This window comes from Amycolatopsis ultiminotia (assembly GCF_039536925.1).
GTDB classification, from domain to species: domain Bacteria; phylum Actinomycetota; class Actinomycetes; order Mycobacteriales; family Pseudonocardiaceae; genus Amycolatopsis; species Amycolatopsis ultiminotia.
Window position 1 is genome coordinate 260395 of record NZ_BAAAZN010000010.1, and the last position, 55869, is coordinate 316263.

A 55869-nucleotide genomic window follows, 5' to 3' on the forward strand; every position below is an offset into this window, starting at 1 on the left:
TCGTGCTAAACCTGCCGATTTGACTACGTTCTGTGCAGATTTGCCAACGTTTTGCGGTCATTTCAGTCCTTACGTAGTGCGATCGTAACCTCACGTGCTTAAGTGCGAGCCGACTTCCCGCTAATGTCGGCGAGCACACCGACTCCTCCGGTCTGTCCGATCGGCACGGGCGGTGACTTCGACACCGAACATCTCCCAAGGGGTGCCAGATGCAGCAATTGCGGCTGACCCGAACACGCCGTGCGGCCCTGATCGGGCTAGCCGGGGTGCTCGCGGTCTCGCTGTCCGCGTGCGCGGAGTCCAAGCGTGACGACGCCGGAGGTGGTGGCTCCGGCGGCACCATGGTCTTCGGCAACACGGGCAACCCGAAGATGTTCGACCCGGTCTTCACCGACGAGGGCGAGACCTACCGCATCACCCGGCAGATGCTGGACACGCTGGTGCAGAACAAGCCCGGCACCGCCGACCTGGAGCCCTCGCTGGCCACCAAGTGGGAGCCGAGCAACGACGGCAAGACCTGGACCTTCAGCCTCAAGCAGGGCGTGAAGTTCAGCGACGGAACCCCCTTCAACGCCGAAGCGGTCTGCTACAACTTCGACCGCTGGTACAACATGAAGGGCGCGGCCGCGCAGAGCCAGATGATCTACTACGCCGACGTCTTCGGCGGCTTCGCGCACAACGAGAGTTCCGCGCTCAGCGACCCGCTGTACAAGAACTGTGAAGCGAAGGACCCGAACACCGCGGTGCTCAACCTGAACAAGCCCAAGGGTGCGTTCCCGGCCGCGTTCACGTTGCCGTCGCTGTCCATCCAGAGCCCGACCGCGCTGAAGCAGTACGACGCGGACAAGGTCAGCCAGTCCGGCGATTCGTTCACCTACAGCGACTACGCCTACAAGCACGTGACCGGCACCGGCCCGTTCAAGTTCGACAGCTGGGACCAGGGCAAGGGTGAGATCACCCTGGTGCGCAACGACACCAGCACGATGCCCGCGCCGGCGAAGCTGGACAAGCTGATCTTCAAGGTGATCCCGGACGAGAACGCCCGCAAGCAGGCGCTCAAGGCCGGTGACATCGATGGCTACGACTTCCCCGCGCCCGCCGACTACGGCCTGCTGCGCAAGGACGGCGACCAGGTGCTGGTGCGTCCGTCGTTCAACGTGCTGTACCTGGGCATCAACCAGTCCGGCAACCCGAAGCTCAAGGATCCCCGGGTGCGCCAGGCGCTGGCCTACGGCATCAACCGCCAGCAGTTCGTGCAGTCCAAACTGGCCGAGGGTTCCGAGGTGGCCACCGAGTTCGTGCCGAAGGCCATCTCCGGCTACACCGACGACGTGACCAAGTACCCGTACGACCCGGCGAAGGCCAAGGACCTGCTCAAGCAGGCGGGGGCGAGCAACCTGTCGCTGAAGTTCTACTACCCGACCGAGGTGACCCGGCCCTACATGCCGAACCCGGCGGACACCTTCACCGCGATCTCCCAGGACCTGAAGAACATCGGGATCACCATCCAGCCGGTGGCCGAGTCGTGGAACGGCGGTTACAAGGACGACGTGCAGCAGTTCGGCAAGCAGGACATCCACCTGCTCGGCTGGACCGGTGACTACAACGACGCGGGCAACTTCGTCGGCACCTTCTTCGGCCGGCAGAAGAAGGAGTTCGGCTTCGACAACCCGGATCTGTTCAAGGCGCTCGGCGACGCCGACGCCTCGCCGCCCGGTGACCAGCACGCCAAGGCCTACCAGGAAGCCAACAAGCAGATCATGGACTACCTGCCTGCCGTCCCGATCGCCTACCCCTCGCCTGCCATCGTGGTCAACGAGAAGATCAAGGGCGTCGTGGCCAGCCCGCTGACCGATGAACGCTTCAACAACGTCACTACCGGCTGAGGTGCACCACCACTGAGCAGCCGGGCCGAGGGCAGGTGCGAATCGCACCTGCCCTTGGCCACGTTCCCGGGCTGTACACAAAGGACTACTTGTGCTTCGTTTCATAGTGCGCCGGGTGCTCCAAGCGATCCCGACGCTGCTGATCCTGTCCATCCTGGTCTTCGCCTGGTTGCGATCGCTGCCCGGCGGTCCCGCGGCCGCACTGCTCGGCGACAAGGCGACCCCGGAGAAGATCGCGAACCTGAACCACGTGCTCGGCCTCGACCAGTCGATCATCCTGCAGTACTTCAAATTCCTCGGCCGGGCGGTCACCGGCGACTTCGGCAACTCACTGGTCTCCGCGCAGCCGGTGATGTCGGAGATCGGCACCTTCCTGCCCGCCACCCTCGAGCTCGGCATCTCCGCGATGATCATCGCGGTGGTGCTCGGCATCCCGTTCGGCTACCTGGCCGCGCGTTTCCGCGGCGGTATCCCGGACAACGTGATCATCGTGCTGACTCTGGTCGGCGTGGCGGTTCCGGTGTTCTTCCTCGGCTACACCATGCAGGACCTGCTGTCCGCCCCGCTCGGGCTGCCGTCGCAGGGCAGGCAGGCGCCGGGGATCGACGCCACCGCGATCACCAACTTCGCCATCCTCGACGGCATCATGACCAGCGAATGGGACGCGGTCTGGGACGCCATCAAGCACCTGATCCTGCCCGCGTTCGCGCTGGCCACCATTCCGCTGGCGGTGATCACCCGGATCAGCAGAGCGTCCGTGCTGGACGTGCTGAACGAGGACTTCATCCGCACGGCCAATTCCAAGGGGCTGACCCAGCCGGTGGTGCGGCAGCGGCACGTGCTGCGCAACGCACTGCTGCCGGTGGTCACCACCATCGGCCTGCAGACCGGCGCGCTGCTCGGCGGTGCCGTGCTGACCGAGCGGGTGTTCAACTTCCGTGGCCTCGGCTTCCTGCTGGCCGAAGGGATCGAAAAGCGTGACTATCCGCGATTGCAGGCGCTGCTGCTGTTCGGCGCACTGGTCTACGTCGTGGTGAACATGCTGGTCGACATCTCCTACGGACTCATCGACCCGAGGGTGCGTGTGCGATGAACACACTGCTGAACAAGAAGAAGGAACCGATCGACAAGCTCGCCGCGTCGTCGGTGAGCGGGCGGAGCCTCAGCGGCGAGGCGTTCCGGCGGATGCTGCGCAGTCCGGTGGCGATCACCGGTGGCGTGATCACCGGTCTGTTCGTGCTGTTGGCGATCTTCGCGCCGCTGCTCACCCCCAAGGACCCGCAGACGCGTTATCTGCAGGACAAGGTGGAGCTCGGCCGCGGCATCATCCCCGGCGCCCAGCCCGGTTTTCCGCTCGGCGTGGACGATTTCGGCCGTGACTTCCTGTCGAGACTGATCGTCGGGGCGCAGCAGACCCTGCTGGTCGGTGTGCTGGCCACGGTGATCGGCGTGCTGCTCGGGGTGATCATCGGCGGGCTCGCGGGTGCCTTCGGCGGCTGGGTCGACACCGTCCTCATGCGACTGGTCGACGTGCTGCTCGCGTTTCCCTCGCTGCTGCTGGCGATTTCGATCGCCGCACTGTTCGCCAAGCCGAGCCAGTGGACGGTGATCCTCGCGGTGTCGATCATCGGCGTGCCGATCTTCGCCCGGCTGCTGCGCGGGTCGATGCTCGCGCAGCGCGAGGCGGACCATGTGCTTGCCGCGAGGTCGCTCGGCGTCAAGCGCGGGACGATCGTGTTCCGGCATATGCTGCCCAACTCGCTCGGGCCGGTGATCGTGCAGGCCACGCTGACGCTGGCCACCGCGATCCTGGAAGCCGCCGCGCTGTCGTTCCTCGGCCTCGGTGATCCGGACCCGACCAGGGCGGAATGGGGACTGATGCTGGGCAACGCCTCGCGCCAGTTCCTCGACATCCGCCCGGAACTGGCCTACTACCCCGCCATCGCGATCATCGTGGTGGCGCTCGGGTTCACGCTGCTCGGCGAGTCCCTGCGTGAAGCCCTCGACCCGAAGAACCGGCGGTGAACCCCGATGGCACTCCTTGAAGTCCGCGATCTGACGGTCGTGTTCCAGCGCAGGGGCGAACAACCGTTCACCGCGGTGGACCGGGTGAGCTTCGACGTCGAGCCGGGGCAGACGGTCGGACTGGTCGGCGAGTCCGGCTGTGGCAAGTCGGTCACGTCGCTGGCGATCATGCGGTTGCTCGCCAAGCGGGGCAACAAGGTCAGCGGTTCGGTCCGGTTCGAGGGCACCGAACTGCTGACGCTGCCCGACCGGGACATGCGTGATCGCCGCGGCCGCGACCTCGGCATGGTGTTCCAGGACCCGTTGTCCTCGCTGAACCCGGTCATCCCGATCGGGCTGCAGATCACCGAGGTGCTGGAGCGGCACCGGGGCATGCCCCGGCGCAAGGCCCGGATCGAGGCGGCCGAACTGCTGGACAAGGTGGGCATCCCGGATCCGTCGCGACGGCTTTCGGAGTACCCGCACCAGCTTTCCGGCGGGATGCGGCAGCGGGCGTTGATCGCGATCGCGCTCGCCTGCCGTCCGCGGCTGCTGATCGCCGACGAGCCGACCACCGCACTCGACGTGACCATCCAGGCGCAGATCCTCGCGCTGCTGCGGGAACTGGTGACCGACACCGGGACCGCGCTGATCATGATCACGCACGACCTCGGTGTGGTGGCCGGTCTGTGCGACGAGGTGAACGTGCTCTACGGCGGCCGGATCGTGGAGCGCGCACAGCGGCACGCGTTGTTCGCCGAACCACGCCACCCCTACACGCACGGACTGCTGGCCTCGATCCCGCGCCTCGACGAGGGCAGGGGCGAGAAGCTGGTGCCGATCCGCGGTTCGGTGGCCGACAACATCCCGTGGGACGGCGGGTGCGCCTTCGCGCCCCGGTGCCCGAACGCATTGCAGGTCTGCCAGCAGCGTTCACCGGAGCTCGTTCCGGATCGCGGCGGCCTGCTGCGCTGCCACAACCCGGTGCTGCCCGTGGTGGCCGCCGGAGGAGGGACCCGATGACGGTGTCGAACACCGAGCCGGTGAACACCGAACCGCCGAGCACCGACGTGTTGCTCGAGGTCACCGACCTCAAGGTGCACTTCCCGATCAAACGCGGGATCGTCGTGGACCGCACGGTGGGGCACGTGTACGCGGTGGACGGCGTGGACCTGACCATCCTCCGGGGCGAGACCTACGGGCTGGTCGGCGAGTCCGGCTGTGGCAAGTCCACGCTCGGGCGCGCGATCCTGCGGCTGAACGAACCCACCGCGGGCAAGGTGGTGTTCGACGGCACGGACGTCGCCAGGCTCAAGGGTGAGCAGTTGCGCAAGGCAAGGCGCCGGATGCAGATGATCTTCCAGGATCCGATGTCCAGCCTCGACCCGCGGCAGTCGGTCGAGTCGATCCTGGTCGAGGGCATGCACGCGCACGGTCTCGACCGAGACAAGGAAGCCACCGCCCGCCGGCTGCGGGAACTGCTCTCCGCGGTCGGCCTGCCGGAGTCCTCGTTGCGCAAGTACCCGCACGAGTTCTCCGGCGGTCAGCGCCAGCGCATCGGCATCGCGCGGGCGCTCGCGGTGGAGCCGGACCTGATCGTGGCCGACGAGCCGGTGTCCGCGCTCGACGTGTCGGTGCAGGCGCAGGTGGTGAACCTGCTGGAGGAACTGCAGGACGAGCTGGGTCTGACCTATCTGGTGATCGCACACGACCTGGCCGTGGTGCGACACATCTCCGACCGGATCGGCGTGATGTACCTCGGTGCACTGGTCGAGGAGACGACGTCGGAGGAGCTGTACGAGAACCCGCTGCACCCGTACACGCGGGCGCTGCTGTCGGCGATTCCGGTGCCGGATCCGGTGGTCGAGGACACCCGCGAGCAGATCCTGCTGGCAGGCGACCTGCCCTCGCCGGCCAACCCGCCGACCGGCTGCCGCTTCCACACCCGCTGTCCGTGGCGGCAGGCCAGCCTGTGTGACACCGACCGCCCGCAGCTGCGCGAGATCGGTGCCGGCCACCGGGTGGCCTGCCACTACGCCGAGGACATCCGCGACGGCCGGATCCAGCCGCACCGGGTGGAGGCGGAACTGGTGGAGGCCGCCGCGGTGAACCCGGACTCGGGTCCGCCGGACGTCGGCTCGGTGACGGAAATCCTCTGACCCGCACGGCAGGCAGGCGAGTGCGTGGGCCGCTCGCCGAGCCTGCCGGCGCGGGTGTTCGAATTGAGCGCTTTGTGTGCCATGTCCGGATACCCCGGACTCAAGACGGGTCCCACCCCCGACTGAAGGGTGACGCCCGGGGAGACCGCCGCCGGTACGCTGCGGGGAACAGGCACGAAACCGGCAAGCAGCAGGGGGTTTGGCGCACGTGAGTATCGAGCACTGGCTGGAGGCGATTCCGCCGATCTCGGTCTACCTCCTGGTCGGGCTGGTGGTGATGGTCGAGAGCCTCGGCATCCCGCTGCCCGGCGAGATCGTGCTGGTGAGCGCGGCGCTGCTGGCTTCGTCGCACAGCGGGCTGAACCCGCTGTGGATCGGCGGGCTGGCCAGTGCCGGCGCGATCATCGGGGACAGCATCGGCTACCTGATCGGCCGCAAGGGCGGTAAACGGCTCTTCGACTGGGCGGGCCGGAAGTTCCCCAAGCACTTCGGCCCCGAACACGTGGCCAACGCCGAGCGGATGTTCCACAAGCGCGGTATGTGGGCGGTGTTCTTCGGCCGCTTCGTCGCGGTACTGCGGATTCTGGCCGGCCCGCTCGCCGGCTCGCTCAACATGCACTACCCGCGCTTCCTCATCGCGAACGCGCTGGGCGGCATCATCTGGGCCGGCGGCACCACCGCGCTCATCTACTACCTCGGCGTGGTCGCCGACAAGTGGCTGAAGGGCTTCCAATGGGCCGCCCTCGGCGTCGCGCTGGTGCTGGGCGTGGTCATTGCGATGGTACTGAAGAAGCGCATGGGCCGCGCGCATCCGGACAGCTCGGGCAGCGAAACCGACCCGGCGACGAAGGACGACGCGGTCGCCTGAGCACTCAAGCCGGCAGCAGCTCCTCCGCCGGCACGGCCGCCGGTTTGCGGCGCAGGCTGCCCAGCAGCACGCCGCCGATCACCACCACCGCGGCGATGATCTCCACGAGCGTGGGTGTCTCGGCGAGGACGAAGAACGACGCGGTCAGCCCGACCACCGGTACGAGCAGGGAGAACGGGGCCACCACGCTGGCCGGGTTCCGGCGCATCAGCGTGGTCCACACACCGGAGCCGACCACGGTGCCGAAGACGACCACATAGGCCAGCCCGGCGAGGCCGATCAGTCCGGTGTGCGTGCCCAGGGTGGTCAGTGACCGGAAGCCCGCGGTGCCTTCGAAGCCGAGTGAAAGCGCGAGCATCGGCAGCGGCGGCACCACCGACATCCACAGCGTGAGGTGCAGCGGGTTTTCCGGTTCCGCCTTGCGCATGCTGAGGTTGCCGAACGCCCAGCTCAGCGCGGCGAGCAGGGTGAGCAGCATGGGCACCAGTGCGGCCTGCCCCGCCTGCTGCCAGGCGATTGCCGTCATGCCCGCGACGGCCAGCAGGATCCCGGCCAGCTGGCGGCCGGAGATGCGTTCGGCCAGCAGCGCCGCACCGAGCAGCACGGTGAACGGTGCCGAGGACTGCAGCACCAGCGAGGCGAGGCCGGTCGGCATGCCCAGATCCATCGCCACGAACAGGAACGCGAACTGTCCGGTGCCGAACCCGAGTCCGTAGCCGAGCAGGTAACGCAGTTTGACCCGCGGTCGCGGGATGAACAGCAGTGTGGGCACCGCGATCAGGGCGAAGCGCAGTGCACCGGCGAACATCGGCGGGAACTGGCCGAGGGCGGCGTGGATGGCGATGAAGTTGAGTCCCCACAGGACGGCGACGAACACGGCGAGAAGGCGGTCACGAACGGCCATACCCGCACTCTGCCGGGTAAAACTATGAAGGACCAGCGAGAATAATTGCACTGACCGTTCAGTTGTGCTTCACATACACTCACCGGGTGGATGTGGGGAGGTTGCGGACCCTGCGGGAGTTCGCCGATCGGGGCAGCGTCACGGCCGCCGCCCAGGCACTGCACTGCACGCCGTCGGCGGTTTCGCAGCAGCTGCGCGCGCTGCAGGCCGAGGTCGGCGTGGCGATCACCGAACCGGCTGGGCGCGGTTTGCGGCTCACCGACGCGGGGCACGCACTGGTCGCTCGCGGGGACGAGGTGCTGGCCGCACTCGATCGCGCCGAATCCGAGCTCGACACCTACCGCAGTGCGCCCCGCGGCCGGGTGCGGATGGCGATCTTCCAGTCGGCCGGTCTGATGCTGCTGCCCGGGTTGCTGAGCCGGATCGCCCGGCACGCCGGGCTGGACGTCGACGTGCGTGATGTCGACATGATCCCGCCGCAGGTACCCGGTCTGCTCGCGGACTACGACGTGGTGGTGGCGCACCGCGACGAGCACGCCGCGGAGTTCGGTTCGGAACGGCTGGACGTCGTCCCGCTGCTGCGCGAACCACTCGACGTGGCGCTGCCGTCCGAGCACCGGCTGGCTCGCCGGCGCCGGGTCGGGCTGGCCGATCTCGCGGACGAACGCTGGATTTCGGTGGACCACGGCTTCCCGGTCGACGACGTGCTGCGCTCGCTGACCGTGCGTACCGGTGTGCGCCCGCAGATCGTCCAGCGGATCAACGATTTCCGGATCACCGAACGGCTCGTCGCGGCCGGGCACGGCATTGCGCTGATGCCCCGCTACACCATGGACACCCGGCGCGGCAGCGGGCTCGTCGCCCGTCCGCTCGCCGGTATCCGCGCCGCCCGGCTGGTGGAAGCGGTGTGCCGCACCGGCGCGCTGAGCCGGCCCGCAGTGGCGACGGTGATCGACGAGATGCGGGGCGAGGTCACCGCGCTGACCGCCCCGCGTTAGCCCCGTTCGTCGGCGTCGACGGCGTGGCTGCGCAAATGCGTGATCGCGATTCGCAACACGTCTTCGATCGGAGTGATGTCGTTGCGGATGTGGCCGAGCAGCAGGCCGCCCTGCAGACAGGCCATGGCGGACTGGGCCAGCCGGGCGGGGTCCGCGGTACTGCGCAGCAAACCCTTGTCGCGCAAGGTGTGCAGACCGCGTTCGAGATGGGATTCCCAGTCCCGGTAGGCGCGGTCCAGCAGGAGCCGCACCCGGGGCTGGTCGCCGAGTTCGCCGGCCAGGTTGCCGAGCGGGCAGGCGATCGGGCCGTCCGGTCCGCGGTGCAGGGCCAGCAGCTCCTCGGCCCAGCGGTCGAAATCGGCCCACGAGGTGAGTGCCCTGATCGTGGGCTGGTTGCCGAGGATCCGCTCCAGGTACCGGTCGATCACCGCCTCGACCAGCTGGTCCTTGTTCTTGAAGTAGTGATACATCTGCGATTTCCCGGCCCCGCTCGCGGCGAGCACCTTGTCGACGCTGGTGCCGGCCACCCCGTGGGTGTACATCAGCGCCGCGGCCGCGTCCACGATGGACTCGCGGGACCGCCTGCCCCGGTCGGTGACCGCTGTCGGTGCCTGCGTCTCCATGTACCACATAGTACATTCTCGCTGGTCAGTGCGGTTCGCCGAACCAGCGGCGCAGTGCGGCGGCCAGGTCCGCGGGCTCTCCTGCCCAGCACACGTAGCCGTCCGGACGGACGAGCATCGGTTCCGTGCCGGGGCATTGGCCGATCCGGTCCACCCGGTCCGACCAGCGTTCGGCGAGTTCGCCGAACTCGCCGGCCGGATCGAGCAGCACCCCGCGTGCGGACCGGAGCAGTTCGTGCAGCCGGGTCGAGCCGAGCTTCGGATCCGGTGCCGGAAGGCCGATCAGCGGGTGTGTCCCGGCACCGGGGATCGGGTAGCGCACGGCCATCCCGGACAGCAGATCGCCGACGTACCGCTGCACATCCTGCTGCTGCAACAATGCGGTGAAGAGCTCCCGGGTGGCCAGCACGTCCGGGTCGCGGGTGCCCTCCCGATCGAGCAGCAGGCTTTGCGCCTGGACGTTGCGCAGGACGATCTCGCCGACCGGATGCCGTTCCGCGTGGTAGCTGTCGAGCAGGCTTTCCGGTGTCTGGCCGCGCACCACGGCGGCGAGCTTCCAGCCGAGGTTGATCGCATCCTGCATTCCGGTGTTCATGCCCTGCGCGCCGAGCGGCAGGTGCACATGGGCGGCGTCGCCGGCCAGGAACACCCGGCCGTGTCGGTACTGCGCCGCCTGGCGGGCGGCGTTGGTGATGCGGCGGGCGTACCGCAGTTCGAGCAGTTCCAGCCGGGTGCCGAACACGGCGCGCAGGCCGTCGCGGATCTCGTCCTCGGTGACCGGCACGTCCCGCGGCAGCGAACCGGGCCCGCCCAGCACCAGCCTGCGCAACGGTCGTCCCTCCGGATCGGTGCCCAGCAGGAAGATCTGTGCCCAGTGCCCGTCCTTGCTCGAGGTGTGCATCACCGGTGCGTCCGCGCCGCGCAGCCGCACGTCCGCGGCGACCATGGTGACCGTGCCCGCGCGGCCGGGGAAGGCGGCCCCGAGCAGTGTGCGGACCGTGCTGTGGCCGCCATCGGCGGCGACGAGGTAGCGGGAACGGAGCACGGTGCCGTCCGCGAAGGTCGCGGTGACCCCGTCGTCGTCCTGGCTGAGGCCGGTCAGATCCAGGCCACGCCGGACGTGCACGCCGTGCGCGGCCAGATGCTGTTCGAGGAATCGCTCCATCGCGACCTGGGGTACCGACCGCCACGGCAGGCGGTGCCGGGCGTGCTCCAGCGACAGCGGGATACCGGCGAAGTGGCCGGCGCTGATCGGGTAGTCGCCGGTGGCCAGCAACGGTTCCAGCAGGCCGCGCTGGTCGAGTGCCTCCAGTGTGCGGGACTGCACGCCGCCCGCCTTCGACAGTTCACTGCGCTTGGGCAGTTTGTCGACCACCACGGCCGGTACGCCTGCCAGCTGCAGTTCGTTGGCCAGTGTCATGCCGGTCGGGCCCGCGCCGACGATCAGGACTTCGGTGTTCATCGTGTCTCTCCTGGCTGGGATGATCAGGACGAGACCGACTCTCCGTCGCGCAGTCCGGCGGAGTCCCAAACTGGCGTGATTGTGCCGGTATCCGACGCCGACTAGCGTCGAAAAGGTGAAATCTGACTACGACGAGCTGGATCGACGGCTCGTGCACGCCCTGCAGATCAACGGACGGGCCCCGTTCAGCGCGATTGCCGAGGTGCTCGGCGTGTCGGATCGCACCATCGCCCGCCGGTATACCGCTTTACGGTCGAGCGGCGCGGTGCGGGTGGTCGGTGGTGTCGATCCGGCCGCATTGGGTGCGGTGCTGTGGTTCCTGCGCGTGCGCTGCGCGCCCGGCGCGGCGGTCCCGGTCGCGGAGGCGCTGGCGAGACGGCCCGATACGTCCTGGGTCAGCCTCAGTTCCGGCGGTACCGAGATCACCTGCGTGGTCCGCACCGAGAGCGAGCTGGACAGCGAGTCGCTGTTGCTGGCCAAGCTTCCCCGTACCCCTCGGGTGGAGGGGGTGACCGCACATTCCGTGCTGCACGCCTTCTACGGCGGCCCGGACAGTCTCGTTGCCAAGCTCGGTTCATTGGACGAGCAGGCGATCGAGCGGTTGCGCCCGGCACCGGTGACGCCCCGGCCGGGGCCGGTCCGGCTCGACGACGGCGACCGCGCACTGCTCGCGACGCTCGCCACCGACGGCCGTACCGGGATCGAGCGGCTGGCCGTGATCACCGGCTGGTCGCCGACCACGGTCCGGCGCCGGATGCACGAGCTGCGCGAAAGCGGGGTGCTGTACCTGGACATCGACGCGGACGTGCGGCTGTTCGGTGTCCGCACCCGCACGCTGCTCTGGCTCTCGGTCGCGCCCGCGCACCTGGAGGAGGCCGGCCGGGCGCTGGCCGGGCATCCGGAGATCGCCTACGCCGCCGCCACGACCGGGCCGACCAACCTCTACGCGACCGCAGTGTGCGCGAACCAGCAGGCGCTGTACCAGTACCTGACCAATCGGGTGGCCGCGCTGCCCGCCGTCCGGCACCTCGAGACCGCGCCGGTGATCAGGACCGTCAAACAGGCGGCGAACGAACGGTAGGACCCACTCGACAGCTCGATGTACCAACTAGTACAGTCGCACTGACTGTACTAGTTGGTACAAGGGAGACCCGGTGCGTATCGAACTGCAGGACGAGCTGAAGGACCTGAAGGTCAAGAGCAAGGACGCGCTGCCACCCGCAGCCGTGAAGGTCTTCGCGGCGGACGCGGAGCGCGCAGAGGAGAACGCTGAACGTGACAAGTTCGCCCAGGTCGGCTCCACAATCGAGGAGTTCACGCTGGCCGACGCGAATGGTGGCGAGACCACGCTGTCCTCGCTGGTCGCCGACGGACCGGCAGTACTCGTCTTCTACCGCGGCGGCTGGTGCCCGTACTGCAACGTCGCGTTGCGCGCCTACCAGCGCGACCTGCTGCCCGAGCTGAACCGCCGCGGCGTGCGGCTGGCCGCGATCAGCCCGCAGGTGCCGGACGGATCGCTGTCGACGAAGGAGACCAACGAGCTGGAGTACGCCGTGCTTTCGGATGTCGGCAACGTCGTCGCGCGCGGGCTCGGCATCACGTTCCAGCCCTCCGCACAGGTGCGTGCGGCGCAGTCCGGCCTTGGGCTCGACCTCGGCGAGCGCAACGGCACCGGCGAGTGGGAGCTGCCGCATCCGGCGGTGGTCGTGGTGGATACCGACCGGACGATCCGATTCCTCGACGTGCACCCGGACTACACCACGCGCACGGCCCCGGAACAGGTGCTCGCCGCCCTGCGGTAAACGGCGCTGAATCGACCCGAAACCCGGACGCGGTCTGTCCGGGTTTCGGGTCGGCCTTGGTGCTCCACCGACAAAAAGGAGAGCGCCGGGATGAGCGGGGAACTGTCCGGCAGGGTCGCACTAGTAGCCGGGGTACGCGCGGCGCGGATCGACGCGCACCTGATCACCAGCCACCACCTGCTCCCGCTGCTGATCCGCAGTCCCGGCGGATTGGTGGTCGAGCTGACCGATGGCACCGCGGAGTACAACGCCGAATACCGCCAGGTAGTACGGCGCTGCCGTACTACCTGGCGAAGGCGTCCGCGCACCCGTTGGCGATCGGGGAGGCGGCAGAACTTGTGAAGTACGGCTGCCACGCGATCGCCTTCACGCCGGGCTGGCTGCGTTCGGAGGCGATGCCGGACAGCTACGGCGTTACCGAGGAAAACTGGCGCGAGGCAACGGTTCGTGAACCGCGCTTCGTGATCTCGGAGACGCCGACGTGCGCCCGCCGCACTGGCCGCAGATCCTGATCGAGCCCGGTGGAACGGCCGGACCGTCTCAAGTGGACAGCTCGCCCAGGTGTCCGGAATCGACGACGTGGACGGCAGCAGGCCGGACGCGTGGCGTTACGCGGTGGAGGTCCAGGGGCCAGGAAAGCCTGCTGACGCAACCGGATACCGCAGATCGCGCACGCTTCCCGGTTGCGGTCGGCCAGCGTCGCGGCGGCCACCGCCTGCGCAGCGGCGGCCACTGCGGCGCGGATCTCCGACGGCGTGCCCACCTCGACACCCGGGCCGAGCGACGTCAGCTGGCCGACGGCGATTTCCTTGTTCTCCAAGGTGAGTTCGGCGTCGGCCCAGCCGTCGGGCGGTCTTGTCCCTTCGCCGGTATCGCACGTCGAGCCGGCGCTGCGCCCAGACCGCCCTGGCCACCGCAGGCAACGCGGCCGCGTCGTCCGCGGAACGGAACCAGGCCGGGGCGTCCAGGTGGAAACGCCCGGCCACGGTTCGCGCCTGCTGCTGAAGCTGCGCCGGCATGCTCGCGGAGACCTTCGCGTGCGCGGCGGCGACCGCGGTGCCGAGGCCGAGTCCGGCCAGTGCATCCGGCACGTCGAGCGCGAGCAGTGCGACGGCCTCCCGCGAGGTGAGGCCGTCGAGCCGCCCTGCATCAGGCCGAGGTCAGCGGCTGGCCCGGTTGACCGCGCTCACCACGGCGCGCAGCGAGGCGGCGACGATCGACGGGTCGACGCCGACGCCCCAGAACACGCGGTCGGCGATCGCGCATTCGATGTACGACGCGGCCCGCGAATCGTCGCCGGGGCTCAGTGTGTGCTCGCTGTAGTCCAGGAGCCGCAGGTCGAAGCCCACGGTGGACAGCGCGTCGAAGAACGCGGCGATCGGACCGTTGCCGCGGCCGGTGATCTCGTGCTCGTCGCCCTCGACCCGCACGGTGGCTTCGAGGTCGTACTCGCCGCCGCCGCTGTCGGTCACCCGCTGCTTCACCAGCTCCAGCGGGGTCTTCGAGTCCAGGTACTCCGACGAGAACGCGTGCCACATCGTCGCGGGGTCGACCTCGCCGCCCTCGGAGTCGGTGTAGGCCTGCACGACCTTGGAGAACTCGACCTGCAGCCGGCGCGGCAGGTCCAGCTGGTGCTCCGCCTTCATGATGTAGGCGACGCCGCCCTTGCCGGACTGCGAGTTGACCCGGATCACCGCCTCGTAGGTGCGGCCGACGTCCTTCGGGTCGATCGGCAGGTACGGCACCTCCCAGGCGTATTCGTCGACCGGCACGCCCTGTTTGCCCGCGGCGTCCCGCAGTGCGTCCAGGCCCTTGTTGATCGCGTCCTGGTGGCTGCCGGAGAACGCGGTGAACACCAGGTCGCCGCCCCACGGCGAACGCTCGTGCACCGGCAGCTGGTTGCAGTACTCGACGGTCCGCTTGATCTCGTCCATGTCCGAGAAGTCGATCTGCGGGTCGACGCCCTGGCTGTAGAGGTTCATGCCCAGCGCGACCAGGTCGACGTTGCCGGTGCGCTCGCCGTTGCCGAACAGGCAGCCCTCGATCCGGTCGGCGCCTGCCTGGTAACCCAGCTCGGCCGCGGCGATGCCGGTGCCGCGGTCGTTGTGCGGGTGCAGCGACAGGATCACCGAATCGCGGCGGGCCAGGTTGCGGCTCATCCACTCGATCGAATCGGCGTAGACGTTCGGCGTGGCCATCTCGACGGTGGCGGGCAGGTTCAGGATCACCGGCTTCTCCGGCGTCGGCTGCCAGATCTCGGTGACCGCGTCGCACACCTCGACCGCGTAGGACAGCTCGGTACCGGTGTAGGACTCCGGCGAGTACTGGAAGCGGAAGTCGGTGTCCGGCTGCTTCGCGGCCAGCTCGACGACCATTTCCGCGGCCTGCGTCGCGATCTTCTTGATGCCCTCGCGCTCCTCGCGGAACACCACGCGGCGCTGCAGGATCGACGTGGAGTTGTAGATGTGCACGATGGCCCGCGGCGCGCCCTCGAGTGCCTTGAAGGTGCGCTCGATCAGCTCCGGACGGCACTGGGTCAGCACCTGGATGTGCACGTCGTCCGGGATCGCGCCCTCTTCGATGATCTCGCGGACGAAGTCGAAGTCGGTCTGCGACGCGGCCGGGAAGCCGACCTCGATCTCCTTGTAGCCCATGCGTACGAGCAGGTCGAAGAACTTGCGCTTACGGGCGGGCGACATCGGGTCGATCAGTGCCTGGTTGCCGTCGCGCAGGTCGACTGCGCACCACAGCGGGGCGCGGTCGATGCGCTTGTCCGGCCAGGTGCGGTCGGCCAGGTCGATGTTCTCCACCAGGTCGTACCACGGGCGGTAGCGGTGCACCGGCATGGACGTGCCGCGCTGGGTGTTCCACACCGCCTGCTCGGCAGGCGCGGGACGGGAAGGTGTGCGGATGCGGCTGGTGGACGTACGGGGATCCGTGGTGCTCATTACTGAAAGGTCTCCTGAACGGAATGGGTGCGGACGACCGGCACCACGAAGCCCCGCGACGAGGAGCCGGTCAGATCAGGCCCCGTCGCGGCAGCGAAGCAGGAGAGCACGAGCCACGACCCCACCTTAACCACTCGCAGTCGCGGTTGGGAAGCCGCGGTCGCGATCGAACTGTTACGTTCGGTGCGCACTGGGTGTTACCAGCGGGTAGCGGCAGGCGGTACGACGTGCGAGACTTCCCGGCATGGGTGAGCATGCGGAACCGGCGCAGGACGCGGACCCCGAGTCGCCGCGCGCGGACCCCGGGCAGGCACCCGCGGACCGCGGGCCTGCCCGCTCGGCGGCCGTGCCGTCGCGGGCCAAGCGCGCCCCGGTCGACTGGCGACGCACCCGTGAACAGGCGTTCTCCTTCGTCGCCTCGCTGGTGCGGTGGATCGGGCTGATCTTCGCCGCGATACTGGTACTGCACGTGATCTTCGTGATCGGTTCGGCCAACCCGGCCAACGGCATCGTGTCCTTCGTGCACAGCTGGGCGGACGGTCTGTCGCTCGGCTTCCGCGACCTGTTCACCCCCGATGACGAGAAGCTGCGGGTGCTGGTGAACTACGGCATCGCGGCGATCTTCTGGCTCATCGTGTCCGCGATACTGGCGAGAATCCTCCGCCGCATCGGCGGCGCGATTTCCTGAGCCCGCCTCACAGCGCGGGCGTGCCCCAGCCGTCCCCGAAGGCGAACTCCGCGAGCGGGAGCCGGCGGCGGGCGGCCAGTTCGCGCTCCACGCGTCTCGGGTCCGCCAGCACCGCGGCGTCGGCAGGAGAACCGACGGCGATCGCGACCCGGGGGATCGCGTCGCCGGGCAGTCCGAATTCGGTACCGACCGCGTCCGGCGAAAACCCTGCCATCTGGTGCGCGATCAGCCCGAGTTCCACCGCCTGTAGCACCAGGTTCTCGCTGGCCAGCCCGAGCCCGTATTCGGCGTAGGGCACCTCGCCCTTCTCGTTCGTGGTCACCATCACCCCGATGAACAGGGCTCCGGCCCGGAACGCCCACGCCTGGTTACCGGAGTTGAGCGTGCCCAGTATCCGGGTGAACGCCGGTTCGCCGCGGCGGCCGACGAGGTAGCGCGCGGGCTGGGTGTTGCCGAAGGACGGCGCCCAGCGGGCGGCCTCCAGCAACGCGGTGAGCTGCTCGCCACTGACCGTGGCCGTCTCGTCGAAGGCGCGGGGGCTCCAGCGCTCGGCGATGGCCGGCGCGACGGGGACGCTCGTCTCGGCTGGTTTGCGCACGCCCAGCACCGTAGTACGCGGTAGTGCTCTCTATCACTCCGGCGGAAGCTCTTCGAGTATTTCGGTGTCGTTAAGGAAGATTTACTACCGAAAGACGCGGTTCGAACGGGTGCGGCCACTCGATGGGGTGGCGTGTTGATGACGCGCCGGTAGGCTCTTCCCCACATGAAGGGACGCGGGGGCTCCTCGGTGCCCACCAGGAGCAGACCCGGCCCGTCAAGGAGGTTCGGGCGTGGCCCTCGTGGTCCAGAAGTACGGCGGATCGTCACTGGAAAGTGCCGACCGGATCAAGCGCGTCGCCGAACGGATTGTCGCCACCAAGAAAGCGGGCAACGACGTGGTCGTCGTCTGCTCCGCAATGGGTGACACCACCGACGAACTGCTCGATCTGGCACAGCAGGTGAACCCGGCGCCACCGGAGCGCGAGATGGACATGCTGCTCACCGCGGGTGAGCGCATTTCGAACGCGCTGGTCGCGATGGCCATTTCGGCGCAGGGCGCGCAGGCGTGGTCGTTCACCGGTTCGCAGGCAGGCGTGGTCACCACGTCGGTGCACGGCAACGCGCGCATCATCGACGTCTCCCCCAGCCGCGTCACCGAGGCGCTGGAGCAGGGTTACGTCGCACTGGTCGCCGGTTTCCAAGGCGTGGCACAGGACACCAAGGACATCACCACGCTCGGCAGAGGCGGCTCGGACACCACCGCGGTGGCACTCGCCGCCGCGCTGGACGCCGACGTGTGCGAGATCTATTCCGATGTGGACGGTGTGTACTCCGCGGATCCGCGGATCGTGCCGGACGCGAGGAAACTCGACACCATCCCGTACGAGGAAATGCTCGAACTGGCCGCGAGCGGGTCGAAGATCCTGCACCTGCGCTCGGTCGAATACGCGCGCCGCTACGGCGTGCCGATCCGAGTCCGTTCTTCCTACAGCGACAAGCCGGGCACCACGGTGGCCGGATCGATCGAGGAGATCCCCGTGGAACAAGCGCTGATCACCGGTGTGGCACACGACCGCTCGGAAGCCAAGATCACCGTGACCGGCGTGCCGGACCACGCCGGGGCCGCGGGCAAGATCTTCCGGGTCGTCGCCGACGCCGAGATCGACATCGACATGGTGCTGCAGAACGTGTCCAGCACCTCCTCCGGCCGCACCGACATCACCTTCACGCTGTCGAAGGCCAACGGGGCCAAGGCGGTCAAGGAACTGGAGAAGATCAAGGCCGGGATCGGCTTCGATTCGGTGCTCTACGACGACCACGTCGGCAAGGTCTCGCTCGTCGGAGCCGGGATGCGCTCGCACCCCGGCGTCACCGCGACGTTCTGCGAGGCGCTGGCCAATGCGGGTGTGAACATCGAAATCATCAACACCTCGGAGATCCGGATCTCCGTGCTGATCCGCGACGCACAGCTGGACGAGGCGGTGCGCGCGATCCACGACGTGTTCGAACTCGGCGGCGACGAGGAAGCCGTCGTCTACGCGGGGAGTGGTCGCTGATGGCAGGGCTTCGGATCGGCGTGGTCGGGGCGACCGGCCAGGTCGGCGCAGTGATGCGCAAGCTGCTCGACGAACGGAACTTCCCGGTCGCCGAGATCCGCTACTTCGCCTCGTCCCGTTCGGCAGGGCAGAAGCTGCCGTGGCGCGACGAAGAGATCACCGTCGAGGACACCGCGACCGCGGATCCGTCCGGTTTGGACATCGCGCTGTTCTCCGCGGGTGGATCGACTTCGCGGGAGCAGTCGCCGCGCTTTGCCGCAGCGGGCGTGACGGTGATCGACAACTCCTCGGCCTACCGGGGGGATCCGGAAGTGCCGCTGGTGGTCAGTGAGGTCAACCCGGAGGCGATCAAGGCGGCACACAAGGGGATCATCGCGAACCCCAACTGCACCACCATGGCCGCGATGCCGGTGCTCAAACCGCTGCACGACGAGGCCGGCCTGGTGCGGCTGATCGCGAGCACCTACCAGGCGGTGTCCGGCAGCGGGCTCGCCGGGGTGGACGAACTGGCCGCACAGGTCAACGCGGTCGCCTCGCGCGCGGCCGGGCTCACCCACGACGGATCCGCGGTGGACTTCCCCGCGCCGGCGAAGTACGTCGCGCCGATTGCGTTCAACGTGCTGCCGATGGCCGGTTCGGTGGTCGGCGACGGCACCAATGAGACCGACGAAGAACAGAAGCTGCGCAACGAAAGCCGCAAGATCCTCGGCATTCCGGAGCTGCTGGTGTCCGGGACGTGCGTGCGGGTGCCGGTGTTCACCGGGCATGCGCTTTCGGTGAACGTCGAGTTCGAACGGCCGATCTCGCCCGAGCGCGCCACCGAACTGCTGGCGCACGCGCCGGGCGTGCAGCTGACCGACGTGCCGACCCCGCTACAGGCCGCAGGCGCCGACCCGAGCTTCGTCGGCCGCATCCGCGCCGACCCCGGTGCGCCGGAGGGACGTGGGCTGGCGCTGTTCCTGACCGCGGACAACCTCCGCAAGGGCGCGGCGCTCAACGCCGTGCAGATCGCCGAACTGGTGGCGCAGAGCCGCTGAGCCGATCGGTGAAACCCGCCCGGTCCATGCCCCAGATGGACCGGGCGGTTTCACTTCTTCTGCCGGGGCTGGATCGGCGGCATGCCGAACGCCACCCGCATTTCCGGCTTCTGCAACGGCCGCAGCACGGCCTGCATCAGCAGGCCCCACAGGATCAGCCCTGCCGGTGCACTGGAACTTCCGGATCCCGAACTCGTGGTGAAAGCCAGGATCACGCCGATCAGCAGCATCGCCATGAAGCCGACCTCCAGCCACAGGATCGCCGCGGCGATCCTGCGTTCGCGCCGGCTCAGCAGCACACTGCACACCACCAGCGCCAGGATCAGCAGCGTGTTCACCGACACGAGCACCAGCGGCCAGACGAAGTCCCCGAGGTTGTCCGTACTTGCGGCCAAGTACCAGACCAGGCAGGCGAGTGCCAGGTAGAGCACGGCCTGACCGACGATGGCGAGGCGCATCGATCTGATCCCTCGCGACACCGTCCGTTCCGCGTGCTCACCGGACCTGGGCATGGGGTGGTAGGGGGTTGACTCGGTCACGGCGGGGACCACCTCTCTCGGACGTCTCGCAGCACCCGTGGCAGCAGCCGGACAAGAAGACCACAGCCGGTACGGGACCGGTCCCGGATCGGGCGAACCGGTGCGAAAACCCGTTGTCGCCACGCTGCCTGCCGGCGGATGCTGATCGGGCTAAGTCAAGCCAGGGAAGGAAAATCATGTACACGGCGGTGGACGGCGCGCGGGTTCCGATCCGGATGTGGGCGGACCCCACCTCGGTCGAGGACCAGGCGATGCGCCAGCTGCGCAACGTCGCCGACCTGCCGTGGGTGCACGGCGTCGCGGTGATGCCGGACGTCCACTACGGCAAGGGCGCCACCGTGGGCAGCGTGATCGCGATGCGTGACGCGGTGTCCCCGGCCGCGGTCGGGGTGGACATCGGCTGCGGGATGAGCGCGGTGCGCACCTCGCTCACCGCGGCCGATCTGCCCGACGATCTGGGCAGGCTGCGGCGGCGGATCGAATCGGCCGTACCGGTCGGATTCGCCCTGCACGAGGCGCCGGTGCCCGCGGCGAACGTGCCCGGCGTCGGCGGCTGGGACGCGTTCTGGCAGGCGTTCGGCGACCTGCACGAGGGCGTCCAGGGGCTGCGCGACCGGGCGGCACGGCAGATCGGCAGCCTCGGCGGCGGCAACCACTTCATCGAGGTGTGCCTCGAACAGGGCGGTGCCGACGAGGGCCGGGTGTGGCTGATGCTGCATTCGGGTTCGCGCTACATCGGCAAGGAACTGGCGGAGCGGCACATGGCGCTCGCCGGGAAGCTGCCGCACAACCGGGACCTGCCGGACCCGGATCTGGCGGTGTTCGTGGCGGACACGCCGGAGATGGCCGCGTACCGGCGGGATCTGTTCTGGGCGCAGGACTACGCGGCACGCAACCGGGCGACCATGGTCGCGCTGGTCCAGCTCGCCGTCGCCGAGGTGCTGCCGGGCACCACGTTCGCCGGCGCGATTTCGTGTCACCACAACTACGTTGCCGAGGAGACCTACGAGGGGCTCGACCTGCTCGTCACGCGCAAGGGCGCGATCAGGGCCGGCTCGGGCGAGCTGGGGATCATCCCCGGCAGCATGGGCACCGGCTCGTACATCGTGCGCGGGCTCGGCAACCCGGCGTCGTTCGAATCGGCCTCGCACGGCGCGGGCAGGCGGATGTCGCGGAACAAGGTGCGCAAGACGTTCACCGCGCAGGACCTGGCGGCGCAGACCGCGGGCGTGGAGTGCCGTAAGGACACCGGCGTGGTCGACGAGATCCCGGCTTCGTACAAGGACATCGAGTCGGTGCTGCAGGCACAGACCGACCTGGTCGAAGTGGTGGCGCAGCTCAAACAGGTCGTCTGTGTGAAGGGCTGACCGCTACGCTGGCGCGATGAAGAGCTGGGGAGGGGTCGCCGTACTGGCGATCGGGGGACTGGTGTTGTCCGGGTGCGCCGGCGTGGATTCGGCGGTCGACCAGGCGGACTCGGCCGCGGACAAGGTTTCCGCGTGCACCGAGGCGCTCGGCCTTGCCGACCTGAACCCGCTGGCGGACCCGGCAAAGCTGAAGGCCCGCGCGCAGGACAAGGAACAACGCCTGCGCACCCTTGCCCACGACGTCGGGAACGACGACGTGAAGAACGCACTGCTGGGCATGGCCGATTCGTACGTGCAGGTCCAGAAGGAGCACATCGAGGACGCCGGCGTCGTCGCCAGGTGGGCCAAACGCAACCTGGTGAAACTCGACGCGCTGCGAAAAGCCTGCAGCTGAGCCACCCGGCCGTCGCCACGGCTGCCTCGGCGACGGCCGGGCGGACACGTCGCCACCGCGGGCGCCCAGCGGAAACGCCCCGCGAGTCGAGCAGCGCGACGCCGCCGGTTGGCGGTGTGTGGGTCGGTTGTGCTGCCGGTTGGCGGTGTGCGGGTCGTGGTCGGTCGTGCCGCGGCTTCCGATTCCCGGTGTGCAGGCCGCGGGCCGGGCAGGGCGGCGGTGGCCCGGCTCAGCGGTGCGCGCGTACGCCCGCGGCCAGTGCGGGGGCGGCCGGGGTGCGGCGCCGGGTCCACAGCAGGCCGATCGCGGCCAGCAGCAGGCCGCCGAACCCCGCCGCGGCGAAGCCCCATGCCGGGCTCGAGTGGTCGATCGCGAAGCCGACCACCGGGCTGCCCGCGGCAAGGCCCAGCCGGGTGGACGCGTCCTGCAGGCCCATCGCCTCGCCGCGGACCGCGGGCGGGGCGAGTGAGCTGACCGTTTCCGTGGTGGCGGCGATGGTCGGGGCGCACAGCAGGTTCGTCGGGATCAGCGCGAGCATCAGCAGCCACCACGGCCGGTCCGCCAACCCGACCGGGATGACCAGCACCGCCAGCAGCAGCATCAGCACGCTCTGCGGTGGTGCGCGCCGGACCGCGCCGTGCGCGATGCCGCCGACTATCGACGCAGCGCACATCACCACGATCACCAGGCCGGTCCAGCTGACGTCGCCGTGCGAGCGCAGCGCGGCCAGCGTCGCGACCTCGGTGCCGATCAGGCAGAACAGCGCACCCGCGGCGACCAGCAGGGTGGCGGCGAGCGGGCCGGAGAGCCAGGTCCGCAGCGGTGGCCGACCGGTGCCTGCCGGCGCTTGTTCGTCCTCGTTGCGGATCGGTGGGTTCAGCAGGTAGGTGAGCAGCGCGGTGATCCCGAAGATCAGGCCGATCCCGCTGAGCGCCACCGTCGCCGACAGCGACGTGATGGCCGCGATCCCGGCCGCCGGGCCGATCATGAACGTGGCCTCGACCAGGATTGTGTCCAGTGAGTACGCCGCCCGCCGCTGTTCGGGCGGAACCAGCGCGGCCAGGATCTGCCGGGCCAAGGAACCGGCAGGCACGGTCAGCACGCCCGCGGGCAGTGCACACGCCACCAGCACCGGGTACGACAGGTGCGGCACCGCGAACCAGAACACCGTGGACGTCGTCCCGCAGGCGGCGACCACCGGGCGCAGGCCGTACCGGTCGATGTTCCGCCCGACCAGCGGCGCGCCCAGTGCCGTGCCCAGCGTGGAGGCCGCGCCGACGACCCCGGCCGCGCCGTAGCCGTGGCCGAGATTGCTGACCACGTACAGGGTGAGCGTGACACCGGTCATGGTCAGCGGGAGCCGTGCGAAGGCCATCAGCGCGATCGATGGAGCGACCCTCGGCAGGGTGAGAACCCGGCGGTACGGCTGAAAAGGCACGTACCCGATGAGAACAAGACCTGGTACGAGCGTGCAACTTCTTTTCGCCGCGGACCCGAGGTGGAAGTTGCTGTCAAACGGAAGTGACTGCGACAATTGCCCGATGACCGCTGACGAACCCATGGGCCTTCGCGAGCGCAAGAAAGCCAGGACCAGGGAGTCGATCCAGCGGCACGCACTGCGGCTGTTCGAGGCGCAGGGCTACGCGGCGACCACGGTGGAGCAGATCGCGGCCGCGGCCGAGGTCTCGCCGAGCACCTTCTTCCGCTACTTCCCGACCAAGGAGGAGACGGTCCTCTACGACCCGGTCGACCCGTTGCTCATCGAGGCGGCCCGCAAGCAGCCCGCGGAGCTGAGCCTGATCGGGGTGATCCGTGCGACGTTGAAGGACGTGCGCGAGAACTGGCCTGCCGAGGTGTGGGCCGAGGAGCGTGTGCGCCAGCGTCTCGTGTTCACCGAACCCGCATTGCGCGCGCGGCTGAGCGAGGGGCACATCGAGGGCATCGACATGATCGCCGGGTTCGTCGCCGAGCGCACCGGCCGCGCACCGGACGATTCCGAGGTGCGCGCGTGGGCCGGTGCGCTGACCGGCGTGCTCCTCGCGGTCGGGATCGCCCGGTTCAACGATCCGAACCTCGACTGGTTCGACGAACTCGACCGCGCCTTCGCGTTCATCGAGGGCGGACTGCAGCTCTGACCGCAATTCCGGGGCCGGCCTGCGCAAAAAACCGAGGTGATTCCGCGACGATTTCGCGGCATTTCTGCCCGCGCCGCGAAGGGCGTGGTTGTGGTGCCGGTCGTGCCTGGTGTTCCGCGGGGTGACCCCTGCTCCGGGGCAGGTGCGTGCGTGGGGGACAACCCTGCTTGGTCCAGTCGCGACACGCGGTCCGACGGAGTGACAAGGGTTCCCGAGCAGGAACTACCCCCGTGTGAGTGAGCGAACTGTTCGTCCGGGGAATCCGGCTACCATGAGTCAGAATCCGGATCGGTCCCGATGATCTTCGGGGGACGGGCAAGTAGTTCACCTTAATCAATGGTGGGAACATTCGAGTCGGCCGGATTCGGCACGTAAGGGTTAGAAAACTCCCTATCCGGTGATCGGCTGGTGCTGGGTCGATACGGCGAGTACCGATTTAGTGCGTCAGGTCCCCAGATGCCAGGAGGTATAGGGAATGAAAGGCAAGATCGGGCGGATCCTCGCCGTGGTAGCCGCCGGGAGTCTGCTGGCGGTCAGCACCTCGGGGATTGCCGCCGCGAGCCCGGCCGGCGGCAAAGGCTCGTCGTCCACCGAGGCCGTCGCCGCGCAGGTACTGCAGCTGCGTGACGATCTGACCAAGGTGGCCTACGCGGGCAACGTCGGGATGACCAGGGACGACCTGCAACAGCTGAGCCCGGTGCTCAGGGACCTCGCGTCGGGCAAGCGCTACCAGGTCCAGTCCGAAACCCAGCAGCTCTCGTCGGCGGCCAAGGTGCGCGCGGACGAGTCCAACCGGCTGCTGGCCGACCCGACGGCCACCCCGCAGCAACTGCCGCCGCTGCCGTTGCCGCCGATCCCGGACCTGCCTGGTCCGCTGAAGGTCGTCAGCGACCTCCTCAAGGCGGTTCTCGGTGCGGTGACGGGAATCCTGGGCGGTTTGCTCGGATCGGTCCCGGTGCCGCCACTGCCGGTGCCGACCCCGGCAACCTGATCGCGGCGCTACGCCGCACCACCTCGTGAGTGGCGACGCCGGTGCGCCCCGGCGGAGCCGCTCACGAGGTGGTTTTCGGTTCGGCAAGGCCCTGGCGCAGTGCGCCGGCCAGTTCGGCGACCGCCTCCCGGAACCGGGAGCCGATCCCGGTGAAGTTCAGGAACCCGTGGATGAGGTCCGACTGCCTGCTCAGCGCCACCGGGACGCCCGCTGCACGCAGTTTTTCCGCGTATGCCTCGCCTTCGTCGCGAAGCGGGTCGAAACCGGCGGTGACCAGGTAGGCCGGCGGAAGTCCACTGTGGTCGGACGCGAGAAGCGGGGAGAGTCGCGGGTCGGACTTGTCGCTGTCCGGGGTCAGGTAGTGGTTCTGGAACCAGGTGATCATTTCGTCGGTCAGGAAGAAGTCTTCCGTGAACAGGTCACGGGAACGCCGGCGCGTGGTGAAATCGACGGCCGGGTAGATCAGCAGCTGGAACGCCGGCGCCGGACCACCGCGGCGCGTCGTTTCCAGTGCGACGACGGCCGAGAGGTTGCCACCCGCGCTGTCGCCGCCCACCGCGATGCGGTCCGGGTCGGCGCCGAGATCGGCGGCCTTGGCGTGCGCGAAGTCGAAGGCGGCGATCGCGTCGTCCACCGGTGCGGGGAAGGGGTGTTCCGGGGCCATCCGGTACTCGACCGACAGCACTCGCACCCCGGCGTGCTTCGCGAGGTAGCGCGCCGCGTTGTCGTGCGACTTGCGGCTGCCGACCACCCAGCCGCCCCCGTGGTAGAAGACCAGCAGTCCGGAGGGTTCGGGCAGTCCGGCCGGGGCGTAGAGGGTGGCATCGAGCGAGACGTCGCCGGACGGGATCACCACCTCGCGGGTCGCGATGCCCTCGAGCTGCCTGCCGTTCACCACCTGCTGGCCCGCCTCGAGCATCGCCCGGGAGTGCCCGACTGAGCCCGGGACCAGTCCGCCGCCGGAGATCCGCTGCAATCGAAGCAGCAGCTGGACGTCCACGTCGAGCTGCTGGCCGTCGAGGCGGACCGGCGAGCCGGCGAGCAGCCGGCGTACCGGCCGGGGCAGTGCGAAGGCCAGCTGCGCGGCCGCGGCCTGGGCACGGATCTGGAGCGGGATCGCCATCGTTCCTCCTGGACGCCGGGAACCCCGAGGTTACTAGCGAGTAGACACTGCGGTCCAGACCGTCCTGTGCTGTGACCCAGCACTCCCTCCCAGAGTGTGGTCCTCCAGTTAGGTCGAGCAGTTAGCCTGGAACGGACAGGCGGTCGAGGCCACCTTCGGGTGGTGTTCGGGGAGGACGGTGGACGTGACGTCAGCCAACCCGGTGCGGGTGCTCGGTATCGGCGGTTCGCTGCGGGACGGCTCGCAGTCGGAGCGTGCGTTGCGCATCGCGCTCGACGCGGCCGCGGAACGCGGCGTGCAGACCGAGCTGATCCCCGGCCCGGAACTGGTACTCCCGTTCTACGACACCGCTGCCGCCGAACGCACTGAGCGCGCGGTGCGGCTGATCGAGGCCGTGCGCGGCGCGGACGGGGTGATCGTCGTTTCGCCCGGGTACCACGGCGCGTTGTCCGGGCTGGTCAAGAACGCCCTCGACTACGTGGAGGACCTGCGCGAGGATGCCCGCCCGTACCTGGACGGCCGCGCGGTGGGCCTGGCCGCCGTCGCCTACGGCTGGCAGGCCGCGGTCACCACGCTCGAGCAGCTGCGCACGATCACGCACGCGTTACGCGGCTGGGCCACTCCGCTGGGCGGTTCCATCAACTCCGCGGAGACGAAGTTCGACGAGGGCGGCGGCGCATCCGATGAAAAGAGCGTGGGCACGCTCCGGCTCATCGGGCAGCAGGTGGCCGACCACGCACTGCTGCGTTCGCGCTGAGGTTTCGCCGTCCGGTCGCCGGGTATTCCCCGGGTGATGCCTGCCATTTCGCGGCACTGATCCGCGGATGCGAAGCGTTGAACCGGTTGAGACGCTGGGAGCAAGGCGTCCCGACGAGGAGGTAGGCAACGCATGGCTGACCCGATCTACACCGCCACGGCGACCGCGCGAGGAGAAGGCCGCAACGGCGAGGTGACCTCGTCCGACGGGGTGATCGACGAGTCGCTGGCGATCCCGAAGGAGATGGGCGGCCCCGGCGGGGACAAGACGAACCCCGAGCAGCTGTTCGCCGCGGGGTACTCGGCCTGTTTCCTCAGCGCGCTGCAGGCGGTGGCGCGGCAGGCGAAGGTATCCCTGCCCGCGGCGACGGTGACCGGCGACGTCAGTGTGTACAAGCAGGATCCGGGTTTTCAGCTCGGCGTCCGGCTGAACGTGTCGCTGCCGGGACTGGCGCAGGACGACGCGGACCGCCTCGTGGAGCAGGCGCACCAGGTCTGCCCGTATTCGAACGCGACTCGCGGCAACATCGAGGTGACGCTCCGCACCACCGTCTGACCGAAAGCCGACCGAGACAGAAAGGACACCGAGATGGCCAACTCTCCGATCAAGAGCCCGCTGTCCGAGGCGGACAAGGAAATCACCGGTAACGCACTGCAGGCGACCCTGGTGGATCTGGTCGACCTGTCCCTGATCGCCAAGCAGGCGCACTGGAACGTGGTCGGCGCCAACTTCCGCAGCGTGCACCTGCAGCTCGACGAGCTGGTGACCACCGCCCGCACCTACACCGACGAGGTGGCCGAGCGGGCGAACGCGATCGGTATCTCGCCCAACGGCAAGGCGAAGACCGTCGTGGAGAGCTCCGGTATCCCGGAGTACCCGGACAACTGGCAGTCGGTGGAGTCCACCCTGGCGGCGGTCGTCACGACGCTGCAGCAGCTGATCGAGCGGCTCCGCAAGCGGATCGACGAAACGGACAAGAGTGACCTCGTGACGCAGGATCTGCTCATCGAGATCACCAAGGAACTGGAGAAGGCGCACTGGATGTGGCAGGCCCAGCAGGCCTGATCGCACCTCGTCGCCAGGAAAAGCCGTCCGCGTTCGCGCGGGCGGCTTTTCGCGTGCGGTGGTCCTCTCCGGTGCGGCGCAGTAGGTTCGGTTCCATGGTGCTGCATCAGGGAAAAGCGCAACGGACGGAACGGAAGCCGGGGACGAATCCGTTGCACGCCGGGGCGAATCCGGCGCTGGCCGCCGAGTTCACCATGCCGCACGAGCGGCTGCGCGACGATTCGCTGCCGCCGGACGCCGCGGTGCAGCTGGTGCGCGACGAACTCATGCTGGACGGCAACGCGCGGCTCAACCTCGCCACGTTCGTCACCACGTGGATGGAGCCGCAGGCCCGCGACCTGATGGCCGAATGCGTCGACAAGAACATGATCGACAAGGACGAGTACCCGCAGACCGCCGAACTGGAGCGGCGCTGCGTGAACATCCTCGCCGACCTGTGGCACGCACCCGATCCGGCCGACATCATGGGCTGCTCGACCACCGGTTCGTCGGAGGCCTGCATGCTCGCCGGCATGGCGCTGAAGCGGCGCTGGTCGAAACTGGGCCGCAGCGGCAAGCCGAACCTGGTGATGGGCGTGAACGTCCAGGTGTGCTGGGAAAAGTTCTGTGCGTACTGGGAGGTCGAGCCGCGGCTGGTGCCGATGGCGGGCGAGCGCTTTCACCTCTCCGCCGAGGAAGCGGTGAAACTCTGCGACGAGAACACCATCGGCGTCGTGGCGATCCTCGGCTCCACCTTCGACGGCAGTTACGAGCCGGTGGCCGAGATCGCCGCCGCGCTCGACGAGCTGCAGGCCCGTACCGGATGGGACATCCCGATGCACGTGGACGGTGCGTCCGGCGCGATGATCGCGCCGTTCCTCGACGAGGACCTGGAATGGGACTTCCGGCTGCCGCGCGTCGCGTCGATCAACACCTCCGGGCACAAGTACGGCCTGGTCTACCCCGGCGTCGGCTGGGTGGTGTGGCGGAACAAGGCGGCGCTGCCCTCGGAACTGGTGTTCAACGTCAACTACCTCGGTGGCGATATGCCCACGTTCGCGCTGAACTTCTCCCGGCCGGGCGCCGAGGTGGCCGCGCAGTACTACACCTTCGTCCGGCTCGGCCGCGAAGGATTCCGCGCCGTGCAGCAGGCTTCGCGGGATGTCGCCACGCAGCTGTCCGCTGCGATCGCCGAGATGGGGCCGTTCGAACTGCTCACCCGTGGCGACCAGTTGCCGGTGTTCGCCTTCACCACGCGTTCCGACGTGACCGGGTTCGACGTTTTCGACGTGTCCCGCAAGCTGCGGGAGCGGGGCTGGCTCGTGCCTGCCTACCCGTTCCCGGAGAACCGCACCGATCTGGCCGTGCTCCGCATCGTGGTGCGCAACGGCTTCACCCACGACCTGGCCGGACTGCTGCTCGCCGACCTCGCCCGTGCACTGCCCGAGCTGCAGCGGCAGGCCGGGCCGCAGCACGACCGGGCCACTTCGACCGCATTCCACCACTGACGCGGGTAACCTGGGCAGATGGGTCTTGCCGCGGACGAACGACGGTCGTTGAGTGCGCTCTTCGAGGAGGTCGGCCCGGACGCGCCGACGCTGTGCGAGGGCTGGCAGACGCGTGATCTGGCCGCGCACCTGGTCGTGCGTGAGCACCGGCTGGATGCGTTGCCGGGCATCCTGCTGCCCGCGCTGGCCGGGCGCACCCAACGGGTCCAGGACGGCTATGCGGCCCAGCCGTGGCCCGAGCTCGTGGACCGGGTCCGCCGCGGTCCGTCGCGGTACTGGCCTGCGTCGATCGGCCCGCTGGCCGAGCTGACCAACGCCGCGGAGTTCCTCGTGCACCACGAGGACGTCCGGCGTGCGCAGCCGGGCTGGCAACCACGACCGCCGGAGCAGGCGCGTGACGAGCAGGCGTGGCGGCTGGCCCGCCAGACGGCAAAGATGAACCTGCGCAAGGCCCCGGTCGGTGTCGTGCTGCGAGCGCCGGACGGCCGCTCCGCAGCAGTCTCGTCCGGCTCACCGGTGGTCACGGTCACCGGAGAGCCGGTGGACCTGCTCCTGTTCGTCTTCGGCCGCGACGCGGTGCACCTGACCTATGAGGGCGACGAGTCCGCGGTGGAGAGCCTGACCACGGCCAAGCGCGGACTCTAGGCGTCTCCGGTAAGGGCGTTCGGCAGTTGTGCCCGGTGGCCGGTCGGGGTGAGTTGACGGACAAGGCGTGGGCAGCGGTCGAGCCGTTGCTGCTGCCGCAGCAAGGCGGCGGCAGCACCGTCAGGTGATCAACGCGATCCGGTGGAAACTGTGCCCCGTGGCGTGTCCCGGCGGATTCGCGGTCACGCCGTGCCGGCGCGGAGGTGCTCCGGCCAGGTGAAGTCGAGATCGGCACCGCTGCACCACTGTTCGTCGAGCTCGCGCAACAAGTCGGTGGCGTCGTGGATTCCGTTGTCCGGCCAGGGAAACGGGTCCTCGCGTAGTACGCCCCACGCCTCTCGGGCTTCGGCGAGCGGGGTGCCCGTCCGTTGTTCCACCGCGTGGTGCAGCACCCCGGCCAGGCATTCGGCCACCCCGATCGAGCGCTTCGCGGACCGGAACACGCGCTTGCTGTGGGCTCGCGCGTCGTGACGGAGTTTTCCCTGCAGTACCACCATGTTGTCGAAGACGCCGCCGGCCGCGATGCAGCCGAAGACGCCACCGGCCCAGCCCAGCTCGCGTTCGGTCACCGCGTGCGCCAGATCGTGCGGCACCCGCCACTTGCGCGAGTAGGACGGCAGCCCGAGCGTCACCCCGTCCACCCGCCGGATGTGCGTGAAGCTTTCCCCGCGCGGGTCGTGTGCGAAGCGGATCTCCATGCTCACGAGGGTGGCCCCTCGGACGCCGCTTCGACCACCGATTTTCCGGCCGAAGCGGCGTCCACGCGGTCAGCGCAGTCCGAGCGCCCGCAGTGCGAAGTGCACCTCGATGGACGTCTGCCTGATCGTCTCGGCGATCACCAGTGAGCCGTGGCCCGCGTCGTAGCGGTAGAACTCGTGGGGTGCGTCGCGTTTGCCCAGTCGGTCGAGGTAGTTCTCGATCTGCCGGATCGGGCAGCGCGGGTCGTTGTCGCCCGCCAGCACCAGCACCGGTGCGGCCACCGCGTCCACATAGGTCAGTGGTGAGCATTCCCGGTACACCGCAGGCACGTCGGCAGGGCCGCCGCCGAACAGCGCGCGGTCGAACGAACGCAGCTGCTCCATCTCGTCCTCGTACGCCGCCACGTAGTCGGCCACCGGCACGCCCGCGACCCCGGCGGCCCAGCGCGTCGGCTGGGTGCCGAGTGCCAGCAACGTGAGATACCCGCCCCAGGACGCTCCGTTCACCACGCATTTGTCCTTATCGGACAGTCCACTGGAGACGGCCCAGTCGTGCACCGCGGCCACGTCCTCGAGTTCGGTGAGGCCGGGACGGCCCTCGATCGCGTCGCGCCACGCCGAGCCGTAACCGGTCGAACCGCGGTAGTTCACCTCGACCACGGCGAACCCGGCGTCGAGCCAGGTCGCGCGGTAGGCGGAGAACCGGTCCTCGTCCGCCGCGTGCGGGCCACCGTGCAGCGAAAACACTGTGGGCAGCGGACCGTCCGGTGCGTCCGCGGGGCGGGACACGAGTGCGTGGATCCGGCCCCCGACGCCTTCGACGAACGCATCGGTCACCGGCGAGGAGCCCGGCGCCTTTTCCCCTGGCGGCGTCAGCAGCACCGAATCGGCGCCATCGGCCGTCCGCGCGCGTACCGCGGCCGGCTCGGCCGCGCTGGACCAGGAGTACTCGATCGTGCCGTCCGGACGGACGCCCGCGCCGCCGATCCGGCCGGGCGGGGTGTCCACAGCGGACAGTTCACCGGTGTCGAGGTCGTAGCGGTACAGCGAACTGCGCGCCTCGTGGAAGTGCACCACCAACAGCGCCCTGGCATCCGGGTACCAGTCGGCGGCGACCTCGCCGGGAAGGTCGATCTCCAGTTCGGTCTCGGTGTCCGCGCGCACGTCCCACACGAGCAGTTCCTCGCGGCCGCGCCGTTCGTGCAGGACCAGCAGTCGCTGGTCGCCGGGCAGCGGGGAGAATTCGAGCGCCTGCAGACCCTTGCCCTCGCCGTCCCATTTGTCCGCGACGGTGGTGAACCCGTCGGTGGACAGCACCCGCAACGCGGGGTGGCGGGAGTCACCGTGTTCGGAGTGCGCGATGGCCAGCAGGCTCTCGTCGCGGGACAACGAGGCGATGCCGGCGTCGTCGGAGTGCTGGTAGAAACGTTCGGTGGTGCCGTCGATCTTCGCGAACAGCTCACTGCCGTCGTCGGTGGAGACGCCGGCCGCGATCACCCTGGTACCGATCTCGAGTCCGGCCGGGTAGCCGTCGTGGATGTCCGGCAGCGCCTTGCTCGCGGTCGAGCTGTCGCTGTCGAAGGCCTGGCTCCGCCAGGAGCCGAACTCGTCGCCGTCGGTGTCGTCGAACCACCAGATCGCCGAACCGTCGGGGGCGGGTGTTGCGTGCAGGGTGCCGTTGGGCCGGTCGGTGACGCGGCGGTGACTGTCGGTGGCGCGATCCCATGCGTACACCTCCCAGACGCCGCTGGCGTTGGAGACGTACACGTTCGCGTCGGGGGCGTCGCGGGCCCATTCGGGCACCGAGATGCGGGGTGCGTGGAAACGGGCTCGCCAGCGGTTTTCGGCTTCGGTGTCGTCGAACAGGCGGTCCGGGACCACCGCGGGCGGGTACTGGTTGCCTGACTGCGTGCTCACCCCTCGATCCTGCCACCTTCTGGCCGTACTGTGTGCGGGGTGCTGGAGGGTTATGCGCCGGGGTACGGCCAGGATGCGGTGTCGATGATGGCGGCACGTACCGCGGCTGAGCGCGCGGCGTTCGCGCGGGCGCTGGTCTCCCCGGGGATGCGCGTGCTCGACCTCGGCTGCGGCCCCGGCTCGATCACCGAGGACCTGGCCGCAGGCGCGCACGTCGTCGGCGTCGACGCACACCTCGCCATCCTGCCGAAAAAGTCCACAGTGGACTTTATTGCGGGAAGCGCATACGCCCTGCCGTTCGGCGCCGCCTCGGTGGATGTCGTGTTCTCGCACGCTCTTTTCGAACACCTGGCGGAGCCGCTGGCCGCCCTTGAGGAAGTGCGCCGCGTGCTGCGCCCCGGCGGTCGTCTCGCGTTGTCCACTTCGGACTGGAGCCGGGCGAGGGTGCGGCCCCGCAGCGCGAATGTCGATGCCGCCCTGCGTGGCCACTACTTGCTGCGCCGCCGGGCGGGCGGCGACCCGTTCGCCGGTCGCAGTATCGGCGCACTGGTGGCGCGGGCCGGCTTCACCGGGATCTCCGAACGCGCGCGCTTCCGCGAGGACCTGCCCTACCGCGCCCTGGCCACCTACGTCGAGTCCCGCCTCGCCACCGCGCTGTCCGATCCGGGCCACCCGGACCGTGACCAGCTGACCTCGGCTGCCCGCTCTGCCTGGTCGTGGGTCCGCACCGCCGGTCCCGGCGACTTCGTCCAGTGCTGGCAGGAACTCACCGCCACGCGCTGATCTTCCTTATCCTTCCTTATTCAGTGGCCGGATAGGTAAGGATGCGTCATTATGGGGACATGTCGACCTTCTACTCGGCCGAGGAAGTAGCCGATCTCCTCGGCTTGCACGTCCGTACCGTCCGCGGCTACGTGCGGGACGGCCGGCTGCCCGCGACCAAGATCGGCAAGCAGTACCGGATCGCCGCGGACGATCTGGCGACCTTCACCGGCGGGCAGTCCCCCGAACGCAGTCCGCGGCGGGCAGAGGTCACCGCCGTGGTCCAGCTGGAGGAGCTTTCCGCCGCGGACCAAGACCGGCTGTCCACCCTCGTGCTGGCCGCCGTCAACGGCCGCCCGGACCCCGGCCGTCCGCTCCACGTGCACACCGCACGAGACGAACACCGCAACGCACTGAAGATCGTCGTCATCGGCCCGGCGGCGGAAACCGCCCGGCTGATCGACCTGATCGCCACTTTCTCGGAGGCAGCCAGATGACCGGCATCTACCGATCCGAAGCAGCCCGCCGCGCCGTGCTGGAGGGCTATCGGGCGTTCCTCGACCAGATCGAACCGGCAGAAGAGACCACCGTGCAGACCAGACACGGTGCGACCTTCGTCCGCTCCACCGGTCCGCCGGACGCGCCACCGGTGATCCTGTTGCACGGCGCCGGGAGCAACACCCTGGCCTGGGCCGCGGACTTCCCGGTCTGGTCGAAGACCCACCGGCTGCACGCGGTCGACGTGATCGGCGAACCGGGCTTCAGTGCGCAGTCCCGCCCTCCGCTGGACACCGCTGCGCACGCGGACTGGCTGGACGACGTGCTGGCCGCACTCGGCATCACCAGCGCCGCATTCGCCGGTATCTCGCTGGGCGGCTGGCTGGCCACCGACTACGCAGTGCGCCGTCCGGAAAAGGTCACTCGCCTGGCACTGGTGGTCCCCGCAGGCATCGGCAGACAGCGCTACCGCGCAGTGGCGATTTCCTTGCTGCTACTACCTTTCGGCCGCCCCGGCGGCCGGTGGGCGATGAACTACGCCATCGGCCCGACGACAACCCCGTTCGCCGGCCCCTTCGCCGACTACACCCGCACCGTCCAGCGTTCCTATCAGCCGCGCCTGGCCCCGGTCCCACGCTTCACCGACGCAAAACTGCGCACCCTGACCCTGCCGCTCATCGCCATCGCAGGCGCCAAAGACCGCATGTTCAACGCACCGGAAACCGCAAAGCGCCTACACACCACAACCCCGCACGCAACCATCACCCTGATCCACCACACCGGCCACCTCCCCACCGCCTACCGAACCCCCATCCACACCTTCCTGCAGCAGTAGCCGCCACCCGGCGACCCCACAACGCGACTAAAGATCGTCCCGTGGCAGCATCCCGGCAAGATCGATGATCTTGGTGTGGGCCAGGTGATCAGTGTGGATCGCCGGGTGCCGGTGTTCACGGGCTTGCCGGTGCGGCAGTTTCGGAAGCTGGTGTGGGTCGGGGTGGCGAGCAGACCGGCACCGGTCGCCGGTATCGCGTCAACTCCACTCGGACACGGTGCCGACCGTGAACGGCACACCGCCACTACCGCACGGGAAGCACAACCCCAACACCGTCCACGCTCAACTCGAGCATGCCCTCGCACACCCGAAATCCCGGACCATCCCGCGCAACTACCGCCGCCCCCGCAGCGTCCCGCAAGCCACCCGCCAGATCACCCTCACCCGCAACCTGCCCGGCCGCTCACCCCCCATCCCCACCCACTACGGAACAACCCCAACCCACGATCAGCGACCACAGGATTGGGGGTCCAGGGGGTGAAGCCCGCCTGGCGGGGCTTTGGGGGTTCGACCCCCAAAAAAACACCGAGGGGGCCGCGAAAGGTTGGCGCTTTCCGCCAACACGCGGCCCCCAAGGCTCACTCGTCGGGGTGGCGGGATTTGAACCCACGACCTCCTCGACCCGAACGAGGCACGCTACCAAGCTGCGCCACACCCCGAGGTACTGCTTAACGGGTCGAGAAGAAGTCTAGCGGACGGGTTTTGCCGCCTTGCGCCGGGCTGGCTTCCGGGGTTGGCTGGCGTCGGATCCGCGCGGGACCAGGGTCAACAGGGTTGCCTCCGGCGGGCAGGCGAAGCGCGCGGGGGCGTAGGGGGAGGTGCCGAGTCCCGCGGAGACGTGCAGCCACATGTCGGCTCCCCAGCGCGAGGCGCCGCGGGCGCGGGTGCGGTCGAGTTCGCAGTTGGTCACGAGTGCGCCGTAGCCGGGGATGCGGAGCTGGCCGCCGTGGGTGTGACCGGCGAGGACCAGGTCGTATCCGTCGGTGGCGAAGGTGTCGAGCACCCGGGGTTCGGGTGAGTGGGTGACGCCGAGCCGGACAACCGCGGTGGCGTCGGCGGGGCCGGCGATGTCGGAGTACCGGTCGCGGCGCAGGTGCGGATCGTCGACGCCGGCGGCGAACACCACGCGCCCGCCGACGTCGACTGTGCGGCGTACGTGGGTGAGATCGGTCCAGCCGTGTTCGACGAAGGCGGCACGCAGGTCTCGCCAGGGCAGCTGGGTGCCGTGGATGCGCTTTTTCTTGCCGCGGGGCATGAGATAGCGCGCGGGATTCTTGGGTTTGGGCGCGTAGTAGTCGTTGCTGCCGAAGATGAACAGCCCTGGCCGGTCGAGCAGCGGCCCGAGTGCCCGCACCACGCCGGGCACGGCGCTGCGATGCGAGAGGTTGTCCCCGGTGTTGACGACGAGGTCCGGTTCGAGCCGGTCGAGCGCGGCGACCCAGCGTTGTTTGCTGTGGTGGCCCGGCAGCATGTGCAGGTCGGAAATGTGCAGGATGGTGAACGGCCGGGTGCCGGGGGCGAGCACGGGCAGCTCGGCGGTCCGCAGTGTCCAGTGCCGCCGTTCGATCCCGACGGCGTAACCGAGGGTCGCGGCTCCCAGTGCGACTGTCCCCGCGGCGAGTTGGACAGCCTTCGTGCCCCGATGACTGGAATTACCGAGCGTGCTCACAGTGCGAGGATACGTGTTCGATCGTGGTCCGCGCCGCCATGGTCTCAGTGTTCTCAGGTAACTACGGAGCGTGCCGATGCGGCCGGGATTGCGTGCTCTACCTGGATGATCGCGGCAGGTCCGGACAGTCGGACCGCTCCACCGGGCGGTTACTGTGAGCAAACTCGTCGGAATGGCAGAGCTTCCGCCTCCGGGGTACTTCGGGTTCCGGCGACGAACGCGGCCGCTGAACCCGTCTCCGGTGCGCCAAGGCGTGCGTTCCCGGCAGCGCCGGGTTTCCGGCGTGCGGAGCGTTTGCGTTGCCGCGGAAGGAACTCTGACCGGCTGGCGCTGATCGGCCACGGCCGGCTTCGGGGCGCGCGGGCCCGAAGCCGGGCTCCACGCACCCCGAAGGTCTGTCTCAGCGTCCGGTGTACTTCGGATCCTCCGGGGGCAACGGGACGACCGGTTGGTCGCCGAGGATGTTCTTCATCGCGCCGAACCAGGTTTGCGCCGGTGTGACGCCACCGAACATGTTGCCTTCGCCGCAGGTTCTGACGTTGCCGGGTGCGCCGTAGCAGAGGCCGCCGCTGCCTGCGGTGCGGAAGACCATGGCTGCGCCTGCCATTTGCGGGGTCCCCGCGACGAACGTGGCCGAGCCGTTGTTCTGGGAGGTTCCCGTCTTGCCGAGGATCGGGCGGTTCCATCCTGCGCTCGCCGCGGCCTTCGCGGACGTGCCGCCTGCCTGGTCGTCCTTGCTCATACCGACCGCCATGGTGTTCGCCAGGCCTTCGGGCACCACCTGCTGACAGGCTTCTTCCTTGACCTGCACCGATTTCCCGTCCCGGTCGGTCACCGAGGACAACGGCGTCGGCGGGCACCAGACGCCGCCACTGAGCAGTGTCGCCGCGACGTTGCCCAATTCCAGGCCGTTCGTCGGGCTGAAGCCAAGGGTGAATGCACCGTAACCGGGCGACTTTGCGGTCGGACCGTAGGCCTTCGACTGCGGCACGCTCTTCGGGTCCTTCGGATCCACCGCGCCACCGTTGGTGTTGCTGGCCATGGTGTCGCGCATGCCGAGCTTGGTCGCCATGTCGATGGCCGGGCCGGTACTGCCCAGCCGGTCCTCCAGCGCCACGAACGCGGTGTTCGGCGAGGTTGCCAACGCGTTCTGCAGTGAACTCGACGCGGGCGAGTTCTTACTGGCGTTGCCGACGCAATACCAGTTGGAGTTCAGCGGTGGCCCGGTCCCCGGACAGTGGCTGCCGCCACCGGTGAACACGTGCGAGGTGTAATTGCCGCCGACCGGAATGGTGCTGTAGATCCCGGCGATCCCACGGTCCATGATCGCCGCCGTGGTGAAGATCTTGTAGCTCGACCCCGCCCCGCCGGTGTTGTAAACCCCGGACGGCAGCGCGTAGGTCGTTTGTCCTTGATCGGCGTCGATCCCGTAGTCCCGGTTGGCCGCGAGCGCGACCACCTCGTGCCGGTCCTTGCCGGGCCGGACCAGGGAGAGCGTGTTGGCCACGTTCTTCTGGGTCTTCTTCACCTGCGCTTCGGCGGACATCTTGGCCTCGTGGTTGGCCTTCTCGTCCAGCGTGGTCTTGATCGTGTACCCGCCGGCGTAGAGCTGGTCCTTCGAGATCCCGGACTTGATCAGGTAGTCCTCGACGTACTGGCAGAAGAAGCCGTTCTCGGTGCCGGCGCCGGTGCAGTTCGACGGGGGCTTCGAAGGGGTGTCCGGTACGACGCCGAGCGGCTCTGTCTTGAACCGGTCCGCATCCGTCTTCGCCAGCTTCTGGTTGGCGACCATCCGGTCGAGTACCAGGTTGCGCCGCTTGGTGGCCTTGTCCGGGTGGTTCCACGGATCGAACACGATCGGGTTGTTCACCAGCCCGGCCAGCAGTGCGGCCTGCGGCACGGTGAGCTTTTCCGGCGTCGTGTCGAAGTAGGCGTGCGCGGCGGCACCGATGCCGTAGATCTGCCGGGAGAACTCGACCACGTTGAGGTAGCCGGTGAGGATCTGGTCCTTCGACAGCTTCGTCTCGAGGTTGATCGCGATGCGGGCTTCCTTGAGCTTGCGCGAGAGCGTCTGCTCCTGCGCCTTCTCCTGGCCCGTCTTGTCCTTCCGGTAGACGACGTTGATCAGGTAGTTCTTCACGTACTGCTGGGTGATCGTGGAGGCACCCTGGGTGTCGCCGCCTGCGGAGTTCGACACCGCGGCGCGCAGCGTGCGCGCCCAGTTCACGCCGTGGTGCTCGTAGAACGCCTTGTCCTCCGCCGAGAGCAGGGCCCAGCGCATCGGGTCGTTGATCTCCTTCGGCGAGACCGGAACGCGGTACTGGTCATACAGCGTCGCGATCGGGTTGTTCGCCGAGTCGGTGATGGTGGTGACCAGCGGTGGCGGCACGTCGGCGAGGTCGGACGAGGTCTTCTCCACCGTTTCGCTCGCCTGGTTCGATGCCACGCCGGCCGCGCCCACCACGGGGAACAGGATTCCGGCGACCAGTACCCCCGCGAGCAGGCAGAGGCCGAGCAGTTTGAACAGACCGTCCGTTTTGCGCACGAGGGCCAGGGTACTGAAGGCATGTGGTGCTTCCGTGACCTCACACCCGCGAGCAACGGATAAACCCGGCAAAAAGGACGAGTTGAGGTCACTTCCGGTAACAGAATGCAGGTTAGGTCTTGGCGAAGGGAACCGACGACCCCTACAGTCCGTCAACGTCTCACGTACATGCCGACAGACGGGCCAACGCGGGTGGGAGCCCGGGTGGTCCGAACGGCGGCAGCGGCACCGGGGAGGTGCCGTCACCGACGTGTGGCGCAGAGGGAAGAAACGCTCGCGGGGGTGGGAGCGGGAGCTTCACCTTCGCTGGTGTCATACACCAGATGAGGGAGCTGGGGGTATGCAGACCAACGAGTCGAGCTGGCGGGTCAATGCGACGTGCCGGGACGCCGATCCCGACGTGTTGTTCGTCCGCGGCGCGGAGCAGCACCGGGCGAAGGCCGTGTGCATGGGGTGCCCGGTTCGCACGGAATGCCTCGCCGAGGCGCTCGACGGCCGGATCAACTTCGGCGTCTGGGGCGGTATGACCGAGCGGGAACGGCGGGCGTTGCTCCGCCGCCGCCCGGACGTGACGAGCTGGACCGAACTGCTCGAGGCGGCGAAGCGGGACGCACTCGCGGCCGCCACGGCAGGCTAGGCCGTCCCGGTCCTCGTGGGCGTCCGGTACGCCGGTTCGCTCACGAGGCCGTGGCCAGTTTCCCGCCGATGTCGCGCAGGCCTTCGACGTCGTGCACGTCGCCCGCGAGCGCGGGCACCCGAACCAGCGGGACCTCCGGATGCGCCCGGGTGAACCGGGCGAGCAGCCGGTTCTCGCGATCGGCAAGAACCACCCGATCGGCATGCAGCCGCAGCACGGCCTCGGCCAGCGGCGCGTTCTGCACCGATTCGGCGGCGGTCAGCGCCTCCGGCCCGGACAGCGGGGCCAGCACCGGATGGGTCCGGTTGGCCACCAGCCCGGCCAGCGGCATCCCTTCTCCGGCGAGCCGTTCCACGAAATAGGACGCCTCCCGCAGCGCGTCCGGCTCCGGCGCCGCGATCACCAGGAACGACGTACCGGACGAGCGCAACAGTTCGGCGGTCTTGCGGGCCCGTTCGCGGAACCCGCCGAACATGGTGTCGAAGGCCTGCATGAATGCCGACGCGTCGGCGAGCAGCTGGCCGCCGATGATCGTGGACACCGCCTTCGCGAACATCGAGAACCCGGCACTGACCACCTTGCGCAGTCCCCAGCCGCCTGCCTTCGCGGGGCCGGTGAGCAGCCGGATCATCCGCCCGTCGAGCGCGGTGGACAGCCGGGTCGGCGCGTCCAGGAAGTCGAGTGCGGACCGGCTCGGCGGCGTGTCGACCACGATCAGGTCCCACTCGTCGGTGGCCGCGAGCTGGCCGAGCTTCTCCATCGCCATGTACTCCTGCGTGCCGGAGAACGACGTGGAAATGGTCTGGTAGAAGGGGTTCTGCAGGAGCTGCTCGGCGCGCTCCGGACCGGCGTGCACCCGCACCATGTCGTCGAAGGTGCGGCGCATGTCGAGCATCATCGCCCACAGCTCGCCCTTGGGCTCGAAGCCTTCGACCTGTACCTGTTTCGGGTGGTTGCCCAGTTCCCGCAGCCCGAGCGCCTGCGCCAGCCGGCGGGCCGGGTCGATGGTGAGCACCACCGTCTGGCGTCCGCGTTCGGCCGCACGCAGCGCGAGCGCCGCCGCGGTGGTGGTCTTGCCGACCCCACCGGACCCGCAGCACACGATCACGCGGCTTTCCGGGTCGTCGAGCAGGGCGTCCACCTCGATCGGCTGAGCAGGCATCAGCGCACCCCCTGGTCCTGCAGTGCTTCGGCGAGTTCGTAAAGCGCGGCGACGTCGATGCCGTCGGTGAGGTCCGGCAGCTCCAGCGTCGGCAGGTCCGCTTCGGCGAGCTGCTCGCGGGCGCGTTGCTCGGCAGCCACCCGCACGGCGTGGCCCACGGTCTCCTCCACGAGCGCGTCCAGCGTCTCGTCCGGCAGCTTCAGCCCGGCCGACGCAAGGCCGGAACGCACTCGTTCGGCGTCCACCCGGCCGTCCGCGGCCGCGGTGACCGAACGCGCGGGCAGCCGGGGCGGGCGGACCCGGTTGACCAGCACCGCGCCCGGCCGCAGATCGGCGCCGTCCAGCTCGGCCACGGCTTCCACGGTCTCGCGGACCGGCATTTCCTCCAGCAGCGTGGTGAGGTGGATCGCGGTCTCGCCGGAGTGCAGCAGCCGCACGACGCCGTCGGCCTGTCCACGGATCGGGCCGGTCTTGGCCAGATCGGTCAGTGCCTTGGTGACGTCGAGGAACTTCACCACGCGGCCGGTCGGCGGGGAGTCGACCACCACCGCGTCGTAGGTGTGCCTGCCGTCGGATTCGGTGCGGCCGACGCACTCCTTGATCTTCCCGGTGAGCAGTACGTCGCGCAGACCCGGTGCGAGCGTGGTGGCGAACTCGATCGCGCCCATCCGGCGCAGCGTGCGGCCCGCGAAACCCAGGTTGTAGAACATCTCGAAGTATTCGAGCAGTGCCGCTTCGACGTCGATGTGCAGGGCCCGCAGCTCGCCCCCACCGGGCACCGAGGCAATGCGCTGCTCCGCGTACGGCAGCGGTTCGGTGTCGAAGAGCTGGGCAATGCCCTGCCGTCCCTCGACCTCGATCAGCAGCACCCGGCGGCCGTCGCGGGCGAGCGCGAGGCCGAGTGCCGCGGCGAGCGTGGTCTTGCCGGTGCCGCCCTTGCCGGTGACGAAATGCAGCCGGGCCCGGGTGAGCTCGTCGGGCCAGCCGGCGGAGGGTGTGGTCACGACGTCAACAGTAAACCGGCGCTCAGCTGGCCAGCATCATGACGCCGACCGCAGCCGCGACCACCGCGACGAGGCACCAGGTCACCACGCCGGGCAGCACGGTGAGGGTGAGCACGGCCACCACGACCAGCGCGGTGGTGGTGATCACGCCCGCGACCGCGACCCGGCCCGAGTCGTTCACGTGATCGCGCGTCTTCGCCATCACGGCGAGTGCGAGCGGCACCCCGGCAACGGCGAGCAGCACGGTCGCGATGATCCGCCAAGTCTCCACGCGGCCACGCTAGCGATCCGGCGTCAGGTGTGAGGTGCCCCACATTCAGATACGCTCCGTTACTTATTCACCTGGTCGGGTGGAGTTCCTTCAACGGCGGCGGTCTGAGGCGGTCTTGCCCGCTTGGTTACGCTCCCGAGTCATGAGCGCGACCACATGGGAGTACGCCACCGTCCCGCTGCTGATCCATGCGACGAAGCAGATCCTCGACCAGTGGGGCGAGGACGGCTGGGAACTGGTCACCGTGCTGCCCAATCCGAGCGGCGAACAGCACGTCGCTTACCTGAAGCGGCCGAAGAGCTGAGGGGGACCGCTGTGACCTGGAGCGAACGGCTCACCGAGCTCGGCATCCAACTGCCGGAAGTCGCCGCACCGCTGGCCGCATACGTGCCGGCCGTGCGCAGCGGCTCGCACGTCTACACCTCCGGGCAGCTGCCGTTCGTCGACGGCGCGCTCGCCGCGACCGGCAAGGTCGGCGGGGAAGTCAGCCCGGAGGAAGCCAAGGACCACGCCCGCACCGCGGTGCTCAACGCACTCGCCGCGGTGCACGCGCTGGCCGGCATCGATTCGGTGACGCGGATCGTCAAGGTGGTCGGCTTCGTCGCATCCGCGGACGGCTTCACCGGCCAGCCCGCGGTGGTCAACGGGGCGTCCGAGCTGCTCGGCGAGGTGTTCGGCGACGCAGGGGTGCACGCGCGCTCCGCGGTCGGCGTCGCCGAGCTGCCGATCGGCGCACCCGTGGAGGTCGAACTGATCGTGGAGGTGGAGTGATGGACCCCGACATCGAACAGTCGCTGCACGAGCTGCTGCTCCGGCTGGCCGGGCGCACGCCGGACCAGCTGCTCTGGCGGTTCCGGGACTGGCTCGGCGAGGGTGCGATGGGCACGCTCGCGCGTACCCTGCCCAGGTCTTTGCTCAAGCACAGGATCGACCTCGACCAGGCGGAGTATCGCCTGCTGGTGGCCGGTCTCATCCCGCACGGCGCGGACTGGCACCAGGTGAGTTCGACCCTGGGGGTAGACGACGTCGCCGAGACCCGGTACACATTCACGCGGAGTGCCCCCGAATGGGTGAACTCCGTCGACTCTGTGTCCGTCCTGCTCCACGCGACTCTGCGTGGACGCGCGGATGTGGGGGAAGTGCGGCAGAGCTGGCGGCACCTTGGTGCGGCGGGCGAGGGCGGGGCCAAACGGGTCCTGCTGGTGACGGCGACGGCGGGACAGCCGAGGCTCACCGGTGAACTGCAGCGGGTGCTGCGGGTGCTGGGAGACGAGGAACCCAGCGTCGAGGTCATTCCGCCGCGCTTCGACCTTCCCGGGTACCACCGGGCCGCGCTCGCCGAATCCGAGCTGGTCTGTGTCGGCGCCGCGGGTGCCGGTCATCGACTCGTCGCCGCTTAACGCTCGTAGCCGCCGGGCGAGCTGGGAGGAGCAGAGCAATGGTGGAGGTTCACGACGGCCCGCCGATGGACGGGTTCTCGGTGCCCCTGCGCCTGCACAACTTGTTGCTGGCCCTCGCGGGCCGCATCGACGACAGTGCACTCACCGAGGCGCGTGAGCTGATCGCCCGCGCGCACATCGACGAGGCCGTGGAACTCACCACCGGCACGTTGATCGCGGGCCGGATCCCGGTGACCGGGACCGAACAGCGGGAGCTGGCGCTCGTGCTGGAAATGAGCCGTTCGGACGCGACGCTCGCCAACGACCTGCTGGTCGAGGAGCACGAACCGGTGCAGACCCACCGGTTCACCGGGGACAACCAGCCCGAGTTCGGCCTCGCCGAAGCCCTCGACCGCACGCTGCAGGTGCTGCCGGACGTCCGGTCCGTGCACGCGGTCTGGCGCAACACCCCGGCAGGCAGTGTGCCGGGTGCGCTGCCGCAGCGGGTGGTGCTGGTCGAGCTGGGCCCGGAGGGCAATCCGCCCGCGGTGGCCTTCCGGGTCGACACCGCGTTGCGCCGGGCGGGCATCCGCTCGGTGGTCGAGGTGAGCGGTCCCGGCGTGCCGAAGTCGGACTACCACCAGACCGCCGGCGCCGTCGCGACGCCGGTGTGGGTCACCGGCAGCACGCATTCGGCCCCGGACTACCGCCCGGAACCGGCCGCGCCACCGCGTGCTCCGGCACCCCCGCCGGTCGCCGAGCCGGTGTCGGAAGCTCCGAGCAGGCACGGTATCCGTCAGCCGGCCCCGGAACCGGTGCCCGAGCCGGAACCGGTTGCCCCGGTCGTGCCGGTCGCCCCGGTGGTGCCCATCGTGCAGAACCCGCCGCCGGAGCGTCCCGCCGAGCCCGAGCGGGCACACGCGGCCGAGGAATCGCGGGCCGAGCGCACCGCGGATCTGACCCCGGCGGAGGTCGCGCAGCTGCGGCAGGCGCTGGCCGAGGACCCGGAGAAGGGCCGCGAGATCGCCGTCGGCAAGCCGAGCATGCACGAGGTCGTGGAGCTGCCCGCGCTGGATCTCGAGGACCCGAGCCTGTCCGAGCGCGACCGCGCCCTGCTGCGGGAGCTGCACGCAGAACTGGCCGAACGGGAGCGAGCCGAGGCCGCGCGGCTGCGGCTCAACGGCGCCTCCCGTTCGGGTGGTGACCAGCGCTGGTCCAGCTCCTGACCGGTGTTTCCGCTCGGGTGGCGATCTTGTACGCGGAGCGTGCTCAGCGTTGGTTGAGTTCGTGACCGGTGTTTCCCGCTCGGGTGGCGATCAGCGCTGGTCGAGCTCCTGACCTGGCTTTCGAGAAACGGCGGACCGGACGACCGGTCCGCCGTTTTCTTCTGTGCCCTGCCGTCGGTTCCGCGTCGTGAGATGCGACCACTATCCGGTGATCCGCACGGGTCGCGAGGTATGTTGCCCGGGTGGATCGGCCGCGTGAGTTCGTCTTCGACATTCCCTCCCACCCCGGTATCGGGATCCGGGACAACGCCGACGGGCCGCCGGTGCAGCCGAGGGACGCCGCGACGGTGATCCTGCTGCGCGACGCCGCGGACGGGCCGGAGGTCTTCCTGCAGCATCGGGTGCGCGGTATGGCGTTTGCGGGCGGGATGACGGTGTTCCCCGGCGGCGGTGTGGATCCGCGGGATGCCGATGCGTCCGTCGCCTGGGCCGGTCCGCCGCCTTCGTGGTGGGCAGAGCGGTTCACCTGCGACGAAGGGCTCGCCCGCGCGCTCGTGTGTGCCGCCGTGCGGGAGACCTTCGAGGAGTCCGGCGTACTGCTGGCAGGCACCGAAGACGCCGTGGTCGCCGATGTCGCGCCGTACCGGGAGGCCCGGAAAGCGTTGGAGAGCAAGGAAATCTCGCTCGCCGGATTTCTCGCCGACGCAGGCCTCACGCTGCGCGCGGACCTGCTGCGGCCGTACGCGCACTGGGTCACGCCACGGGAGGAGCCGCGTCGGTACGACACGCGGTTCTTCGCTGCGCAGCTGCCGCCGGGCCAGCGTGCCGACGGCGCGACGTCCGAAGCCGACGCAGTGGGCTGGCAACGTCCGGCCGACGCGATCGCGGACGCACGCGAGGGCCGTCGCACGCTGATGCCACCGACCTGGCTCACGCTGACCGAACTGGGCGAGTTCGTGACGGCAGGCGCCGCGCTCGCCCAGCCGCGCGAGATCGTCAAGACCATGCCGACCCTGGTCCGGGACGGCGAGAACATCCGCGTCATCCTCGACCCGACGGAGGACTGAATGACCGCCCCCGCCTACGGCGTGCTGCGCCGGGTTTCCGAGACGGTGTCGGTGCTGCTGGAGAACAACCCGTCCACGATGACGCTGGAGGGGACGAACAGCTGGCTGCTGCGTGCCCCGGACGCGTCCGCCGCGGTGGTCGTCGACCCCGGCTACCGGGATCTGGACCACTTGGAGAAGCTCGCGGGTGCCGGCGCGATCGAGCTGATCCTGCTGACCCACCACCATCCCGACCACGCCGAAGGCGCACCGTGGCTGGCCGAGCGGACCGGCGCGCCGGTCCGGGCCTTCGACGCGTCGCTGTGCCTCGGCGCCGAGCCGTTCGCCGACGGCGACGTGGTGACCGGCGGCGGCCTCGAGATCCGTGTGCTGCACACCCCCGGGCACACCGACGATTCGGTTTCGCTGCACGTCGCGGACCAGATCCTGACCGGCGACACGATCCTCGGCCGTGGCACGACCGTGCTGCACGACCTCGGCGACTACCTGCGTTCCCTGCGGCGGCTGATCGATCTTCCGGAGGGCACGCCGGGGCTGCCCGGACACGGCCCGGAACTGCCCGATCTGCCGTCCACCGCGCGGGAGTATCTGGCACACCGGGAACAGCGGCTGGACCAGGTGCGTTCCGCCTTGCAGGTGCTTGGCGCGGACGCGACGCCCCGGCAGGTCGTCGAGGTCGTGTACGTGGACGTCGACCAGGCACTGTGGGGCCCCGCCGAAGCAAGCGTGCGGGCCCAGCTGGACTACCTGCGTGCTTCGGAGGACGAGTGATGAGTGACGTCGAGGTCGAGTTCTACTGGCGGCCGGGCTGCTTCTTCTGCGGAGCCCTGCGACCGCAACTGCTGGAAAGCGGCTTCGCCGTCAAGGAGATCAACATCTGGGAAGAACCAGGCGCCGCCGAACGAGTACGCGAAGTGGCCAACGGCAACGAAACCGTGCCGACCGTGATCGTCGGCTCGACCGCACTCGTGAACCCGACCATCGACCAGGTACGAGCCGCCGTCCACGCGGAGTCCGCAGCCTGATCCCCCCGTTCGGCCCCGGCCTCACTGGAGCCCGGTCCTTACTCGGGTCCGGTTGCACGCGGGTCCCCGACTCCCTCCAGCGCGGCCTTACTCAGGCGCCGGCTTTACTCAGGCGCGGGCTTTACTCGGGCGCGGGCTCTTGTACGCGGAGCGCGTCTTACTCGGGCGCGGGCTCTACTCGGGCCTGGGTTGCGCGGATCCCGGCCTCCCTCGGATCCGGCTCCTATTCGGCACGCTCCGCGTACAAGAGGCCTGGGTTGCGCGAGTCCCAGCCTCGCTCGGGTCCCAGCCTCGCTCGGGTCCCAGCCTCGCTCGGGTCCTGGCCTCGCTCGGATCCCGGCCCCCGTACGGACCCCCGGTCCTGCGCGAGCCCAACCTCACGCTGGCCCCGGCCCGTGAGGCGCACCGCACGGCTCACCGCACAGCGGCCACACCCGCCTAGCGGCAACACCATCACCTCCCGCGACGCGCACCGCCTCCCGCGACGTGCACCGTTCTGCGCGGCGAGCACGGCGACTGCCCGCAACCGCGGTGAACATCACCCTTCGCAGGTGCCGCCTTCCGCGGTGGCAGCACCGCCTGCGCGGCGACTACCGCAATGAGCGGCGACTACCGCAGCGAGCGGCCACTACCGCAATGAGCGGTGAACACCGCTCTTCGAGGGCGGCGGCACTCTCGGCGGTGCTGTACCGCCTGCGCGGCGATCACTGTTACCTGCGGTGAGCATCGCTCTTCGCGGGTGGCGGCATCTTCCGCGGGGCTGCACTGCACCCTGCGGTGAGCATCGCTCCTCGCGGGCGGCAGCATCTTCCGCGGTGCAGCACCCCAAGTGGCGGCGAGGGCCGTTCGCGGCGGACGGAGGGCCGGGACGTCGACGCTTCCGCACGGTGGCGGCGAGCGCTTGGTTACCTCCTCTCGCGATCGTCGGTGCCCAGGCCCGCGGGTTGCTTTGCGGGGCTGGGGATGCTGTTCGGATGCCGCGCTCGCGCGGTACCTGAGCGCGCGCTGTAGCGGCGGGGCTGGCTCGGGTACTGCTCGTCGCGAGTTTGGTGCTGCGTTGGTGTGGAGCGTCGGCAACGTGCCTGCCCCGGTGCCACAGCGCGGCGTGGCGGTGTGGACTCCGGCATGGCGTGGCGTGCGCACCGGCAAGACGCTCCGAACGTGGGGGGCGTTCCAGCGGGTTCGGCGTGGCCAGGTGGCGGCCCGCACGTCGACCGGGGGCTCGCAACATCGACCAGGGCTTGGCAAGACGCGCCGAAGGCTGGGCGCTCCGGCGGGTTCGGCGTGGCCGACCGGGCGCCCGCACGCCGACCGGGGGCCCGCAACGTTGCCCGGGGGCCCGCAACGTTGACGGGGGCCCGCACGCCGACCGGGAGTCCGCAACATAGACCGGGAGTCCGCAACGTTGACGGGGGCCCGCAACATAGACCGGGAGTCCGCACGTCGACCGGGATGGGCGATCGTTGCGTGTGGAGGAAGGTCTGTGGGCGGGTTTACCTCGGCAGCATGGGCATCAGGTAGTACGTGAGTCGCACCTCCCGTTCGGTGGTTGGGGTGAGTACGCAGGCGCGCAACCCCGGCTGGATGGCCAGCCGGACTCGGTCGCCGCTGAAGGGGGTCAGTGCGTCCAGCAGGTAGCGGGACTGGAAGGACGGCGAAGTCCGGCCGCCGCACACGTTTGCCTTCAGGGTTTCCTCTGCCTCCCCGGTGTCCTGCCTTGCGCTCGCGATGCGGACCTGCGTGTCGCCGACTTCCAGGGTGAGGACCCGCCGATCCGCCGAGTAGACGCCGACGCGCCGGACGGCTGCGGCCAGTTCATCGGCGCCCAGCTCCACCTCCGTGTCGACCGAGTCGGACGGGATCGCGTCCTCGGACAGGAAGCCGGCATCGAGTACCGCGGTGGTGACCGCGCCGCCGTCCCAGCTCAACGCGAAACGTCCGGCGCCGGCGTGCAGGCCGAGCACGCCGGCGCCGTGCCGGATGGCCTCGGTCAGCAGGTCGGCAGGCACAAGCACATCGATCGGCTGCCGCAGTGCGCGCAGCGGCAACCGGGCCACGGCCATCCGGTAGCGATCCGAGGCGGTGAGCCGCAGTTCGTCGCCGACGGACTGCACCCGTACCCCGGTGAACAGCGGCAGCGGATCGTCTTTCGCCGCGGTGCCCGCGACGGTGCGCACTGCCGTCGTCAGCAACGAACTGTCTACTTCGGACAACCGGGGTGGCGGCGCCGGATCGTGGTGCAGCTCGCGGTCGAGCAGCGGCAACGCGAAGCGCGCGCCGTCCGTCCTGATCGCGAGCCGGTTGCCCTCGACGACCAGCCGGACCCGGTCGACGTCGAGCATCCGCATCGTCTCGGCGAACGGTGCGGCCGGCACCAGCACCTCGCCGTCGAGGTGCGTGGTCGCAGCGCACTCGAACCGCACGGCCAGGTCGCGGTCGCTGCCGGAGACCACGACGCCGCGGGCGCTCGCCCGCAATCGCAACCGAGCCTGCCGCGAGAGCAGCCGTACCGCGGCGTTCGCGGCCGCCGCCAGCGGCCGCACAAGGGAGGTCAGGTCCATGCCGGCGAAACTAGCGACGGCCACCGACAGAAACCGGCGAGTACCCGGATGAACCCACGATGACCTGCGAAAACAAGGTCGGTACGAAAGGGACTGTCGCGCTCAGTGACCGACCGTGACCAGTTCGGGCACTTCGGGGGCAGCAGCCGCCGGCCGCACCGTGCCGCGCAGCAGCCACACCACCGAGGCCAGCGCGAGCCCGGCGACCCCTGCGGCGAGGAACGCAGCGCCGGTCCCCGCGTGTTCGACGAGGTACCCGCTCACCGACTGGCCGACCGAGAGCCCCAAGGTGACGGCCGTCAGCACCCAGCCGAACGCCTCGGCCGCCGTCCCGCGTGGTGCGACGGCCTCGATCGCTGCCGAGTGCGTGGTCGACTGCGGTGTGATCATCGCGCCCGCCAGGAGCATCAGCAATGCCAGCGCCCACAGCGACGACGGCAGTGCCAGCAACGCCACCAGCGCACCGAAACCGCCCAGCAGCACGGGCAGCCGCAGACCGAGCCGGCGTGGCCACGGACGCAGGCTGTAGGCCACCCCGAACGCCACCGAGCTCAGTGACCAGGCCGAAAGCAGCAGTCCGCTCACCGACGCATGCCCGGATTCCGTCGCGGCCGCCGGAACTGCCACCTCGACGAACCCGATCACCATGCCGAAACCCAGCGCGGCCAACGCAAGCGTGCGCATGCCCGACCCGGCCAGTGCGCCGAGGAGCGGCCCCTTCGCTCGTGGCGCGGGCCCCCATTCGCGCACGGCGGGGCTCAGCGCGAACAGTGTGGCGCCGATGATCATCGTCGCGGCCCCCGCGACCATCCCGGTGCCCGGCCACGGCGCCGTGACCAGCAGGCCGGCGATGCCAGGGCCGAGGATGAAGAACACCTCCATGCTGATCGCTTCGTAGGAGAAGGCGGCGTTACGTGCTTGCCCCGCGGGCAGCAGTCTCGTCCACAACGCGCGGGAAGCCGAACCGACCATCGGCTCGGAAAGTCCGGTCGCTGCGGCCAGCGCCACCAGGACGAAGGTGGTCGCGTGCGCTTCGATCGCGAGCGCGAGCGCCGTCATCGACACCGCCAGCAGCGCGGCCACGCCCAGCAGCGGACGGGTCGGCCCGAACCGGTCGATCAGCCGTCCCTGGATGACCGCACCCACCGCGACGCCCGCGAGCGCGCTGGCCGAGACGAGCCCGGCGTCGGCGAACGAGCCGGTCTCGCGTTGCACGTAAAGCAATGCCGAGATGCCGACCATCGCGATCGGCAGCCGGGCGAGCACCGACGCCAGCGCAGGGCGCCGCGCGCCGGGGGCGCTCAGTGCGGCGCGGTAGTCGGCGAGCGTGGTGCGGCCTTCGGAGTGAACAGACTGGGACACGCGTACCAGTATGCCGGAAAGTGGTACGTGAGTACCAGTTATTTTCGGTCGCGTGCATCACCCCCGGACGGGTGAGACCTCGGTATGCTCACGCGATGCGGCTGATGTTGTCCTCCGGCGCCGGGTACAGCCACATCGCGCCGATGCTGCCGCTCGCATGCGCCGCGCGGGACGCCGGGGACGAAGTGGTGTTCGTGACCGGCCCGGAAGCTGTGCACCATTTGGCGGACGCCGGTCTCCCCGCGGTCCCGATCGGCCGTCCGAACGGTTCCGCCCCGAACGGTTCCGCCTCGAACGACGCGATGTGGCAACGCGCCCGCGCGGAGATGGCGGACATGACGCCCGAGCAGCGGCTTTCCCACCTCATCGCCGAGTACATGGTCGGCATGGGTGCGGCTGCCCGGCTGGACGACATGGTGGCCTTCGTCCGGGACTGGCGCCCTGACCTCGTCGTCGCCAACCTCGCCGAGCGCGCCGCGGTGATGGCCGCGTGCCTGGTGGATGTGCCGTACGTGATGCACGCGATCGGTCCGCCGAAAGCCGCGGCGACGATGGCGCGGGCCTGGGAGGTCGCGGAGAACCTGGTCCGGGAACGCGGGCTCGACGGCCTTCCCGGCCGCGGAAGTGTGCCCTACCTGGACATCTGGCCGGACGGCCTGCGCCCGGACGGGGTGGAGTGGGAGTACCCGGCGCGATGGCCGCTCCGCCCGGAAGGCGTGGTGCCCGCACCCGGTCCGCGTCCGGCTGTGCTCGAAGGACTCCCGTACGACCGCACCGTGTACGTCACGTTGGGCACGACCTACAACGCACGGCCGGGAGTGCTCGAGGAAATGGTGGCCGCACTGCGCGACGAATCCGTGAACGTCGTGGTGACCATCGGCGATGGCGGTGACCGCGGGCGGTTCGGCGATCAGCCGGAGCACGTGCGGATCGAACACTTCGTGCCGCAGGAGCGGTTGCTGCCGGAGGTGGACGCAGTGGTCTGCCATGGCGGTTCGGCGACCGTGCTCGGTGCACTCGCGCACGGCGTACCGCTCGTCGTCGCACCGCTGGCGACTGATCATTTCGAAGTCGCAGCCCAGGTTCGGGCCGCGAAGGCCGGCGTGGTGGTCGAGTCCGGCGACGGCAACGGAATCCGCGACGCGGTCCGTGCCGTACTCACCGACCCGGTTTACCGCGAGTCCGCGGGCACGTTCGCCGACCGCATCGCCGCGTTACCGTCCCCGGCGACGGTGCTCGACCGTCTCCGCGAAGCCTGAGACCGGGCAGTAGATCTCGATCAGGTAACACTGAAGAGATTTTCGGCGAATCGGTGCAACGAAACCGGGGCGTCGGCGTCCTTGAGAGTGAATGGCCTTGAATTCGTGGGTAGTGGCCATGATGGTTGAAACAACAGCACAGCACCCAGCTCCCTCCGGCAGATGGGTCGGGGCCTTGGTCCGGAGGGCGGGGAGCGCGGGTCGTCGGGGGATGGTCCGTGCACAGGCGAGGAGCCGGTGCGCCACGTCGGGGGTGGCGCCCGGCTCCTCGTCATTTTCGTCCTCGATGCCCGGATGACGCGCCCGACACGACGACGCCCCGCGGATGCCGCCCTTGTGGGGGACGCGGTCTCCACGACCGGGGACAAGTGCCGACGAGACGCCCGCACGCCAGGCCCTCACGGGCGAACGGCCCGGATCTGCCAAAGGTCTCTGCGACCTGGGCCTGGTCCGTGGGCCAGGTCAAACACCACCTCCGGCGACCCGAGGCGCGCCAAGGCACTCGAAGCCACCCTTCGGTGAGAGACGTCCAAGAGACCCCAAGGTCACCCTTCGGCCACCCAGAGACCCGGAGACACCCAAGGCCGCCCTTCGGTCACCCACAAGACGCCAAGGGTCGCCAATGCTCCCCGCGACGACGTCAGAGACCCCCAAGGTCTCCAAGGCCGCCCTTTCGGCGACTCACACGACGCCCATGGGTCGCCAAGGCGCCAGAGACATCCAACCGGACACGCCGAAGGCCACCCCCGGAATGCGGGGATGGCCTTCGCGAACGGTGGTTCAGCGGGCCCGGCGGGCCAGTCGTTCCGGGTCGAGGATCAGCACGCTCTTGCCCTCCAGCCGGAGCCAGCCGCGGTGCGCGAAGTCGGCCAGTGCCTTGTTCACGGTCTCGCGAGAGGCGCCCACGTACTGGGCGATCTCCTCCTGGGTGAGGTCGTGCGTGACGCGCAGCAGGCCGGCTTCCTGACTGCCGAAGCGCTGTGCCAGCTGCAGCAGGGCACGGGCAACGCGGCCGGGCACGTCGGTGAAGATCAGCTCCGCGACCATGTTGTTGGTGCGGCGCAGCCTGCGGGCCACGACCCGCAGCAGCTGCTCGGCGATCTCCGGACGGGTCGAGATCCACTGACGCAGTGCCGGGCGATCCATGGTGACCGCGCGGACCTCGGTGACCGTCGTCGCGCTGGACGTGCGCGGGCCGGGGTCGAAGATGGACAGCTCGCCGAACATGTCGGACGGGCCGAAGATGCCGAGCAGGTTCTCCCGGCCGTCCGGCGACTTGCGGCCGATCTTCACCTTCCCGGACTGGATGATGTAGAGCTTGTCGCCCGGCTCGCCCTCGTTGAAGATGACATGGCCGCGGGGGAACTCCACGGATTCCAAGGTCTGGGCCAGCGCCTCCGCCGCTGCCGGCTCCACACCCTGGAAAATGCCCGCACGGGCCAGGGTTTCGTCCACCTCGGGTGCCTCCTCGTCGAGAAACGATCACTTCCTTCGCAGGTCGAAGGCCGTGTCGCCGATCACTTGCGCGTCAGTCTAGGGCGTGTCGGCAAGATCGCCCGTCGGCTCGCCGTGCGGAGCGCGGCGGCCGGGAACGATCTCGTCCGACTGAGCAGCCTAACTCCGCACGCGTCGCGCGCGTAGCCTGGCCGCCCGTCCGCCGAGCCGACGGAGCCGGAAAAGCTCCAGCGCCCTGCCGATTCCGTGCCCGTACAGCGCCCGCACCTCGTTCGGCTGGGCCTGCTCCAGGAACTCCTCGACCTCGTTCTCCTGCACCGCGACGTGCTTGAGGCGGGTCTCCACACGCTCCATGAAGAGCGCGAAGAACATGATCACCAAAGGGACCAGGATCACGAACCACACGGTCATGACACACATCCGCAGAAAACAGTCATGGACTCCAGATCCTCGCTCATGGCGGACGCCCGGCGCTCCGAGGTGGTGCTCTGGCGGGTCGGCCGCCCACCAGCGGGTGCTCCCGACCGGCTCGTCCGACTCGCCCGTAGGCTATCGGGGTGCCACCAGCCGTCCCGAACGCCCCCCGCAAGGATGACGCGGAAAGCCGGCTCGCCCTAGTGAGACGCGCCCGGCGGATGAAACGTTGCCTCGACCGGGTGTACCCGGACGCGGAGGCCGAACTGGACTTCACGAATCCGCTGGAACTGCTGGTCGCAGTGGTGTTGTCGGCGCAGACCACGGACGTCCGGGTGAACCTGGTCACGCCCGCGCTCTTCGCGAAGTACCGCACCGCCGCCGACTACGCCGCCGCGGACCGCACCGAACTCGAGGAGTACCTGCGGCCGACCGGGTTCTTCCGGGCAAAGGCCAACTCGCTGATGGGTCTCGGCGCGGCGCTCGTGGAGCGGTTCGACGGTGCGGTGCCGGGGAAGCTGGACGAGCTGGTCACCCTCCCCGGGGTCGGCCGCAAGACCGCGAACGTGGTGCTCGGCAATGCCTTCGACGTGCCGGGAATCACGGTGGACACGCACTTCGGACGGCTCGTGCGCCGATGGGGCTGGACGGCGGAAGAGGACCCGGTCAAGGTCGAGCACGCGGTCGGCGAGCTGATCCCGCGCAAGGAGTGGACGATGCTGTCGCACCGGGTGATCTTCCACGGGCGGCGGGTCTGCCACTCGCGCAAACCCGCCTGTGGCGCGTGCCCGCTGCGCAAGGACTGCCCGTCCTTCGGCGCCGGTCCCACCGAGTTCGAAGTCGCCGCGAAACTGGTCAAGGGCGAGGAGCGCGAGCACATCCTCGAGCTGGCGGCCCGCGGGTGACCACGGTCACCAAATGGGCGCTTGGCGTCGCAGTTCTCGCGGTTGCGGCGCTGGTCGCGGTGCTCACGCTGCGCGGTGGCGACGAGACCTCGGCGCCCGCGGCGACCGGCGACCTCACCGCGGTGCGTGCGCAGGCCAAGCTGTCGGTGTGCCCACCCGCCGCGGCCGGTCCGCCGGTGGCCCAGGTCTCCGGGCTCGAGGCGGACTGCCTCGGTGACGGTTCGCGGGTCGACGTCGGCAAGGTGCTCGCCGGTGCGCCGACGCTGGTGAACGTGTGGGCTTCGTGGTGCCAGCCGTGCCGCGCGGAACTGCCGGTGCTGCAGCGGTACGCCGCCGAACCGGGTGCCGTGCGGGTGCTCGGGGTGCAGGTCGCGAGTCCGGCGGCGGACGGTCTCGGCCTGTTCGCGCAGCTCGGCGTGCACCTGCCGTCGCTCTACGACGGAGACGGCCAGACCGGCCCGATCCGCACCGCGCTGAAGGTGCCCGCTTCGCTCCCGGCGTCGTACCTGGTGACCGCGGACGGGCGGGTTCGGTTCATCGCCGCTCCACGGTTGTTCGACAACACAGATCAGGTGCGTGCCGCGGTGAAGGACTACTCATGACGACCGGACCACTCGTCGCTCCCGAAACCGTGCCTGCCTGGCTGCGGCCGCTGGTGAAGGTGGCAGGCGAGGTCGACAGCACCACCTTCACCCGGTTCAGCCCGCCGGACGGCCTGCTCACCAGGGCCGCCGCGGTGCTGATCCTGTTCGGCGAGCGTGCCGGCGGACCGGACGTGCTGCTCATCCGCCGGGCCGACACGCTCGGTTCGCACGCGGGTCAGGTGGCGTTCCCCGGCGGCGGTGCCGAGGACGGTGACGGCGGGCCGGTCGGCACGGCCCTGCGCGAGGCCGAGGAAGAGACCGGTGTCGATCCGTCCGGTGTGCTGCCGGTCGCGGTGCTGCCGGAGCTGTTCGTGCCGGTCTCGCGGTTCACCGTCACGCCGGTGCTGGCCCACTGGCGCATGCCCTCGCCGGTGCGGGCGGTGGACCTCGCGGAGACCGCCACGGTCGCCAGGGTCGCGCTGGCCGATCTCGCCGATCCGGCCAACCGGTTCCAGGTACGCCGGCCGGGGACGTCCTGGAAGGGTCCCGCCTTCGACGTGGACGGCATGTTCGTGTGGGGATTCACCGCCGGGTTGCTGTCCGTGCTGCTCTCGCTCGGCGGCTGGGAACGCGAGTGGGATCTCGGTGACATCCGG

55 protein-coding genes, 1 tRNA gene and 2 pseudogenes (1 of these 58 only partly in view) are annotated in these 55869 nt (G+C 69.4%); 37 read left to right on the forward strand and 21 right to left on the reverse strand.

Features of this window, described 5'->3' with window-relative positions; translation table 11 throughout:
- Positions 1 to 209 precede the first annotated feature (209 nt).
- The 6 genes from ABD793_RS23715 (at position 210) to ABD793_RS23740 (ending at position 6917) form a co-directional block, all read left to right on the forward strand.
- Positions 210 to 1886 (forward strand): ABC transporter substrate-binding protein, encoded by a 1677-nt coding sequence (locus tag ABD793_RS23715; RefSeq protein ID WP_344863525.1) that lies wholly within the window; start codon positions 210 to 212, stop codon positions 1884 to 1886.
- 91 nt (positions 1887 to 1977) lie between these two features.
- Complete coding sequence (locus ABD793_RS23720; RefSeq protein ID WP_344863527.1) at positions 1978 to 2979, forward strand: ABC transporter permease; 1002 nt, start codon at positions 1978 to 1980, stop codon at positions 2977 to 2979.
- Entirely contained in the window at positions 2976 to 3911 is a 936-nt protein-coding gene (locus ABD793_RS23725) for an ABC transporter permease (protein ID WP_344863529.1), read from the forward strand. Before ABD793_RS23720 ends, ABD793_RS23725 begins: the two co-directional genes overlap by 4 nt.
- 6 nt (positions 3912 to 3917) lie before the next feature.
- Entirely contained in the window at positions 3918 to 4913 is a 996-nt protein-coding gene (locus tag ABD793_RS23730; RefSeq protein ID WP_344863531.1) for an ABC transporter ATP-binding protein, read from the forward strand.
- Positions 4910 to 6049, forward strand: a complete 1140-nt coding sequence (locus tag ABD793_RS23735) for an ABC transporter ATP-binding protein (RefSeq protein WP_344863533.1) — start codon at positions 4910 to 4912, stop codon at positions 6047 to 6049. The genes ABD793_RS23730 and ABD793_RS23735 overlap by 4 nt, the downstream gene beginning before the upstream one ends.
- A 208-nt stretch (positions 6050 to 6257) precedes the next feature.
- Positions 6258 to 6917, forward strand: a complete 660-nt coding sequence (locus ABD793_RS23740) for a DedA family protein (RefSeq protein ID WP_344863535.1) — start codon at positions 6258 to 6260, stop codon at positions 6915 to 6917.
- A gap of 4 nt (positions 6918 to 6921) precedes the next feature.
- Here ABD793_RS23740 and ABD793_RS23745 read toward each other — a convergent pair whose 3' ends face one another.
- On the reverse strand, positions 6922 to 7821 hold the full coding sequence (locus ABD793_RS23745) for an EamA family transporter (protein ID WP_344863537.1): 900 nt from the start codon (positions 7819 to 7821) through the stop codon (positions 6922 to 6924).
- 86 nt (positions 7822 to 7907) lie between these two features.
- Here ABD793_RS23745 and ABD793_RS23750 point away from each other — a divergent pair, with 86 nt between their 5' ends.
- A complete protein-coding gene (locus ABD793_RS23750) occupies positions 7908 to 8819 on the forward strand; it encodes a LysR family transcriptional regulator (RefSeq protein WP_344863540.1) in 912 nt (303 codons plus the stop codon).
- Here the strand turns inward: ABD793_RS23750 and ABD793_RS23755 are convergent.
- Entirely contained in the window at positions 8816 to 9442 is a 627-nt protein-coding gene (locus tag ABD793_RS23755) for a TetR/AcrR family transcriptional regulator (RefSeq protein ID WP_344863542.1), read from the reverse strand. The genes ABD793_RS23750 and ABD793_RS23755 overlap by 4 nt on opposite strands.
- Before the next feature lie 25 nt (positions 9443 to 9467).
- Positions 9468 to 10904: an FAD-dependent monooxygenase gene (locus ABD793_RS23760; RefSeq protein ID WP_344863544.1), complete on the reverse strand. Its 1437-nt coding sequence runs from the start codon at positions 10902 to 10904 to the stop codon at positions 9468 to 9470.
- Positions 10905 to 11019: 115 nt separating this feature from the next.
- Here ABD793_RS23760 and ABD793_RS23765 point away from each other — a divergent pair, with 115 nt between their 5' ends.
- The 3 genes and pseudogenes from ABD793_RS23765 to ABD793_RS23775 form a co-directional block, all read left to right on the forward strand.
- The gene (locus tag ABD793_RS23765) at positions 11020 to 11985 is read left to right on the forward strand and encodes an Lrp/AsnC family transcriptional regulator (protein WP_344863547.1); all 966 of its coding nucleotides are present in this window, start codon (positions 11020 to 11022) and stop codon (positions 11983 to 11985) included.
- 73 nt (positions 11986 to 12058) lie between these two features.
- Positions 12059 to 12706, forward strand: a complete 648-nt coding sequence (locus tag ABD793_RS23770) for a peroxiredoxin-like family protein (protein WP_344863549.1) — start codon at positions 12059 to 12061, stop codon at positions 12704 to 12706.
- 120 nt (positions 12707 to 12826) lie between these two features.
- Positions 12827 to 13369, forward strand: a pseudogene (locus ABD793_RS23775) (SDR family oxidoreductase); the annotation flags it as partial.
- Between the two features lie 103 nt (positions 13370 to 13472).
- Here the strand turns inward: ABD793_RS23775 and ABD793_RS42755 are convergent.
- Together ABD793_RS42755 and leuA are read right to left on the reverse strand one after the other, a co-directional pair.
- Positions 13473 to 13856: pseudogene (locus tag ABD793_RS42755) on the reverse strand (hypothetical protein); the annotation flags it as partial.
- Positions 13857 to 13866: 10 nt separating this feature from the next.
- On the reverse strand, positions 13867 to 15654 hold the full coding sequence (leuA, locus tag ABD793_RS23780; RefSeq protein WP_344863551.1) for a 2-isopropylmalate synthase: 1788 nt from the start codon (positions 15652 to 15654) through the stop codon (positions 13867 to 13869).
- A gap of 244 nt (positions 15655 to 15898) precedes the next feature.
- Here leuA and ABD793_RS23785 point away from each other — a divergent pair, with 244 nt between their 5' ends.
- Positions 15899 to 16342 carry a hypothetical protein gene (locus tag ABD793_RS23785; protein ID WP_344863553.1) on the forward strand — a complete coding sequence of 148 codons (444 nt, stop codon included), beginning with the start codon at positions 15899 to 15901 and terminating at the stop codon, positions 16340 to 16342.
- 7 nt (positions 16343 to 16349) lie between these two features.
- Here ABD793_RS23785 and ABD793_RS23790 read toward each other — a convergent pair whose 3' ends face one another.
- Positions 16350 to 16940, reverse strand: coding sequence for a nitroreductase family protein (locus tag ABD793_RS23790; protein WP_344863555.1), 591 nt, complete (start codon positions 16938 to 16940; stop codon positions 16350 to 16352).
- Between the two features lie 232 nt (positions 16941 to 17172).
- Here ABD793_RS23790 and ABD793_RS23795 point away from each other — a divergent pair, with 232 nt between their 5' ends.
- Both ABD793_RS23795 and ABD793_RS23800 read left to right on the forward strand, forming a co-directional pair.
- The gene (locus ABD793_RS23795; protein WP_344863557.1) at positions 17173 to 18438 is read left to right on the forward strand and encodes an aspartate kinase; all 1266 of its coding nucleotides are present in this window, start codon (positions 17173 to 17175) and stop codon (positions 18436 to 18438) included.
- Positions 18438 to 19475 carry an aspartate-semialdehyde dehydrogenase gene (locus ABD793_RS23800; protein WP_425548744.1) on the forward strand — a complete coding sequence of 346 codons (1038 nt, stop codon included), beginning with the start codon at positions 18438 to 18440 and terminating at the stop codon, positions 19473 to 19475. The genes ABD793_RS23795 and ABD793_RS23800 overlap by 1 nt, the downstream gene beginning before the upstream one ends.
- A 50-nt stretch (positions 19476 to 19525) precedes the next feature.
- On the opposite strand, the gene ABD793_RS23805 is transcribed toward ABD793_RS23800, so the two are convergent.
- Positions 19526 to 19933, reverse strand: a complete 408-nt coding sequence (locus ABD793_RS23805; RefSeq protein WP_344863559.1) for a hypothetical protein — start codon at positions 19931 to 19933, stop codon at positions 19526 to 19528.
- A gap of 257 nt (positions 19934 to 20190) precedes the next feature.
- Between ABD793_RS23805 and ABD793_RS23810 the strand changes: the two genes are divergently transcribed.
- Complete coding sequence (locus ABD793_RS23810) at positions 20191 to 21381, forward strand: RtcB family protein (RefSeq protein WP_344863561.1); 1191 nt, start codon at positions 20191 to 20193, stop codon at positions 21379 to 21381.
- A 16-nt stretch (positions 21382 to 21397) separates the two neighbouring features.
- On the forward strand, positions 21398 to 21775 hold the full coding sequence (locus tag ABD793_RS23815; protein WP_344863563.1) for a hypothetical protein: 378 nt from the start codon (positions 21398 to 21400) through the stop codon (positions 21773 to 21775).
- A gap of 229 nt (positions 21776 to 22004) precedes the next feature.
- Here the strand turns inward: ABD793_RS23815 and ABD793_RS23820 are convergent, their stop codons facing one another.
- Positions 22005 to 23150, reverse strand: coding sequence for an MFS transporter (locus tag ABD793_RS23820; protein WP_344863713.1), 1146 nt, complete (start codon positions 23148 to 23150; stop codon positions 22005 to 22007).
- Between the two features lie 166 nt (positions 23151 to 23316).
- Between ABD793_RS23820 and ABD793_RS23825 the strand changes: the two genes are divergently transcribed.
- Together ABD793_RS23825 and ABD793_RS23830 are read left to right on the forward strand one after the other, a co-directional pair.
- Positions 23317 to 23910 (forward strand): acyl-CoA-like ligand-binding transcription factor, encoded by a 594-nt coding sequence (locus tag ABD793_RS23825; protein WP_344863565.1) that lies wholly within the window; start codon positions 23317 to 23319, stop codon positions 23908 to 23910.
- Positions 23911 to 24385: 475 nt separating this feature from the next.
- Positions 24386 to 24901 carry a hypothetical protein gene (locus tag ABD793_RS23830; protein WP_344863567.1) on the forward strand — a complete coding sequence of 172 codons (516 nt, stop codon included), beginning with the start codon at positions 24386 to 24388 and terminating at the stop codon, positions 24899 to 24901.
- 61 nt (positions 24902 to 24962) lie between these two features.
- On the opposite strand, the gene ABD793_RS23835 is transcribed toward ABD793_RS23830, so the two are convergent.
- Positions 24963 to 26024 carry an alpha/beta hydrolase gene (locus tag ABD793_RS23835; protein ID WP_344863569.1) on the reverse strand — a complete coding sequence of 354 codons (1062 nt, stop codon included), beginning with the start codon at positions 26022 to 26024 and terminating at the stop codon, positions 24963 to 24965.
- Between the two features lie 184 nt (positions 26025 to 26208).
- Between ABD793_RS23835 and ABD793_RS23840 the strand changes: the two genes are divergently transcribed.
- The 5 genes from ABD793_RS23840 (at position 26209) to ABD793_RS23860 (ending at position 29978) form a co-directional block, all read left to right on the forward strand.
- A complete protein-coding gene (locus tag ABD793_RS23840) occupies positions 26209 to 26781 on the forward strand; it encodes an NADPH-dependent FMN reductase (protein WP_344863571.1) in 573 nt (190 codons plus the stop codon).
- Positions 26782 to 26913: 132 nt separating this feature from the next.
- On the forward strand, positions 26914 to 27336 hold the full coding sequence (locus ABD793_RS23845; RefSeq protein WP_344863573.1) for an organic hydroperoxide resistance protein: 423 nt from the start codon (positions 26914 to 26916) through the stop codon (positions 27334 to 27336).
- A 33-nt stretch (positions 27337 to 27369) separates the two neighbouring features.
- A complete protein-coding gene (locus ABD793_RS23850; protein ID WP_344863575.1) occupies positions 27370 to 27846 on the forward strand; it encodes a Dps family protein in 477 nt (158 codons plus the stop codon).
- A gap of 95 nt (positions 27847 to 27941) precedes the next feature.
- On the forward strand, positions 27942 to 29333 hold the full coding sequence (gad, locus tag ABD793_RS23855; RefSeq protein ID WP_344863577.1) for a glutamate decarboxylase: 1392 nt from the start codon (positions 27942 to 27944) through the stop codon (positions 29331 to 29333).
- An 18-nt stretch (positions 29334 to 29351) separates the two neighbouring features.
- Positions 29352 to 29978: a TIGR03085 family metal-binding protein gene (locus ABD793_RS23860; RefSeq protein ID WP_344863579.1), complete on the forward strand. Its 627-nt coding sequence runs from the start codon at positions 29352 to 29354 to the stop codon at positions 29976 to 29978.
- A 182-nt stretch (positions 29979 to 30160) separates the two neighbouring features.
- Here the strand turns inward: ABD793_RS23860 and ABD793_RS23865 are convergent, their stop codons facing one another.
- Together ABD793_RS23865 and ABD793_RS23870 are read right to left on the reverse strand one after the other, a co-directional pair.
- On the reverse strand, positions 30161 to 30676 hold the full coding sequence (locus tag ABD793_RS23865; RefSeq protein WP_344863581.1) for a hypothetical protein: 516 nt from the start codon (positions 30674 to 30676) through the stop codon (positions 30161 to 30163).
- A gap of 69 nt (positions 30677 to 30745) precedes the next feature.
- On the reverse strand, positions 30746 to 32593 hold the full coding sequence (locus ABD793_RS23870; protein ID WP_344863583.1) for a S9 family peptidase: 1848 nt from the start codon (positions 32591 to 32593) through the stop codon (positions 30746 to 30748).
- Between the two features lie 39 nt (positions 32594 to 32632).
- Between ABD793_RS23870 and ABD793_RS23875 the strand changes: the two genes are divergently transcribed.
- From ABD793_RS23875 to ABD793_RS23885, 3 genes are read left to right on the forward strand one after another with little or no spacing between them, the layout of a single operon-like run.
- Complete coding sequence (locus ABD793_RS23875) at positions 32633 to 33376, forward strand: class I SAM-dependent methyltransferase (protein ID WP_344863585.1); 744 nt, start codon at positions 32633 to 32635, stop codon at positions 33374 to 33376.
- 59 nt (positions 33377 to 33435) lie between these two features.
- Positions 33436 to 33852: a helix-turn-helix domain-containing protein gene (locus tag ABD793_RS23880; RefSeq protein ID WP_344863587.1), complete on the forward strand. Its 417-nt coding sequence runs from the start codon at positions 33436 to 33438 to the stop codon at positions 33850 to 33852.
- A complete protein-coding gene (locus ABD793_RS23885) occupies positions 33849 to 34688 on the forward strand; it encodes an alpha/beta fold hydrolase (protein ID WP_344863589.1) in 840 nt (279 codons plus the stop codon). The genes ABD793_RS23880 and ABD793_RS23885 overlap by 4 nt, the downstream gene beginning before the upstream one ends.
- Positions 34689 to 35273: 585 nt before the next feature.
- Here the strand turns inward: ABD793_RS23885 and ABD793_RS23890 are convergent.
- The 3 genes from ABD793_RS23890 to ABD793_RS23900 form a co-directional block, all read right to left on the reverse strand.
- Positions 35274 to 35347: transfer RNA gene (locus tag ABD793_RS23890), tRNA-Pro, on the reverse strand.
- 29 nt (positions 35348 to 35376) lie between these two features.
- On the reverse strand, positions 35377 to 36357 hold the full coding sequence (locus tag ABD793_RS23895) for a metallophosphoesterase (protein ID WP_344863591.1): 981 nt from the start codon (positions 36355 to 36357) through the stop codon (positions 35377 to 35379).
- Between the two features lie 400 nt (positions 36358 to 36757).
- Positions 36758 to 38902, reverse strand: a complete 2145-nt coding sequence (locus ABD793_RS23900) for a transglycosylase domain-containing protein (protein ID WP_344863593.1) — start codon at positions 38900 to 38902, stop codon at positions 36758 to 36760.
- Positions 38903 to 39242: 340 nt separating this feature from the next.
- On the opposite strand from ABD793_RS23900, the gene ABD793_RS23905 reads away from it, so the two are divergent.
- Positions 39243 to 39539: a WhiB family transcriptional regulator gene (locus ABD793_RS23905; RefSeq protein ID WP_344863595.1), complete on the forward strand. Its 297-nt coding sequence runs from the start codon at positions 39243 to 39245 to the stop codon at positions 39537 to 39539.
- A gap of 40 nt (positions 39540 to 39579) precedes the next feature.
- Here the strand turns inward: ABD793_RS23905 and bagB are convergent, their stop codons facing one another.
- Genes bagB through ABD793_RS23920 form a run of 3 tightly spaced genes read right to left on the reverse strand, consistent with a single transcriptional unit; the run spans position 39580 to position 41976 of the window.
- Positions 39580 to 40701, reverse strand: a complete 1122-nt coding sequence (gene bagB, locus ABD793_RS23910; protein WP_344863597.1) for an ATPase BagB — start codon at positions 40699 to 40701, stop codon at positions 39580 to 39582.
- Complete coding sequence (bagA, locus tag ABD793_RS23915; RefSeq protein WP_344863599.1) at positions 40701 to 41705, reverse strand: ATPase BagA; 1005 nt, start codon at positions 41703 to 41705, stop codon at positions 40701 to 40703. The genes bagB and bagA overlap by 1 nt, the downstream gene beginning before the upstream one ends.
- A gap of 22 nt (positions 41706 to 41727) precedes the next feature.
- Positions 41728 to 41976 (reverse strand): hypothetical protein, encoded by a 249-nt coding sequence (locus ABD793_RS23920; RefSeq protein ID WP_344863601.1) that lies wholly within the window; start codon positions 41974 to 41976, stop codon positions 41728 to 41730.
- 142 nt (positions 41977 to 42118) lie between these two features.
- Between ABD793_RS23920 and sp36 the strand changes: the two genes are divergently transcribed.
- The 7 genes from sp36 to ABD793_RS23955 all read left to right on the forward strand — a co-directional run bounded on the left by sp36 (position 42119) and on the right by ABD793_RS23955 (position 46673).
- Entirely contained in the window at positions 42119 to 42280 is a 162-nt protein-coding gene (gene sp36, locus ABD793_RS23925; RefSeq protein ID WP_093572516.1) for a Sp36 family protein, read from the forward strand.
- An 11-nt stretch (positions 42281 to 42291) separates the two neighbouring features.
- The gene (locus ABD793_RS23930) at positions 42292 to 42747 is read left to right on the forward strand and encodes a RidA family protein (protein WP_344863604.1); all 456 of its coding nucleotides are present in this window, start codon (positions 42292 to 42294) and stop codon (positions 42745 to 42747) included.
- Positions 42747 to 43376 (forward strand): hypothetical protein, encoded by a 630-nt coding sequence (locus ABD793_RS23935; RefSeq protein ID WP_344863606.1) that lies wholly within the window; start codon positions 42747 to 42749, stop codon positions 43374 to 43376. The genes ABD793_RS23930 and ABD793_RS23935 overlap by 1 nt, the downstream gene beginning before the upstream one ends.
- A gap of 38 nt (positions 43377 to 43414) precedes the next feature.
- Positions 43415 to 44581: a hypothetical protein gene (locus tag ABD793_RS23940; protein WP_344863608.1), complete on the forward strand. Its 1167-nt coding sequence runs from the start codon at positions 43415 to 43417 to the stop codon at positions 44579 to 44581.
- Positions 44582 to 44823: 242 nt separating this feature from the next.
- Complete coding sequence (locus tag ABD793_RS23945; RefSeq protein ID WP_344863610.1) at positions 44824 to 45648, forward strand: NUDIX hydrolase; 825 nt, start codon at positions 44824 to 44826, stop codon at positions 45646 to 45648.
- A complete protein-coding gene (locus ABD793_RS23950) occupies positions 45649 to 46419 on the forward strand; it encodes an MBL fold metallo-hydrolase (protein WP_344863612.1) in 771 nt (256 codons plus the stop codon).
- Positions 46419 to 46673 (forward strand): glutaredoxin family protein, encoded by a 255-nt coding sequence (locus ABD793_RS23955; RefSeq protein WP_344863614.1) that lies wholly within the window; start codon positions 46419 to 46421, stop codon positions 46671 to 46673. The genes ABD793_RS23950 and ABD793_RS23955 overlap by 1 nt, the downstream gene beginning before the upstream one ends.
- Positions 46674 to 48166: 1493 nt before the next feature.
- Here ABD793_RS23955 and ABD793_RS23960 read toward each other — a convergent pair.
- Positions 48167 to 49234, reverse strand: a complete 1068-nt coding sequence (locus ABD793_RS23960) for a DNA polymerase III subunit beta (RefSeq protein WP_344863616.1) — start codon at positions 49232 to 49234, stop codon at positions 48167 to 48169.
- Positions 49235 to 49336: 102 nt separating this feature from the next.
- On the reverse strand, positions 49337 to 50596 hold the full coding sequence (locus ABD793_RS23965; protein WP_344863618.1) for an MFS transporter: 1260 nt from the start codon (positions 50594 to 50596) through the stop codon (positions 49337 to 49339).
- A 95-nt stretch (positions 50597 to 50691) separates the two neighbouring features.
- Between ABD793_RS23965 and ABD793_RS23970 the strand changes: the two genes are divergently transcribed.
- Positions 50692 to 51855 carry a glycosyltransferase gene (locus ABD793_RS23970; RefSeq protein WP_344863620.1) on the forward strand — a complete coding sequence of 388 codons (1164 nt, stop codon included), beginning with the start codon at positions 50692 to 50694 and terminating at the stop codon, positions 51853 to 51855.
- A gap of 780 nt (positions 51856 to 52635) precedes the next feature.
- On the opposite strand, the gene ABD793_RS23975 is transcribed toward ABD793_RS23970, so the two are convergent.
- Both ABD793_RS23975 and ABD793_RS23980 read right to left on the reverse strand, forming a co-directional pair.
- A complete protein-coding gene (locus ABD793_RS23975; RefSeq protein ID WP_003081747.1) occupies positions 52636 to 53310 on the reverse strand; it encodes a Crp/Fnr family transcriptional regulator in 675 nt (224 codons plus the stop codon).
- Between the two features lie 159 nt (positions 53311 to 53469).
- A complete protein-coding gene (locus ABD793_RS23980) occupies positions 53470 to 53721 on the reverse strand; it encodes a hypothetical protein (RefSeq protein WP_181776673.1) in 252 nt (83 codons plus the stop codon).
- Positions 53722 to 53945: 224 nt separating this feature from the next.
- On the opposite strand from ABD793_RS23980, the gene nth reads away from it, so the two are divergent.
- The 3 genes in view from nth to ABD793_RS23995 are tightly spaced (each overlapping or abutting the next) and all read left to right on the forward strand, a layout consistent with a single transcriptional unit that may run on beyond the window.
- A complete protein-coding gene (nth, locus tag ABD793_RS23985; protein ID WP_344863662.1) occupies positions 53946 to 54629 on the forward strand; it encodes an endonuclease III in 684 nt (227 codons plus the stop codon).
- Positions 54626 to 55231: a TlpA family protein disulfide reductase gene (locus ABD793_RS23990; protein ID WP_344863664.1), complete on the forward strand. Its 606-nt coding sequence runs from the start codon at positions 54626 to 54628 to the stop codon at positions 55229 to 55231. The genes nth and ABD793_RS23990 overlap by 4 nt, the downstream gene beginning before the upstream one ends.
- On the forward strand, positions 55228 to 55869 hold the 5' portion of the coding sequence (locus ABD793_RS23995) for an NUDIX hydrolase (RefSeq protein ID WP_344863666.1). 78 nt of this gene lie beyond the right edge of the window; 642 of the gene's 720 nt are visible here — the first part of the coding sequence; it begins with the start codon at positions 55228 to 55230; its stop codon lies off the right edge, out of view. The genes ABD793_RS23990 and ABD793_RS23995 overlap by 4 nt, the downstream gene beginning before the upstream one ends.

Coding starts and splice junctions, on each gene's coding strand:
- ABD793_RS23715 (WP_344863525.1), top strand. CDS start 210: ATGCAGCAATTGCGGCTGACCCGAACACGCCGTGCGGCCCTGATCGGG.
- ABD793_RS23725 (WP_344863529.1), top strand. CDS start 2,976: ATGAACACACTGCTGAACAAGAAGAAGGAACCGATCGACAAGCTCGCC.
- ABD793_RS23730 (WP_344863531.1), top strand. CDS start 3,918: ATGGCACTCCTTGAAGTCCGCGATCTGACGGTCGTGTTCCAGCGCAGG.
- ABD793_RS23735 (WP_344863533.1), top strand. CDS start 4,910: ATGACGGTGTCGAACACCGAGCCGGTGAACACCGAACCGCCGAGCACC.
- ABD793_RS23745 (WP_344863537.1), bottom strand. CDS start 7,821: ATGGCCGTTCGTGACCGCCTTCTCGCCGTGTTCGTCGCCGTCCTGTGG.
- ABD793_RS23755 (WP_344863542.1), bottom strand. CDS start 9,442: ATGGAGACGCAGGCACCGACAGCGGTCACCGACCGGGGCAGGCGGTCC.
- ABD793_RS23760 (WP_344863544.1), bottom strand. CDS start 10,904: ATGAACACCGAAGTCCTGATCGTCGGCGCGGGCCCGACCGGCATGACA.
- leuA (WP_344863551.1), bottom strand. CDS start 15,654: ATGAGCACCACGGATCCCCGTACGTCCACCAGCCGCATCCGCACACCT.
- ABD793_RS23785 (WP_344863553.1), top strand. CDS start 15,899: ATGGGTGAGCATGCGGAACCGGCGCAGGACGCGGACCCCGAGTCGCCG.
- ABD793_RS23800 (WP_425548744.1), top strand. CDS start 18,438: ATGGCAGGGCTTCGGATCGGCGTGGTCGGGGCGACCGGCCAGGTCGGC.
- ABD793_RS23805 (WP_344863559.1), bottom strand. CDS start 19,933: ATGCGCCTCGCCATCGTCGGTCAGGCCGTGCTCTACCTGGCACTCGCC.
- ABD793_RS23810 (WP_344863561.1), top strand. CDS start 20,191: ATGTACACGGCGGTGGACGGCGCGCGGGTTCCGATCCGGATGTGGGCG.
- ABD793_RS23815 (WP_344863563.1), top strand. CDS start 21,398: ATGAAGAGCTGGGGAGGGGTCGCCGTACTGGCGATCGGGGGACTGGTG.
- ABD793_RS23820 (WP_344863713.1), bottom strand. CDS start 23,150: ATGGCCTTCGCACGGCTCCCGCTGACCATGACCGGTGTCACGCTCACC.
- ABD793_RS23825 (WP_344863565.1), top strand. CDS start 23,317: ATGACCGCTGACGAACCCATGGGCCTTCGCGAGCGCAAGAAAGCCAGG.
- ABD793_RS23830 (WP_344863567.1), top strand. CDS start 24,386: ATGAAAGGCAAGATCGGGCGGATCCTCGCCGTGGTAGCCGCCGGGAGT.
- ABD793_RS23835 (WP_344863569.1), bottom strand. CDS start 26,024: ATGGCGATCCCGCTCCAGATCCGTGCCCAGGCCGCGGCCGCGCAGCTG.
- ABD793_RS23845 (WP_344863573.1), top strand. CDS start 26,914: ATGGCTGACCCGATCTACACCGCCACGGCGACCGCGCGAGGAGAAGGC.
- ABD793_RS23850 (WP_344863575.1), top strand. CDS start 27,370: ATGGCCAACTCTCCGATCAAGAGCCCGCTGTCCGAGGCGGACAAGGAA.
- gad (WP_344863577.1), top strand. CDS start 27,942: ATGGTGCTGCATCAGGGAAAAGCGCAACGGACGGAACGGAAGCCGGGG.
- ABD793_RS23860 (WP_344863579.1), top strand. CDS start 29,352: ATGGGTCTTGCCGCGGACGAACGACGGTCGTTGAGTGCGCTCTTCGAG.
- ABD793_RS23865 (WP_344863581.1), bottom strand. CDS start 30,676: ATGGAGATCCGCTTCGCACACGACCCGCGCGGGGAAAGCTTCACGCAC.
- ABD793_RS23880 (WP_344863587.1), top strand. CDS start 33,436: ATGTCGACCTTCTACTCGGCCGAGGAAGTAGCCGATCTCCTCGGCTTG.
- ABD793_RS23885 (WP_344863589.1), top strand. CDS start 33,849: ATGACCGGCATCTACCGATCCGAAGCAGCCCGCCGCGCCGTGCTGGAG.
- ABD793_RS23905 (WP_344863595.1), top strand. CDS start 39,243: ATGCAGACCAACGAGTCGAGCTGGCGGGTCAATGCGACGTGCCGGGAC.
- bagB (WP_344863597.1), bottom strand. CDS start 40,701: ATGCCTGCTCAGCCGATCGAGGTGGACGCCCTGCTCGACGACCCGGAA.
- sp36 (WP_093572516.1), top strand. CDS start 42,119: ATGAGCGCGACCACATGGGAGTACGCCACCGTCCCGCTGCTGATCCAT.
- ABD793_RS23935 (WP_344863606.1), top strand. CDS start 42,747: ATGGACCCCGACATCGAACAGTCGCTGCACGAGCTGCTGCTCCGGCTG.
- ABD793_RS23940 (WP_344863608.1), top strand. CDS start 43,415: ATGGTGGAGGTTCACGACGGCCCGCCGATGGACGGGTTCTCGGTGCCC.
- ABD793_RS23950 (WP_344863612.1), top strand. CDS start 45,649: ATGACCGCCCCCGCCTACGGCGTGCTGCGCCGGGTTTCCGAGACGGTG.
- ABD793_RS23955 (WP_344863614.1), top strand. CDS start 46,419: ATGAGTGACGTCGAGGTCGAGTTCTACTGGCGGCCGGGCTGCTTCTTC.
- ABD793_RS23960 (WP_344863616.1), bottom strand. CDS start 49,234: ATGGACCTGACCTCCCTTGTGCGGCCGCTGGCGGCGGCCGCGAACGCC.
- ABD793_RS23970 (WP_344863620.1), top strand. CDS start 50,692: ATGCGGCTGATGTTGTCCTCCGGCGCCGGGTACAGCCACATCGCGCCG.
- ABD793_RS23980 (WP_181776673.1), bottom strand. CDS start 53,721: ATGACCGTGTGGTTCGTGATCCTGGTCCCTTTGGTGATCATGTTCTTC.
- nth (WP_344863662.1), top strand. CDS start 53,946: ATGAAACGTTGCCTCGACCGGGTGTACCCGGACGCGGAGGCCGAACTG.